Raw genomic sequence first — 57,671 nt, forward strand, 5'->3', positions numbered from 1 at the left:
GAACGCTGCCGGGCAGTGGCTCCGGATCTGCAATACGAGATCGTAGAGATGAGTACGGCGGGCGACCGGATTCTGGACAGACCACTCTATGAGTTTGCCGGTAAGGGGATGTTCGTCTCGGCCTTTGAACAGGCGCTGCTGGAAGGGGAGATCGACGCGGCTGTCCACAGTGGAAAAGATATGCCGGTCGAGACTGCGGCCGGGCTGGCAATACCGGCAGTTTTGCCGAGGGCCAATCCGCGGGATGTGCTTGTAATGCCGCTGGGGACAGAGCTGACGGAGCGCTCTGTGATCGGTACGGGAAGTCTGCGCCGTCAGTATTTGGCGAGGCTGCACCTTGGCTGTCAGACAAAAAATATCCGCGGCAACGTTAATACAAGACTGCGGAAGTGCCGGGAGGGGGAGGCGGATGGTCTGATCCTTGCGGCAGCCGGACTGGAACGGCTTGCCCTGATACCGGACAGCGGCGCCTGGAGGGCCGGACAGCGGCCATTGCGCGAAGGCGTTCTGGCAGAAGGCGGCTTCTGCTTTCGGGAGCTGCATGAAGAGGATTTCCGTCCGGCGGCGGCGCAGGGGATTATTGCGGTCCAGTGCAGGGCGGACAGCCCTTATCTGCCGCTTTTGGAGAAGGTAAATGACAGGGAGACAATGGCCTGTTTTCTGGCTGAGCGCCGTTTTCTTGAAGGGACGGGAGCGGGCTGTCAGCAGCCGGTGGCGGCATATTCGTGGTGTGTAAAGGGAACGATCCGTATGCAGGCCGCATGGTGGCAGGAGGAGAGGATGCGCACTTCCTTCGGCGCTGCCCGGATCGGGCAGGGAGAAGAGATGGCGGCCCGGCTGGCGGCAGAACTGACCGGCCGTATGACAGAGACAGTGGTGCAGGGGAAGGAATACAGCGATGGATTATCATGACGGAAATCAGGGAAAGATAAACAGAGGACATGTCTATCTTGTCGGGGCGGGACCAGGCAGCGCAGATCTGATCACCGTCCGTGGACTGCGTCTTTTGCAGCGCTGTGATACGGTCGTATATGACCGACTGGCAGGGGAGGAACTTTTGTCTGAGACAAAGCCTTCCTGTGAACGGATTTATGCAGGTAAGAGAGGCGGACATCCGAGCATGACACAGGAGGAGATCAATCATATCCTGCTGGAGAAAGCCGCGAAGGGCAGGATGGTCGTGCGGTTGAAGGGCGGCGATCCCTTTGTGTTTGGCAGAGGCGGTGAAGAGGCGGAATGCCTGATGCAGGCGCAGATTCCTTTTACGTATGTGCCGGGTGTGACATCTGCCGTCTCCGTACCGGGGCTGGCTGGCATTCCGGTGACACACAGGGAGCTCAGCCGCTCCTTTCATGTGATTACGGCGCATACAACGGACAGAGATGAGGCGGCGAGAGAAGTCTATCTGCGCAGCCAGATTGAAGGAGTGAAGGCGGCAGAGGGGACTTTGATCTTTCTGATGGGCTGCTCTTGCCTTGAAATGATCTGCCGGCTGCTGCTGGAATCGGGGAAACCGCCACAGTTCCCGGCGGCAGTGGTTGCGCGCGGCACAAGATATGACGAGACTGTCATCTCGGGTACGATCTCTGATCTGGCCGGGCGGGTCAGAGAGGCAAACGTCAAATCGCCGGCAATTATTATAGCGGGAGATACGGCGTCCTTCTGCCTTAGAACAGAATCTTCCCTGCCGCTGAGCGGTGTGCGGATCGGTCTGACAGGAACGAGGGCATTGACAGAGCGGTTATCACAGACTTTGCGGGAGGCAGGCGCGGAGACAGTCTGGGTGCAGGAATTGTTTGTGCACAAGCTGGATGGGCAGGAGCAGTATTTCGAAAACCTGTCTGTTTACACATGGATTGTGTTCACCAGTGCGAACGGCGTGCGGATATTTTGGGAACAGATGAGAGAGCGGAATCTTGATGTCCGTATCCTTGGCGGTGTGAAAGTCGCAGTGATCGGAAGCGGGACAGCGGATTGTCTGCGGGAGTATGGACTTTGGGCGGATTATATGCCGGATACGTATACGGCCGGGGCGCTGGCAGCAGGACTTTTGAAATTGCTGGACAGAGAGCGGGATCGTGTGCTGCTTTATCAGGCGCGGGAAGGGAATCCGGTGCTGGAGGAGACATTCCGGAGGTCCGGAATCAATACGGAACGGGCTTTTGCCTATACGGTGGAGGCTGGAGAGCTCCATTCCTGGGCGGCGCTTGATACGCTGACATATCTGACGTTTGCCAGCAGTTCCGGTGTCCGTGGATTTATCAGAGAAGATCCGGAGCGTTTTGCCAGAAAAGAGCTGCGACATCTGCGGGCCGTCGCGATCGGAGAGAAGACGGCGCAGGCACTGGCCGGGGCAGGTTGTAAACACATCGTGACAGCCGCTTCCTGTACGGTCCGTGGGCTGACACAGGCGATCGTGGAAGATATGCAGTTACGAGGGCGATGACAGAAAGGACAGGCGAGAGTGATGAAAAGAATGAGAAGGCTGCGCAGCAGTGAGGCGATGAGAAACCTTGTACGGGAGACAAGACTTCATAAGGAACAGCTCGTATATCCGATCTTTGTGATCGAAGGGAAAAATATCAAAAACCCGGTCGAATCCATGCCGGGTATTTATCAGTATTCCATCGACAGACTGGAGGAAGAATGCGAGAGGATACGGAAAAGTGGTGTGCGGAACGTGCTCCTTTTTGGCATTCCGGAACACAAAGACGAAGTGGGAAGTCAGGCTTATGATAAAAACGGTATTATGCAGCGGGCGATCCGCTTTTTGCGGGAGCGGTATCCGCAGCTTTTACTGATCGCAGATGTCTGCCTCTGCGAGTATACGTCTCATGGCCACTGCGGTCTTGTGGATGGGTGTCATATTCTCAATGACGAGACACTGCCGTTGCTTGTAAAAATGTCGGTCAGTCTGGCAGAGGCCGGGGCGCATATGATCGCGCCTTCCGATATGATGGATGGCCGGGTGGCAGCGATCCGTGCCGGACTGGATGAGGCAGGATTTCAGGAGATTCCGGTCATGTCCTACAGTGCCAAGTACGCCTCGGGTTACTATGCGCCGTTTCGCGATGCGGCCCACTCCGCTCCCGGATTCGGGGACCGGAAGACTTATCAGATGGATACGGCCAATGTCAGAGAAGCGCTGCGGGAGATGGAGGCCGACGTCGAAGAGGGCGCCGATATTCTGATGGTGAAGCCAGGCCTTGCTTATCTTGATGTGCTGCGGGAAGCGCGCCGCCGGTTTGATCAGCCGATGGCAGTGTACAATGTGAGCGGCGAGTACTCTATGGTGAAGGCAGCGGCGCAAAACGGCTGGATCGATGAAAAGAAGATCGTCATGGAGAACATGCTTGCGATGAAGCGGGCGGGCGCGGACATCATCATCACCTATCATGCGCTCGACGTAGCGGGATGGCTGGAAGAATAGATGAATAAAAGAATAAAGAGGCAGTGTTGGCAAGGCGCTTTGTGCAGCTGTATCAAACGGATTAGCATTGCCGGTCTGCTGGGCCTGCTGCTTATGCCGGGTACAGATGTCCGCGCCAGAGAGGAGCCGCCGCCCGGACCGCTCATACAGACAACAACCCCGCAGGATGAGTACGAAGGGCTTGTTCATCTGGGACTGCTGCGGACGCCGGAAAATTATAATGGAGATATGTCGCAGTCGATCCGAAATGTCATGCCTGCGGTCGTCCAGATCCGGACCGGCCGATTTCTTGGCAGTGGGATTATACTGGAGATTGGCGAGGACACTTTATTGATCGCATCCAACAGACATCAGCTCCAGAGCCAGGAATATTCTCTGATCCGCCTGTACAATGGGGAAGAGGTTCCCGCAAGGCGCGTTTATCTGTCGGACACTTATGATCTTGGGTTTGCACTGGCGGACATCAGCGGCCTTGCCTATGAGGAGAGGCGGCAGCTTTGTGCTGTTTCCATGCGGGAAACCTGCGAGGACGGACTGATCCGGGGCACAGAGATGTTTCTCATCGGGTCCGCGGACGGGGTAGCCTGCAATATTTATGAGGGGACTGTCGTGGATCCCTGGTATTATTTTGAGGAATTCGGTTCCTATATGATTTATAATTATTGTAAGGCGAAAGCCGGTATGTCCGGCGGCGGAACATTTGATGAGCATGGGCACTGTATTGGTATGATCACGGGTGGATTCGAACAGGAGACTGCCAGCCTGCCGATGGCCTGTATCCGCGAGGAGTGGGAGAAAGTGCGGTGAGCAGCGGCAGCGGTGGACGCCGGAACTGAAATGTGGTATGATTTGGCTTAAATAAAATCGCTGGAAAGCCGGAGAAAAGCCGGCGTCAGAGTAGGAAGAGGGAAAGAACATGACAAAGATAGACATTATATCCGGTTTTCTGGGGGCCGGAAAGACGACATTGATTCGGAAGTTGTTACAGGAGGCACTGCAGGATACGAAAGTTGTACTGATTGAAAATGAATTCGGAGAGATCGGCATTGACGGCGGATTTTTAAAAGAGTCCGGGGTGGAGATGCGGGAGATGAATTCCGGCTGTATCTGCTGTTCTCTTGTTGGAGACTTCGGTGCCTCTCTTCAGGAAGTATTGACGACATATGCGCCGGAGCGAATTCTCATCGAGCCGTCGGGTGTCGGCAAGCTGTCCGATGTCATCCGGGCGGTCCAGAATGTGAATACGCAGGCGGAGGTTACGCTCAGCAGTGCGGTCGCAGTCGTGGACGCGGCCAAGTGCAAGATGTATGCCAAGAACTTTGGAGAATTTTTCCTCAACCAGATCGAACATGCGGGACTGATCATTTTGAGCAGAACAGGCAATATCAGTCAGGAGAAGACGGCGAAAGCGGTGGAGATCATCAGGGAGCACAACAAAAAGGCAGTGATCATTACAACCCCCTGGGAGGAACTGGATGGTGCGCAGATTCTGACAGCCATGGAAGAAAAAAACGACTGGATGACACAGCTTTTGCAGGAAGTTCGCAGACAGCACGAAGAGGGACATCATCACGATGAGCACGGACACTGCCATGATGGGCATGAGCATTGCCATGATGGGCATGGGCATCATCACGACGGGCATGAGCACTGCCATGACGGACATGGACATCATCACGACGGACATGAGCACTGCCATGATCATCACCATGACCACCATGGACCGGACTGTACCTGTGGCTGCCATGATCATGAACATCATCATGCGGATGAGATTTTTACGAGCTGGGGCCGGGAGACATCGGCTTCTTATACGAAGGCAGAGATTGAGGAGAGACTGTGTGCACTGGAAGAAGAAAAAACGTACGGTTATATTTTGCGGGCCAAAGGGATGTTGGCGGACGGCAACGGTGGCTGGACGTATTTTGACTATGTGCCGGGTGAGGTGGATGTGAGAGCCGGGAAAGCCGAACTGACCGGAAAAATCTGTGTGATCGGTTCAGGTCTGCAGGAAGAGCGGCTGGCAGCATTGTTTGACAAATAGTGAATGAGGGGACAAGATGAAGACTGTTTATATGATCAATGGCTTTCTGGAGAGCGGCAAGTCGGAATTTATCCGCTATACGCTGGACCAGCCTTATTTTCAGATAGGCGGGAAGACACTGCTCATTCTCTGTGAAGAGGGGGAAGTGGAAATTACACAGGCACTGCTGGAGAAAAGCCATACCGTGCTGGAGGTCATCGAAGAGAAAGAGGAGTTTACAACGGAACATCTGATCGCGCTGGAGAAGAAGCATAAGCCGGAGCGCATCATTATTGAATACAATGGTATGTGGAACTTTAAGGAGATGAAGCTGCCCTGGCACTGGCGGATCGAGCAGCAGATCACAACGATCGACGCCTCCACGTTTCCAATGTATTATACGAATATGAAGTCACTGCTTGCCGAGATGCTCCGTAAATCCGATCTGGTTATTTTTAACCGCTGCGATGGCATTCAGGACCTGAGCAGTTATAAGCGGAATGTGAAAGCCATCAATCAGAAAGCGGAGATCATTTTTGAGGATGCGAACGGCGAGGTGAATACTATCCTGGAAGATGAACTTCCGTATGACGTGAAAAAAGATACGGTGGAACTGGACGATACCGGTTATGGCGTCTGGTATCTGGACTGTCTGGACCATGCCGGCAGATATGAAAATAAAAAGATCGTTTTCACGGCTATGGTGCTGAAACCAAAGGAATTTCCGGACGATTACTTTGTACCGGGCAGGATGGCAATGACCTGTTGTGCAGATGACATGGCGTTTATCGGGTTTGCCTGTCAGTACGACAAGACCGATGAGCTGCAGGACAGAGATTGGGTCAGGGTGACGGCCACTCTGACATGGGAGTACTGGGCGGGGTATGAAAGCGAGGGACCGATTCTCCATGCGCTCTCAGTGGAACCGACCAGGGCGCCGAAAAAAGAGATCATTGATTTTACGTAAAGAGGCGATGCGGAGATGTCTGTGGATGCGGAGAGAGAATACCAACAGTTAAAAAAACGGTATATGGAACTGGCAGAGAAATGTTACAGGCAGAACGTATACTGCTTTACTGATTTCCTGGGGATGGCGCAGATCGATGCCTTTTACCGGATGGAGAAGGAACTCTCCCATGTGCCTTGTACACTCTACGGAGGAAACGAGGGCTGTGAGCGGGTGATAGTGCGTTTTGGCAGTCAGGAGATGCTCGGCTATGAGGAACCTTTCCCGATTGTCTGTCTGATGATCAGACCGGTGGCGGAAAAGTTTGCAGAAATGCTGACACACCGGGATTTTCTTGGGGCGTGTATGAATCTGGGGATCGAGAGAGATCTGATCGGCGACATCGTTGTCAGGGGAAAGTGTGCGTATGTGTACTGTATGGAGCGGATCGTGCCATATATTGTGGATCATCTGACGAAAGTCAGACATACGTCCGTACACTGCCAGCCATTTGAGGGAGAGCCGGAGAGTCTGGCTCCCACACTGGAAATGCGGCAGTATCAGGTGGCGTCGCAGCGACTGGATGCGGTGATCGCCAAAGTATTTCAACTGTCCCGGGAAAAGAGTGTGCTCCTGTTTCGGGAGAAAAAGATATTTGTCAACGGACGCCAGCAGGAGAATAACAGCAGCGTGCCGAAGACGGGAGACATCGTCTCCGTGAGAGGTTATGGAAAGTTTGTATATCGCGGGGAGACGCATGTGACGAGGAAAGGGAAGAGCAGTGTCGGGATAGCGCTGTATCAATAACAATTCATAAATGGCAATCAGGGGAGCTGGCGAAAGGGGAGGCCATACATATGAAATGTAACAAAATACGGTTTATTGAGCCGGGAGAACGTCCTTATAAAAGGACATTTCTGAATTATTTTGTCTATGACAGATATATCAGGACCCCTTCCGTGGGTCTGAATCTGCTGGCGACGATCGTGAAAAAAGAGTTCGACGATACGTTTATGTACAGTGAAGCCATATCAAAAATTGTTAAAAATGATGTGATGGATGCCGATGTGATTTTTATCGGTATTTTTACATTTAATGCCAACCGTGGGTATCGGCTTGCACAGTATTTCAAAAGAAAGACAAAGGCGGTTGTCGTCATGGGCGGACTTCATGCGTCGATGAACTACCGGGAAGCTGTACGCTACTGCGATTATGTGTTGCTTGGTGAGGGGGACGAAAGTATTTTGGAACTTCTGCATTGTCTGCGGGAGGACAGACCGGTCGATATTCCGGGCGTTGCCTTTCTCAGGGATGGCCGGACCGTGATGACGGGAAAGCGGCAGCCACCGGAATCGATCGATGGGATTCCGGACCGCAGTCTTGTCTGGCAATACCAGAACCGTGTGCATTATAACACGATCTGGCCGCAGGTCCATGCCTCCAGAGGATGTCCCCATAACTGTGACTACTGCGCGCTTGTACGCCATTACGGCAGACGGGTCCGAACGCGCTCGGTGGCCGATGTGATCGGGGATATCCGATACTCGTTGAAGTTTTTTGAGTCCGGGCCGTTTCCGCGTCTGCTCAGAGGACTGTGGCTGACCGATGATAATTTCTTTGCCGAGAGGGAATGGGCAATGGACGTTCTGCAGGCAATTATCGAGAGTGGTATCCGCACGAACTTTACAGTGCAGGCCAGATACGAGGTTGGATACGATGATGAAATGCTGGAACTGCTGAAAATGGCAGGCTTTTTTGAGATTGCTATGGGAATCGAGTTTATCGATGATTCGGATTTCCGGGCTTATCATAAAAAGAGCACGGTGGAAGAAGTCAGACGTTCGATCAGGAACATACAAAGACACGGACTCAGTGTGCGGGGACTGTTTATCTTAGGTGCGGAGAATAATCGCAGAGGAATTGGGGATCAACTGGCTGATTTTGTGATTGAGAATGACATCAAAGGCGTTTTGATCCAGTCTATGTATTTCGTGCCGGGCACTCCGGTCTATGAGGCTTGTCAGGATCGTCTGCTGCATCGCAACTGGTCAAAATATAACGGTTGTGTCGTGCATGATCCGGTAAATATCAGCCCTTATGATCTGCAGCTGGAGCATATTCATGCCAGTCTGAAGATCTACTCTTTCAGGCGGCTTCTGCATTCGCTTCTGTATGACGATCCTCTGCATAAATTATTGTTTATCGGAGAATTTTTCTGGCACAGGAGCATCTGCCGGGATCTGAGGGCAGAGCTTCCTTACCTGAGGGAGAAAAGCCGGAACCGTTAGGCCATGTCGTTCCGGCTTGCTTCATACTCCTGCATCATACTCTCATCGTCGGCACGCAGAGCCGCCGTACGTTTGTGTTTGCGCAGCAGTCCGCCGCCCTTATTATAAAACCAGAAAGAAAAGACGAGCAGATGATTCATCTTTCCGATCTTTTCTTTTGTCGTACCGTGATAATAACAGCCGCCGGTGGATGTCGGATTCCCGGAAAGGATATAGTTGATCAGATCGGTCTCACTGCGGATATTTTCACAGAGACAGGTGTAGGCGGTACCCACACAGTCGGGGCGGTGGGAATCACTGCCGCCAAATCCCGGTTTTCCGTAAGCCTGTGCCAGAAGCATGGCTCCTTCATTGCTCTGCTCCGATTCACAGGAATTGAAAGTTTCCACAAAATCAAACCGTTCCATCACAGATTTCTGTTTGCGAAACTTGCGGTTATTGGTCAGACTTAAGAACTTTTCCCCGCAGGGATGGGCAGGGCCGAGGATGCCGCCGTGCCTGTGCACGATGTCGATCAGGAGTGCCACGGGCATACCGCGCAGCTCAAGCAGAGGTACCTTCACACCGGTTGGAAGAATGACAAGAATATGGCCGGCATCGATGGTGTCGTACTCAATTCCTTTCAGCACGACAAAGTCAGAGGGCATTTCTTCTCTGTGGCTTTTCCAGTAGCGGTATCCGTTGTAGGAGTTGTGATCGGATACGAGCATTCCGCCGATTCCATGGCTTTGCAACAGTTCGATATAACGGGCGATCGGAATCTTTCCATCCAGAGAACCTTCTTTTGTGTGACAGTGCATATCAATTTTCATATTAGTATTATCTGTTTTTTTCATCCCAATATTCACATGTTGTGCCGATTATGTCGGAGTTAAATTTGGCGCCGTCTTTTTATCTGTAACCTCAGAACATAGCCTGCACGCTGTTGAGGACAGAAAATAATTGTTTCATGAAAATTCCTTTCTGAAAATGGCAAGGCGCCGGTGTATCATGACCGACGCGCTATGTAATAAGATTTATTTACTGATCAGTTTATCTACATTTAAAATATGACTTACCAGCCAGTCTGTCAGAAAATGCAGAATCTCATCGATCATCTGTTCGCTGTTTTCATCCAGATCGTGGAAATCCAGTTCCTCCAGCTTCTGAATGAAAGCGTCATGCTGCGTTTTCTGTGTGAACATGCCTTTGTAACCGATCTCTTTCATATAGGCTTCTTCGTGAGAAAAATGGAATTTGGTGTAATCTCTCAGTTCCTCCAGAAGATGAATGAGATGGTCATATTTATCGTGAAGCAAATCGTTCTGGGTCAGTTGATAAGCGTTCTCAGCAATCTCAAACAATTTTTTGTGTTCTTCATCCACGAATTCGATTCCGGTCTTATAGTCTTCCATAAATTCATACATGAGTCTTTCCTCCATTTTCTATATTTTCTCTCATTTTGGAAAAGTATGGGTTTACTGATCCCGTCCATGATTATATCATATTTACTGTCTGCCTACCATCTTTTTCGGCACTTTTCCTCGCAATACTTGCAGCGGTAGATCTCCTTCCTGGCGTCGGTCAGAATAAAAATATGAGGCAGTTCCTGTTCGATCGAAGTGATGCATCGGGGATTCCTGCATTTGATTACGTTTTTAATTTCTTTTGGGAGAGAGAGTTCTTTTTTCTCAACGATCTTGCCGTCCTTGATCACATTGACGGTGATGGTATGGTCGATGAAACCGAGAATATCGAGATTCAGTGTATCGATGTCGCACTCCACTTTCAGAATATCTTTCCGGCCCATTTTATTACTGCGGGCGTTTTTGATGATAGCCACAGTACAGTCCAGCTTGTCAAGCTGAAGATGATGATAGATGGAAAGGCTCATGCCTGCCTTTATGTGGTCGAGTACAAAACCTTCTTCAATCTTTCCTACATTTAACATTCGGGTTCCTCCTGTGTTTGCTCTGTCAATTCAAGCAGCGTATAGATCAGGGCCATACGGACATAGACGCCATACTGCGCCTGACGGAAGTAGACGGCCCGGGGATCGTCGTCCACTTCCACGGAGATCTCGTTGACCCGGGGAAGCGGGTGCAGGATAAGCATGTCCTTCCTTGCCAGCGCCAGTTTTGCCTGGTCGAGGATGTAGAAGTCTTTTAGGCGGACGTAATCTTCTTCGTTAAAGAAACGTTCTTTCTGTACGCGGGTCATATAGAGAAGGTCGAGCTGCCCGATACAGTCTTCGAGCCGTATCATTTCCTGATATTCAATCTGTTTTTCCTTCAGCATATCGGTGATATAGTCGGGCACATGCAGTTCTTCCGGCGAGATGAAAAGAAAGCGGATCTTTTCATAACGGGAGAGAGCATGGATGAGTGAATGTACGGTGCGCCCGAATTTCAGGTCCCCGCAGAGACCGATCGTCAGCTCCGACAATCTGCCTTTCAGGGAACGGATTGTCAGCAGATCGGTAAGTGTCTGTGTGGGATGCTGGTGGCCTCCATCCCCGGCGTTGATGACGGGAATCCTCGAGCGGCTTGCAGCTACCATCGGCGCGCCTTCCTTTGGATGACGCATGGCGCAGATGTCCGCATAGCAGGAAATGACGCGGATCGTATCGGAAACGCTTTCCCCTTTTGCCGCGGAGGAGGAGTCTGCGTCGGCAAAGCCGAGTACCCTTCCGCCGAGGTTGAGCATGGCGGCCTCAAAGCTCAGCCGGGTTCTTGTGCTCGGTTCATAGAAGCAGGTCGCCAGCTTTTTCCCCTCACACACGTGGGCATACTTGTCCATATGGCGTTCCATGTCGTTTGCCAGATCAAACAGTCTGTCCAGCTCGTCTGTCGTAAAGTCAAGCGGACTCATAAGATGTCTCATGCTATCGTTCTCCTTTGCTTTATGCCTCTTTCGTTTTTCGCAAAAAAATCGAAGGAATAAAATCCCTTCGATTTATGTATTATTGTTGATAGGATACGAGATCGGCCACAGGCTTTCTTTTTGGCGCTGCCGGGACTTCATCCGGGTATCCGATCGGGATCAAAGCGACAAGCTCCCTGTCCTCAGGGATTGCCAGCAGATCAGCGACAACTTCCCCGTCGAAGATTCCTACAATTACGGAACCGATCCCCTGTTCATATGCGGCGAGACAGAAAGCCTCGGAAGCAATGCCGGCATCGAACATCTGCCATGTGTCACCACGCGGCGTTGTAAATGACCCGTCCCGCTCATAGCCGCATCTGTTTTTGATCACGGTGACGGCGATCAGCATGGGAGCATTCTGAATGATAACTCCATTGTTCGGAAATGTGGAAGTACATTCCCTGCCGATCCTGTCTTTTAACGCGCTTTCAACGGCAATGTAGCGGACAATCTGTGTATGCTTCCAGCTGGGAGCATAAGACGCGGTCTCAATGACCTCCTCAAGGAGCTGGTGATCAATCGTGGTATCTTTGAATTTACGGATGCTTCTGCGTCCTTTGATACATTCTTTTGCAGTCACTTTGAATCCTCCTTTTCTGATTTACTGATACTTATGCTATCATATCATATACCCCCTTTTCTTTCAATGAAAATCTGTTATAATATGTGTTGCTACCTTCAGGGCATGTGTCCTTTTGGTCACTGAGGGCAGCAATGCGGGAGGTGGATGATGGAACTGGATATGACGAAGGGAAAACCTTCGATGCTGATCATTAAGTTTATATTTCCTCTGATCATCGGCAATATTTTTCAGCAGTTGTATAACATGGCAGATACAATTATCGTCGGACAGTTTGTGGGTGTACAGGCGTTGGCGGCAGTGGGCGCGACCGGGACGATCATGTTTCTCATCCTTGGTTTTATGCAGGGATTGACGACCGGGTTTACGGTGTTGACCTCCCAGCGTTTCGGCGCGGGGGATATGGAGGGAATGAAAAAGAGCGTGGCGATGGCGGCGCTGTTATCAGTGCTTTTTACGATCGTTATGACCACAGTCAGCGTGGCGGGCATGGGCGGGCTGCTGCGTCTGATGCGGACACCGGAGGATATTTTCATGATGTCGAAGACATATATCGTCATTATCTGTGTCGGTATGGGTTGCACGATACTCTACAATCTGATGGCCAGTATTCTGCGTGCGGTGGGCAACAGTAAGGTACCGCTCTTTTTTCTGATCATCGCTGCGATCACGAATATCGTACTGGATCTTGTGTTTGTTCTCTTTTTCCATATGGGTGTGGCGGGAGCCGCCTGGGCGACTGTGGTTTCACAGGGACTATCGGGCCTGCTCTGTATCTTTTATGTAGCGAGAAAGGTGGACATTTTGAAATTAAGGAAGGACCATTTCCGGCCGGATTTTCACCTGATGGGTGTGGAGCTCTCCGTCGGTCTGCCGATGGCGGTCCAGTTTTCAATCACGGCAGTGGGGACGATCATGGTGCAGGTGGCGCTGAATATGCTCGGCTCTGTGGCGGTGGCAGCCTATACGGCGGCTTCCAAAGTGGAACAGCTTGTGACCCAGCCGTTTGTCGCCATGGGGATGACGATGGCTACCTATGCGGGACAAAACAGAGGGATCAACGCCTACGAGCGGATCAGGCAGGGTGTCAGGTATGCCGTACTTCTGACTACCGCTTACGCCCTTTTTGTCTTTGCACTGACGATGTTACTGCGTCATTATCTGATTGCTCTGTTCGTCTCCGATCATCTGCAGCAGATAGAGACTTATGCTACGATCTATCTGTTCCTGTGCGGCACCTCCTATACGATGCTGGGTATGATTTTTATTTATCGCAATGTGCTGCAATGCTGCGGTTTTGCGCTGATCCCTACGCTTGGCGGTGTGGTGGAACTCGTGAGCCGGGCTGTGGTGGCGGTCACTGCGGCCTGTCATCAGAGCTTTGAGGGCGTGTGCCTTGCCAATATGAGCGCCTGGATTACGACCAGTTTCTTTTTATGGCTGTCTTATATGATTATCTTCCGTAAAGTCGTCAGGCAGGGTCATTTCTGACCGGCTGTTGTCGCATTGCCGGACAGAAGCCGTTCAAAGAGAAGACCGGAGCAGAACCAGAGCGGCGCATAGTCGAGCCGGATCAGTTTTCTGATATGAAAGCGGGAGCGCTCATAGTTCCAGGGACAGAGGTCTTTTCGGGAGAGCAGGATACCGGTTGTGTACTCGGCGGTAAAGATGCAGGTCATGTATATGAGTCCACGGCAGACGGCAGGCAGTTTTCGAATCAGGAGATAAATGGGTCTCAAGAACGCCGCCATACCATAGATAAAGAACATGAAGACGGAAGTATTGCCGATGCCTGTCCGTTCGCGCCGGCGAAAAGACTGCAGTGAGGTAAAAAGGATTTCAAGGCACCATCCGAGAATGCCACAGTGGATAAAGTCAGTCACTAATTTTTTCATACGGACAGTATTGCCGGAAACCGGAAAAATATTCCTCAGGATCAGGGGAACGGCGGCTGTCTGACAGGAGGACAGGGGTCATGTGGGAAGCATGTATCATGAAATACGAACAGGCAACGGAATACATGGAAAAGCTACAAAACGGCGGTATCGTACTTGGTCTGGACTCTATGAGACGGCTGCTGCGGTCGATGGGAGATCCGCAGGACAGCCTGAAGTTTGTCCATATCGCGGGGACGAATGGAAAAGGATCGGTACTCAGTTTTGTCTCATCGATACTTCGGAGCGCCGGCTATCGAACAGGCAGGTATTGTTCCCCTTCTGTCTTTTCGGCTCTGGAGAAATGGCAGGTGAACGGCAGACCGATTTCAAAGGCGGATTTTGTGAGAGGACTGGAGGCCGTGCGTCTGGCAGCAGAGACGCTGGAGGAGCAGGGGCATCCCTATCCGACGCCCTTTGAAGTGGAAACTGCGCTGGCCTTCTGGTATTTCCGGGAAAAGGGCTGTGAGATCGTAGTCTTGGAGACGGGGATGGGCGGTCTGCTCGACGCCACCAATATCGTAACGACGACAGTGGCTGCCGTGATCACTTCCGTCAGCAGGGATCACATGGGGATGCTCGGCGATACGCTGGAGGAGATCGCAAGGCAGAAGGCCGGTATTATCAAAAACGGCTGTCAGGTTATCACCGGTAAACAGGAGCCGTCTGTGATGCAGGTAATCAAGACAGTGTGTGAGGAGAAGGGCGCGGCACTGCGGACAGCCGATCCCGGCGCCGCCTCAAAAGTCCGGTATGGGCTGAGGCAGCAGAGCTTTTCTTACGGCGCGTGTGAAAAGCTGAAGATTTCTCTGGCCGGTATCTGCCAGATTGAAAATGCGATCCTGGCCGTGGAGACTGTGGAGGCGTTGCGGGAAGGCGGATACCGGGTAACGGAGAGGGCGCTGCGCGGGGGGCTGTCGGAGGCCCGGTGGCCGGGCAGGTTTTCCGTCGTCTCCCAAAAGCCGTATTTTATCGTGGACGGAGCGCATAATATCGACGCTGCGCAAAAATTAAAGGAATCTGTCTTATTTTATTTTACAAATAAAAAGATAATTATTATAATAGGAATGTTGAAGGACAAAGAATATGAGAAGATCGTGGAGATGATGGCACCCATCGCGGCGCAGGTCATCACTGTGACAACACCGGATCACAAAAGATCTCTTTCGGCCTATGAGCTGGCCGGTGTGGTCAGAACCTGTCATCCACAGGTGACGGCCGCAGACAGTGTGCAGGAGGCGGTAGAGATGGCTTATCTGCTGGCGGACAGAGACGATGTCATACTGGCGTTCGGTTCTTTGTCTTACTTGGGAGAGCTGTGCAAAATCGCAGAAAACAGAGAGTCGATCAGGAGAGACACACATGGTAGATCAGGAGAAGATTAAAGAGGCGGTAAAGTTGCTGCTGGAGGGAATTGGGGAAGATCCTTCCAGGGAGGGACTGGCGGAGACCCCGGAACGGATTGCGAAGATGTATGAAGAGATCTTTGGCGGGATGGAGGAAGATGCAGGCAGTCATCTGTCCAGACAGTTTTCCGTGAGCAACAATGAGATGGTGCTGGAAAAAGACATCGTATTTTATTCCATGTGTGAACATCACCTGCTGCCCTTTTATGGCAAGGCGCATGTGGCGTATATTCCGGACGGATATGTGGTTGGGCTTTCCAAGCTGGCGCGGACAGTGGAAGTCTATGCCAGACGGCCGCAGATACAGGAACGTCTGACGGCGCAGATCGCAGATGCGGTCATAGATGAACTGAAACCGCAGGGCGTCATGGTACTGCTGGAGGCGGAACATATGTGCATGACGATGCGGGGAATCAAAAAACCGGGCAGCAGGACGGTGACGGTTGTCACAAGGGGAATTTTTCGGGAGAGACCGGAATTGCAAAATCAATTTATGGCATATATGATGAGGTGAGAAAATGAAACGCATCGACAAAGTATTGACCCATGAGTTATTCAAAGAGTATATGGAAAAGATATACGAGTGTGAGTATAACAGGATTTTTTGCAGGCATAATATGGAGCATTTTCTTTCTGTGGCCAGGATTGCACAGATATTGAATCTCAAGCATAAGCTGAAGATTGACAAGGCCTGTGTCTATGCGGCGGCGCTGCTTCATGACATCGGCAGATTCAAACAATATGAGGACGGTACACCACACGATAAGGCCAGCGCCGCCCTGGCACTGAAGATTTTGCGTGACTGCGGATATGACGATGCGGAGACGGATATGATCATCGAGGCGATTCGCAATCACAGGAATGGGGAGATCAGGGAGGAAAAGAGTCTGCGTGGTATTCTGTACCGTGCGGATAAACTGAGCCGCAGCTGTTTTGCCTGTCCGGTGGAGCGGGAGTGTGGCAGAAAAGAGGAGAAGAAAAACAGGGCGCTTCGTTATTAACCACAAAAAGCATCTGCGCTGCGGATACTATCATAAATCAAAAGAAAAGGAGAAAGGTTATGAGAATTGGCAAAAAAGAGTTTCAGGTACCGGGGCATACATATGTGATGGGAATCTTAAATGTGACACCGGATTCGTTTTCGGACGGCGGTAAATTTAATGATCCCGATCAGGCACTTTTCCGTGTGGAGCAGATGATAGCGGAAGGGGTGGATCTGATCGATCTGGGCGGAGAGTCTACGAAGCCGGGTACCGATTATGGAGCGCTTACCCCCGGGGAAGAGACGGAGCGGGTCGTACCTGTGATCGAGAAAATCAGGGAAAGATTTGATATCCCGCTGTCTCTGGACACTTATCACAGCGAGACAGCGAAGGCAGGTATCGCTGCTGGTGTGGATATGATCAATGACGTCTGGGGACTGAAGTTTGATCCGCAGATGGCGAAGGTCATCGCCGAGGCCGGAGTTGCCTGCTGTCTGATGCACAACAGGAAAGAAGCGGTCTACGACAATTTTATCAACGATGTGACTTCGGACCTGGCAGAATGTATCCGTCTGGCGGAGGAAGCGGGCATTGCTGACAATAAGATCATATTGGACGCCGGTATCGGGTTTGGGAAGACATATGAACAAAATCTGAGACTGTTGAACGTATTGGAAGAGTTTCATATGTTTGGCTATCCTGTCTTACTGGGGGCGTCCAGAAAGTCTGTGATCGGAGATACGCTGCAGCTTCCGGTGGATGAGCGGCTGGAGGGAACGATTGCGACTTCGGTCGTTGCGGCGATGAAGGGTTGTTCCTTTGTCCGTGTCCATGATGTTAAAGCAAATGTGCGTGCACTGAAGATGACGGAGGCAATCTTACATGCCGGGAAATAATATTGGCTGGTATGGGAAAAAGGAAGACAGAATCCGTATTGAGGGACTGGAAGTCTATGCTCATCACGGAGTATTTCCCGAAGAGACGAAGCTCGGACAGAAGTTTTATGTCAATGTGGTACTGTATACCGATACCCGGTCTGCAGGGAGACAGGATGACCTTCATCTGTCCACGGACTATGGAGCCGTCTGTCAGTGGATTCATGCTTTTCTGACAGAGCATACGTTCCGTCTTCTGGAAGCGGCCACGGAGCATCTGGCGGAAGGTCTGCTGCTGGCGTTCCCTTTGATTGCGGCATTGGATCTGGAGATCCGAAAGCCCTCGGCGCCGATTCCCCTGCCGTTTTCCTCTGTCTCTGTGTCGGTCACGAGAGGATGGAAACGAGCCGTCGTTGCCTGTGGTTCCAATCTGGGAGAGAAAGAAACATATCTGAGAGAAGCGGCCGAAAAGATCGGAAGCAATGAAAAATGCCGCCTTCTGGAGCAGGCGGATCTGATCGTGACAGCGCCCTACGGCGGTGTGGAACAGGATGATTTTTTAAATGGGGCATTCTTGGTTGAGACATTATATGAACCGGAAGAACTGCTTGCCTTTCTGAACGGGCTGGAGGCGGAGGCGGGCAGGGAGAGACTTGTGCACTGGGGGCCGAGGACGCTGGATCTGGATCTTATCTTTTATGAGGACCGGGTCATACATACGGAAAAACTGACAGTACCGCATCCGGACATGCACAACAGAGATTTTGTACTCACACCTCTGGCTCAGATCGTGCCGGAGTGGGTGCATCCGGTCTTTCGGAAGACCGTTGCCGAGCTGCTGGAACTGCTGAGGCGGGACTGAGAGACAGGAAATGGTGTGACGGGAGAATAATGGGACTTGTGGAAGTCAGTTGGTTCATCTGACTTCCACAGCATCTTCTGCGGCTATAAAGGTACTCACCTGTACCGGTCCGTTGACAGGCGTGCGGTATACGGGGATCGGTTCATCATAAAGGTTGAAATAGACATATCTGGAAGTAATGTTAATGTTTTCATAGATGCCCTGAGATACGACTTCTTCGCCGCTTCCGTCGATCCGGATGCGTTTCAGTGCCGGTTCTCTGGCGTCACTTTTCTGATAGTAGATCATATCTCCGGCTACGTTGAAGAAATCCAGTCTGTCATTCGTCAGCACTTCCGCGGTCTGTGTGGAAAGACTGTAGCGGCACAGCCTGTAATCGGAAGAAATATCCATGTAATAGACATAATCGCCCTCTACGACCGGATTGTATACATTACCGGGATAGATGACGGAAATCCCATTGTTGTCCGCATCCAGCGCATAGAGATAGTGATCGCCCTGTGTGCCTCCGAAATAGATGCGGCCATCCTGCACACTGGCAGGGTTGATGACATAATCAGCGATCTCTTCATAATTTTGTTTGTCAATATCGATACGGCACAGAGAGGTGCCTTTTTTTGTGCTGTAAGACTGATAGAAAACGGTGTTGTCCACGAGGGAGAGGGAAGGAACCGGAACCCGTTTTAAACAGAGAGAGGACTTTCCATTTTTCTTGCAGCGGTAGAGCCCGTCAATACGGAACATGGAGGCAAAGTTATCGGACCCTCCGGTAGAACTCTGATAATAATAGAGATAATTGCCGGCTGCGTTCAGGGAACTGACTCTGGCATCGGACAGTTTTACAATCTCTGTCTCATCAGGATTCATCGAATAGAGAGTGTAGTTGTCATAGGCATTTGCAAAATAGACTTTATTTTCGTCTTCGCAGAACAGACCGCCGTTGTTCAGGTTGCCGGCCGTATTTCCCACCGTTCCTGCAGGGTTTTCCGGGACTCGCTTGGAGAGTATGGATAAGCTGAACAACACGGCAAAAACAGTGAAAGTAATGAATAAAAGTAAAAATGTTCTGAATTTTTTCATGACAGCCTCTTTTCTGATTGCTAAAAAATATGATCGGATACGGAGGGAATCTTTATGAGATTCCGAACTCTGCGTTTAAAATTATTGTAACGATTTTAGGAATGTTACGCAATATCTTTCTGCAAGATTTTCTGCCTCAGGCTGCTTGCACGGGCGATGGAATTGTTATAAGATATTTGTGAAAAAACGGAAAAAGAAGGGACATGAAAGATATGGATTTGAGCGAACTGAGACAGGGAATCGACGAGATAGACAGGCAGATCGTGGAGTTGTATGAAAGACGCATGGAAATATCCAGGCAGGTGGCGGATTATAAAATCAGTACGGGGAAAAAGGTATTTGATAAGGCGAGGGAAGAAGAGAAGCTGCGGACTGTCCGGGCGATGACGCATAATGCGTTCAACAGCCATGGCATCGAAGAACTGTTTGAGCAGATCATGTCCATGAGCCGTAAACTGCAATACCAGATGCTCACAGAAAAGGGAAGCCTGGGAAAACTGCCTTTCATCGGTGTCGATGACCTGGAGTCGGAGACGGCGAGAGTCGTATTCCAGGGAGCGGAGGGGGCCTATTCGCAGGCGGCGATGCAGCGCTATTTCGGCGATCAGGTCAACAGCTTTCATGTCGATACATTTCGGGATGCCATGAGCGCCATTGACGAGGGCAGTGCAGACTTTGCGGTGCTGCCGATCGAAAATTCCACGGCAGGTATCGTCAGCGAGATCTATGATCTGCTTGTGGAATTCGAAAATTATATTGTGGGAGAACAGATCATCCGGATCGAACACTGTCTGCTTGGCCTGCCCGGAGCCTGTGAGGACGGGATCAGAACTGTATTTTCCCATCCGCAGTCGCTGATGCAGAGTGCCAGATACCTGGCGGAAAAGGACTGGAAACAGATCAGTATGCCGAACAATGCTTTTGCGGCAAGAAAAGTGGCGCAGGAGGGGGACCGCAGTCAGGCGGCCATCGCTTCCGAACATGCGGCCAAGATATACGGACTGGAACTGTTAAAAAAAGGAGTCAATCAGTCGGACAGCAATTCCACGAGATTTATTATTGTCACGAATCAGAAAATCTTTAAAAAAGACGCGGATAAAGTAAGTATCTGTTTTGAAGTGCCACATAAGAGCGGCTCGCTCTACCATATGCTGTCCCATTTTATCTATAACAATCTCAATCTTTCCAAGATTGAAAGCCGGCCGATCGAGGATCGCAACTGGGAATACCGTTTCTTTGTCGACTTCGAAGGCAATCTGGCGGACAGTGCGGTGAAAAACGCACTGCGCGGACTGCGGGATGAGGCAAGAAATATGAAAATACTGGGGAATTATTAGGAGAAAGATGAGGGTGTTGTCATGAGAGAGCAGGAACTGATCTTATACAGAGAACCGGCGGGGGACGGTATTTTGTGTGATATGGCGTGGCTGACGGAGCATTACGCTGATTTTGATTACAGTGTGAAAGAAAAGGCAGCGCTGCTGTATGATTGTATACACAGATTGCTGGAGCTGGCCGGCAGCCATGGATTTTATGGGAATCTGTGGCACTGCTATCTCGCCGATCTGCTCGCCAATGACGAAAACAGTTACAGCACAGCGTGTGAAGTCGTTGGGAGCATTGAGGGAACGATCAACGAAGCGGCGCTGCATGATTTCGGGATCTGGAAAGAATTTTTTGACTGTGATTTTACGGAGATGACAGAGACCCTTCAGGTTCAGGGATTTTCGCTTCTTTTGGACTACCGGATCGGTAAGAGGCGGGGGAAGGTATACAATACCCGTATTCGTGACCGTATCTGTGAGCTGGCAGTGAGGCTTGCACAGACAGATGATGCGGCGCAGATGAAGGAGACAATGACACAGTTTTATAAAGAGTACGGCGTGGGCAAGTTCGGCCTGCACAAGGCGTTTCGGGTCGTGCACACACAGGATGGGGCACAGATCCAGCCGATTCTGAATATTGCCCATGTAACGCTTGATGATCTGGTGGGTTATGAGATACCAAAGAGGAAGTTGATCGAGAATACGGAGGCTTTTGTGGAGGGGAGGAAAGCCAATAACTGTCTGCTGTTTGGAGATGCGGGCACCGGCAAATCCTCGAGCGTCAAGGCGATCGTCAACGCGTATTACGACAGGGGGCTGCGGATGATCGAGATCTACAAACATCAGTTTCAGGATCTGCATGACATCATTGCCCAGGTCAAGAGCAGAAACTATAAGTTTATCATTTACATGGACGATCTCAGCTTTGAAGATTTTGAAATTGAATATAAATATCTGAAAGCTGTCATCGAGGGCGGACTGGAGAAGAAACCGGACAATGTGCTGATCTATGCCACTTCCAACAGAAGGCATCTTGTGCGGGAGCGGTTCAGCGACAAAGCGGACAGAGACGATGACCTGCATACGAACGACACGGTGCAGGAAAAACTGTCTCTTGTCTCGCGCTTTGGGGTGACAATCTATTTCGGCTCTCCCGACAAGAAACAGTTTCAGACGATTGTCAGCGTATTGGCGGAGAGAAACGGCATCGTCATGCCGCAGGAGGAACTGCTTCTGGAGGCGAACAAGTGGGAACTGGCCCACGGAGGTCTGTCGGGGCGCTGCGCCCAGCAGTTTATCGACCATCTGGCAGGGGCGCCGCTCCCGGTGCAGTCTTGAAAAAAACAGGTTGTAAGGATATAATGGAAAGTAGAGAATTATTATCAGTTTCTAAGATTTATGGGGTGTTACAATCGAAACAGAAGGGTGGATTATGTGAGTATGAAAACATTTGCGGCGATTGATGTGGGCTCTTATGAACTTTCCATGAAAATATTTGAGATTTCCCGCAAAGAGAAGCTGCGGGAGATTGACCATGTCAGACATCGGATCGAGCTGGGGACCGAGACTTACACGACGGGAAAACTGAGCCGGGAACGGGTGGATGAGCTCTGCCGGGTTCTGGGGGAATTTGCCAATATTATGAAAGCCTATCAGGTATCCGATTACCAGGCATACGGGACGAGCGCTGTCAGGGAAATGATAAACCGGACGGTTGTCCTCGAGCAGATCAAGCTGCGCACCGGCATCCATGTCGATGTGCTGAACAATTCGGAGCAGCGATTTCTGGATTATAAGTCAATCGCCTCAAAGGGAGAACTGTTCAACAGCCTGATTTCCAGCGGGACCGCGATTATCGACATCGGAGGCGGGAGCATTCAAGTCTCCTTATTTGATAAAGGAAGCCTTGTGACGACGCAGAATATGCGGGTCGGCATTTTGCGTATCCGGGAACATCTGTCTCAGCTCAAGTTAAAGTCTTCGCAGTACAGGGAGATCATAGAGGAACTGCTGTCAGGACAGATCGAAGTGTTTGAAAAACTTTATCTGAAAGGAAAAAAGATCGAAAATATCATTGTCGTCGATGAATATATTTCCAGTGCGCTCGGCAAAAAGGACCGCGGGCTGCTTGAAAATTATATTAACAGTGAAGTCTATACGGCGTTTGCGGAAGAGATCCACGGTCATTCGCTGTCTGAGGTGGGAAAGAGACTGCAAGTACCGGAAGAGAGTATGTTTCTGTTGTATATCTCCTCTGTGATGGTGCTCAAATTTCTGCGGACGATGGAAGCGGCCAGACTGTGGATTCCAGGTGTGACGCTCTGTGACGGCATAGCCTATGAGTATGCGGAAAAAAACAAAATCCTGTTTACGAATCATGATTTTGAGAAAGATATTATCGACTGTACACAGAATATCAGCAAGCGGTATATGGGCAGCAAGAAGCGGGGAGAGACACTGGAGAAGATCGCACTGACGATCTTTGACAGTATGAAAAAGGTGCACGGGCTCGGCAAACGGGAACGGCTGCTGCTCCGGCTGGCCGCACTTTTGCATGACTGCGGGAAATATATTACGATGACAAACGTGGGCGAGGCGTCCTATGAGATTGTCATGTCGACGGAAATCATCGGCCTCTCCCATATGGAACGGGAGACCGTGGCCAATATTGTCAGGTACAATTACCGGGAATTTGTCTATTTTGACGCCAGAGGCGAGAGTGGGCTGGATAAGCAGTCCTATCTGGTGATGGCGAAGCTGACTGCGATTCTGCGTGCGGCTACGGGACTTGACAGGAGCCATAAGGAGAAGTTCCGTAATATCGTGGCGGCGCTTCGGGAAGGGCAGCTTGTGCTCACAGTCGATACGACCAACGATATTACACTGGAAAAGGGCCTGTTTTCTGCTTCGGCCGACTTTTTTGAAGAGATCTTTGATATAAGACCTGTTATCAAACGGAAAAGGGGAGTGTAGCGTATGTCCGAGAAAGAGAAAAAAACTGATTATAAAAATCCAAAGTATTATACGAACAGGGAGCTGAGCTGGATTCTGTTTAACAGCCGTGTGCTGAACGAAGCCAGAGATAAGACGATTCCGCTGTTTGAGCGGCTGAAATTTCTGAGTATTACCGCGTCCAATCTCGATGAATTTTTCATGATCCGGGTAGCTTCCCTGAAAGACATGGTGTCCGTGCACTATGATAAACCGGATATCGCCGGTCTGACGCCGCAGGAGCAGCTCCAGGAGCTGGACAAAGTGACGCATGAGCTTGTCAGTCTGCAATATTCTACATATACCCGTTCTCTGCTCCCGCTTTTGGAGAAAAACGGACTGCACGTGATCCAGGCGCATGAAGATCTGACAAAGTCAGAGGCGGAGTATGTGGATCGCTATTTTAATGATAATGTGTATCCGGTGTTGACACCGATGGCGGTCGACTCCTCGAGACCGTTTCCACTGATCCGCAATAAATCGCTGAATATCGGGGCGCTTGTGAAAAAGAAGGGGGAGAATCACAAAGAGCTCGAATTCGCCACGGTGCAGGTGCCAAGTGTGCTGCCGCGTATCGTGGAGATTCCCGTCGGCAAGGATAAGGAAAATGTGCGGAAAGTAATTCTGCTGGAAGAGATTATCGAAAAAAATATTGAAAAGCTGTTTTTGAATTACGACATTGTGTGTGCCCATCCGTTCCGTATTATGAGGAATGCCGATCTGACGATCGAGGAGGACGAGGCGGCCGACCTGCTAAAGGAGATCGAAAAGCAGTTGAAAAAGAGACAGTGGGGACAGGCGATCCGCCTTGAGGTGGAAGCCGGCATTGACAAACAACTGCTGAAGATCATTGAAAAGGAATTAAATATCAGGGAGGAAGACTTATATCAGATTCCCGGGCCGCTCGATCTGACGTTTCTGATGAAGATGTACGGTATGGACGGCTTTGACCATCTGAAAAATCCCCGGTATGAGCCTCAGCCGGTGCCGGAGATGGAGGGAGAGGGCAGTATCTTTGAGAAGATACAAAAACAGGATATTTTACTGTTTCATCCCTTCCAGACATTTACCCCGGTCGTGGAATTTGTGAAACAGGCGGCGCGCGACCCGCAGGTGCTTGCCATCAAGCAGACCCTGTATCGTGTCAGCGGCAACTCCCCGATCATTGCGGCGCTCGCACAGGCCGCCGAGAACGGCAAGCAGGTGTCCGTGCTCGTGGAACTGAAGGCCAGATTCGACGAAGAAAACAACATCGTCTGGGCGAAGATGCTGGAGAAGGCAGGCTGCCATGTGATCTATGGACTCGTGGGATTAAAGACGCACAGTAAAATAACACTTGTTGTACGAAGGGAAGAGGACGGTATCGCCAGATATGTCCACCTGGGAACAGGCAACTATAATGACGCCACGGCCAAACTCTACACAGATATGGGACTGCTCACATGCAGTGAGGCGATCGGCGAGGATGCGACCGCGGTCTTTAATATGCTCTCCGGTTATTCGGAGCCATTGAACTGGAATAAGCTGTCCCTGGCGCCTCTCTGGCTGAAAGATAAATTTCTCTCCCTGATCCGCAGGGAGACGGAGAATGCCCGCAGAGGCAAAAAAGGGAAGATCATTGCCAAAGTCAATTCGCTCTGCGATATGGATGTGATTGCGTCTTTGTATGAGGCGAGTGTGGCAGGCGTCAAGATTCATCTGATCGTCAGAGGGATCTGCTGTCTCCGCGTCGGCATTCCGGGAGTCAGCGAGAACATTAAGGTGCGCTCGATCGTAGGCAATTTTCTGGAGCACAGCCGTATCTTCTACTTTGAAAATGACGGCGATCCGGAGATTTATATGGGAAGCGCGGACTGGATGCCGAGAAATCTCGAGCGTCGCGTGGAGATCCTGTTCCCGGTTGAGAAGGAAGAGTTAAAACAACGGGTGATTCATATTCTGGACATTCAGTTAAAGGATAATGTGAAGGCCAATGTGCTGACAAAAGACAACACCTACGAGAAGGCAGACGGCCGTGGCAAGGAGAGGCTGGATTCCCAGGATGCGTTCTGCCAGGAAGCGATGCAGTATGCCCTGGAAAAAAAAGAAGCATATGACAGCCGTATTTTTATTCCGGAGACGCACGTGTCGATATAGACAGAGCGTCGAAGGCCGGAAGAGCCTGCAGGCAGAGGAAAGAATAACATTGGGAGAGATTGCAGGAAAAGGGAAGAACAGGACCGGGAGAAAAGACAGAGTATGGATAAAAAACAGGTGATATTGGCATCGGCCTCACCCCGCAGGAAAGAACTGCTGGAACAGATGGGACTTTCCTTTCGCATTGTGCCATGCGAAAAGGAAGAGATCATAACAGGTGTTACTCCGAAAGAGATCGTTGAAAACCTCTCTTATCAGAAAGCGGAAGATGTAGCACAGCGTCTGCAGGATACAGGGGCTGAGTTACAGCAGGAGGGAGATTGCGGCCAGGAGGCAGGAGAGACAATGCTTGTCATTGGCTCGGACACAATCGTTGTCTGTGATGGGCAGATTATGGGCAAGCCCCATTCCGAAGAAGAGGCGTTTGCCATGATTCAAAAGCTGCAGGGCAGGACACATGAAGTATATACAGGTGTTACGATTGCCAGAGCGGGAGCAAATAACATAGCGTACGATACTTTTAGTGAATGTACCTCTGTGAAAGTGCATTCCATGGAGGATGAGGAGATTCGGGATTATCTCGCTCTTGGTGAGTCTATGGATAAGGCAGGGGCATATGGGATTCAGGGCGGCTTTGCCGTCTTTGTGGAGGAGATTCAGGGAGAGTACGGTACAGTGCTGGGACTTCCTGTCGCGGCGCTGTATCAGGCCCTCAGAAGACAGGGAGTCAGAATCCGGCAGCATGAAAATGTAGAACATGAAAGAGGAGAAAAGTTGAGAAGATGAAAAAAGCGGTTGTGTTTGATCTCGATGGGACGCTGTCAGACAGCATTGTATCGATCGCCTATTGTGCCAACAGGGTACTGAAAAAGTTTGATCTGCGTACATTTGACAATGATGACTACAAAAAGTTTGTGGGAGACGGGGCGAAAGAGCTGATTCGTCGTGTACTGTGCAATCAGGAGACAGACAGGACAGATCTGTGTGAACCGGTTCTTGAGGAATATATGAAGCTTTTTGCCGTGGACTGCATGTATGAGGTGAAGCCATATGCGGGAATTGTGGAACTGCTCGAAGAACTGAAAAAGCGTGGCATCCGTGTGACCGTATTTTCCAATAAACCTCATGAAAATACGTGCAAAGTGATCCACGATCTGTTTGGAGACGAGGTGTTTGACGTTGTACAGGGGCAGACTGAGACGATTAAGAAGAAACCCAGTCCGGACGGCGTGTATCTGATCTCGGAGAAGCTGGGGATTCCCGTGGAGGATATGCTCTATGTGGGTGATACCGATACCGATATGCAGACCGGTAAAAATGCGGGAGCCTTTACGGTCGGTGTGCTGTGGGGATTCCGTGACCGGACGGAACTGGAGGAAAACCATGCGGATGCGATCATAGCCCATCCGCAGGAGCTGCTGAACTATTTATAAAATCCACAGGAAGCGATAAGAAATCTACAATAATGAGAAAGGAAGAGTTTCATGCAGTTTGACGATGCGGTGTTACAGTGTTTTTTGTCTCATCAGCTTCAGCTTTTTCCGCAGGCGGTAGCGGAAACACTGGCGGAAGCGGAACATTTTCTCGAGGAATGTATGGCAGTCGTCGTGGAATCACCAGGAGAAGTATGGGAATACTTTGAGGAAACGGGGATGGACATTGATGGCAGCGACGAGGAAGCGATTCTGGAGGCCGATGAAGTATTTGCTGTGGGAGACGGCAGGTATCTGATCGTGGAAGGGTAGAAGCGGCCGATACAGAGATTATTACAGTACCGTATAAAAAAACCGGAAGTCCGTGCAAAGACTTCCGGTTTTTTATGATTCCTATGTACGAAGAAGCTACTGCTGATCGCAAACGGTCATACACCAAAAAACGATTCCAGAAAAGGAACAAGACCGTCATGGTTGTTGTCTTTTTCCGTAATGACATCGGCGGCAGCCTTTGCGCCGACAGAACCGTTGCACATGGCAACGCCCAGACCGGCGGCTTCTAACATGGAGATGTCATTGTCCTGATCCCCGGCAGACATTGTGTGGGAGATCGGGATATGCAGATGCTCCGCCAGACGGACCAGAGCGTCTCCTTTCCCGGCGCCTGCCGGAAACATTTCCAGTAATCTGTCAGTAGAACAGATCAGGTTGACATGTCCCTGTGCCCAAGGGAGAAGAGATTCACGGAGCGCTTCGATCTTTGAGCGGTCGTCGAGTGTGATCGCCAGACATTTGAAGGGAGGTTTTTCGAGAGCGCCTGTTATGTCATCGGTGAGCAGAGACGGCATATGGATATTTTTCTGATAAGCAGTCAGCTCCGGTGTCTGTCTTCTGGCGACAATCTCCGTGTCAGTGTAGGTATGGCAGTGGAGACCTGCCTTTTCGCTCGCTTGCAGTACATAGCTGGTCTCCTCCATAGTGAGACGGATCTCGGAAACCACTTCCTTCGTCTGGGCATTGACGATCAGACCGCCGTTGTTGGCGATATAGTAAAGGTTTTGATCAGATATGGGGAGGAGCTGTCTTGCCTCAATGACGCTGACAAGAGGTCTGCCGGAAGTGATAGCCAGATAATGACCTGCGTCAGTCAGTTTTTTCACGGCTTCGATGGTGGCCGGTGTCATCGTTTTTTCCTTTGTCAGAAGCGTTTCATCCAGATCTGTAAAAAATATTTTCTTTTCCATGGAAAGAGTCCCCTTTCTGTTACGGTTGTTATATTACGGGTGGTGCCGGTGACGATCGAGTTCATTTAAAATATCATCTGATATATATAAATTTCCCCTGCCTGTGCCAAGATCAATCTCCGGTTTGTTGGAGCCGTGAAAATCGGAGCCGCCTGTGATGAGCAGATGGTATTTTTCAGCGAGACGGAGCATCTGTCGCTGCTCCCCGGCGTTGTAGGTGGAGTAAAAGGCTTCGATACCGGCCAGACCGTTCTCCACAAGTGTGCGGACAAGGCCGTCAAGAACCGCTTCGCTCATATGATAGAGCGGCGGGTGAGCCAGCACGGGGATACCGCCGGCTTCCAGCACAAGCCGTACGGCCTGCAGGGGCGTTACCTTTTCACGGGGGATAAAGCAGGGGGCGTTATCCCCGATGTAGCGGTCAAAGGCTTCTTTCATGCTTTTCACACAGCCATGTTCGAGCAGATAGCGGGCATAGTGCGCTCTGGTGATGACAGCGCCGGGATTGGCCGCTGTCAATGTCTCATAAGTAATGTCGATCCCGGTGTGTTCCCGTAACCTTTCACACATTTTTTCATTTCTGTGCTCTCTGGAAGAGACGAACTCTGCCAGGGCAGATAAAAAAACAGGCGTTTTATAATCAATATAGAGACCCAGCACATGCACATCTTTCTTATCATAAGAGGTGGAGAACTCAATGCCGGGAATGACGACGACAGGCTGGTCTGCAGCGGTCTCCATTGCCTCGTCGAGTCCGTCCGCCGTGTCATGGTCGGTCAGTGCAAAAGCAGTCAGCCCCTTCTCGACTGCGTATTGGACGAGCCGGGAAGGGGAGAGCGTGCCGTCCGATTTGTTGGAATGTACGTGCAGATCTATCATTGTATGATTGCTCCTTAGTTGTCGTCGTCTTCTTTGTTGGCCGTGTATACGGTGCGTTTTCTGGCCATCTCGTCATTTTCCAGATATTCATCGTAAGTTGTGATCTTGTCGATCAGCTTACCGTCCGGCAGGATTTCCATGATGCGGTTGGCCGTTGTCTGGACGAACTGATGATCGTGACAGGAGAAGAGAGCGACGCCCGGGAACTTGATCAGTCCATTATTGAGGGCAGTGATCGACTCCATATCCAGATGGTTGGTCGGCTCGTCGAGGACGAGACAGTTTGCGCCGGAGATCATCATCTTGGAGAGCAGGCAGCGCACCTTTTCTCCACCGGACAGCACTTTTACTTTTTTGACGCCGTCTTCCCCGGCAAAGAGCATACGCCCGAGAAAACCGCGGACATAAGTGACGTCTTTGATGGCGGAATATCCGGTCAGCCAGTCGACGATCGTCAGATCGTTATTAAATTCTTCGGTGCTGTCTTTCGGGAAATATGCCTGAGAGGTTGTGACCCCCCATTTGTAAGTCCCTTTGTCCGGTTCCATCTCTCCCATAAGAATCTGGAATAAGGTTGTCTTTGCCAGTTCATTGCTGCCGACGAAGGCGATCTTATCATCATGGCCTAAAATAAAGGAGATGTTGTCCAGTATTTTCTCACCGTCGATCGTCTTGGAGATGCCTTCCACGGAGAGTACTTCGTTACCGATCTCGCGCTCCGGCCGGAAATCAATATAAGGATATTTACGACTGGACGGTTTGATTTCCTCCAGCTCGATCTTTTCCAGCGCCTTCTTACGTGAGGTGGCCTGCTTTGATTTGGAGGCGTTGGCGGAGAATCGGGAAATAAATTCCTGCAGCTCCTTGATCTTTTCTTCCTTTTTCTTGTTGGCTTCCTTCATCTGCCGGATCAGGAGCTGGCTAGACTCAAACCAGAAGTCATAGTTTCCGGCATAGAGCTGAATCTTGCCATAGTCAATGTCGGCAGTGTGGGTACATACTTTATTTAAGAAGTAACGGTCGTGGGATACGACGATAACCGTATTGTTAAAATTGATCAGAAACTCTTCGAGCCAGGCGATGGCGTCAAGATCGAGATGGTTGGTCGGCTCGTCGAGCAGCAAAATGTCCGGATTGCCAAACAGAGCCTTGGCCAGCAATACTTTTACTTTCTCATTACCGTTGAGGTTTTTCATCAGGCTGTCATGATACTGTGTCTCGATACCGAGGCCGTTCAAGAGCATGGCGGCGTTGGACTCTGCCTCCCAGCCGTCCATCTCCGCAAATTCTGCCTCCAGTTCGCTGGCGCGGATGCCGTCCTCATCGGAGAAGTCTTCCTTTGCGTAGATGGCGTCTTTTTCCTTCATAATCTGATAGAGGCGCGGATTGCCCATAATGACGACATCCATGGCCGGGTATTCATCGTATTTGAAGTGATCCTGTTCGAGAAAGGACAGACGCTGTCCCGGTGTCATGGAAATATCACCTTTGGTCGTTTCCAGCTGTCCGGATAATATTTTCAGGAAAGTGGATTTTCCCGCGCCATTGGCGCCGATGAGACCATAGCAGTTGCCTTCGGTAAATTTAATATTAACGTCCTCAAATAAGGCTTTTTTTCCGATCCGTAATGTTACATTGTTTGCGCTTATCATAACTTTTGACCTTTCTTTCTTAATACTTTGGAATGTTTCAGTTCCGCTTTTATCCGTCTTTTCCTATTTTACAGAAAATATAGGATTTTGCAAGGAAAATGTGTTATACTTACCGTATTATACAGGAAAAAGGAGATGATACCTATGAGCAATCAGGTGATCGTGATCAGCCGTCAGTTTGGCAGCGGCGGAAGAAAAATAGGAAAGATATTGTCGGACAGACTTCAGATTCCATATTATGATATGGCGTTGATTGAGATCGCTTCCAAGCGCAGCGAGGCGGATTACACGTCTCTTCTGGAGGTGGATGAGAAGAAGATCAGCCGTAAGTGGTATTCCTTCCCGATGGAGGTGGGCCCGGGGTATCAGATGAAGAAAGTTCCCATGAACGAAGAGCTGTTCAGCCTTCAGGCGGAGATCATCAAGGATCTGGCGAACCAGAGTCCCTGTATCATCATCGGCAGAGGGGCGGATTATATTCTCAGAGAAAATGCGAGAATGCTCAGTGTCTTTATCCATGCGGATATGGAGACAAAACTGGAAGTTGTATGCAGGCATTATAATCTTTCCCGGGAAGATGCGCTGTCACTGATCCGCAAGACAGACAAACAGCGCAGTGTTTATTATAATTATTATACGGAATATAAATGGGGCGACATCAATAACTATGACATCTCGTTAGACCGGGGCCGGATCGGCATTGACAAATGTGTGGATATTCTGGAGACGCTCTATCAGTCTCTTTAGAGGAGGAACGGTGCCTGACCGGGAGCGGAATCATTCTGGACAAATACAGGCAAAATCGGTATAATGAAATTGAATTTCCGGCTGTGGTTCAGCGATGATAAACCGGGAAAACTTAAGAGATGAGAGGTATGGTTTATGGGATACGGAGCGCTTCCTTTGGAGAAAAGACTGAAGGAAAACATTAAAAATTACGGGCTTGACAATCTATATCAGATCGTGGAACTGAAAAAACAGATGTTATTGCTGCAGGAGCTTACGGGGCTGAAGATTCTTCTGACAGACAGACATGGGGAGAAGATGGCTGCCGTAGGAAATTTTACGGATTTCACACCTGACGTAGTGGGGGAACCCGGCAGAAAACTGCGCGTGGCCAATCGGACGGTGGGACATGTGTATACGAAAGAGGACGCGGTGGAAGCCGGAAAAGAAAAGCTGGCGGCGGACTTTCTGGAAGCACTTGTGCGGACGTGGGAGCGGCTGGGGGAAGAAGTGTTTACGAACAAAGAGAGCGCCGTCTATATTGACGAGATAGAACAGCAGTTGGAGAAGGAGCAATATCAGGTCAAACATGGAGAGAAAGAAGACGTGCTGACCGGAGTGCTGAACAAGACATATTTTGAGGAGCGCATGAAAGTGCTGGATCGTCTGGAGACCGTACCGGTGGCGGCAGTGGAGGCCAATATCAATGACTGGAAATTTGTCAATGATCATTACGGGGACGAGGAAAGTGACAGACTGATCCGTCTGATCGCTCAGATCTTAAAGGAAGAGGCCGGAGAAGAATACATACTGGGCCGTGTGGACGGCGATGTTTTCCATATTGCCATTCCGACTGCCGACGAGGAAGAAGCGGAGGGTTATGTCAAACGGGTGCAGAGCAGATGCGATGCCTGTGACGATGATAAACTGACACCTTCCGTAGCCGTGGGCATCATGTACAAGAGCAACGTGGAAGAAAAGCTGGAGGATGTGTTTGCCGAGGCGGAATATAAAATGTTTGAGAATAAATATGAGATGAAGCATTCGGTAGCTTATCAGGAGCGGTTGCACAGGAACTTGAAATGAGGGATTTGAGACAGAGACCGGGAACTGATTAAACCGGAAGCGAATACAGACTGATGACGGAATGCGGCCGGTCCTGCGATAGCAGGACCGGTTTTTTGTGTACCCGGGCGGGAACAGAACTTTTCAGACTGCTGCTTGACTTCTAAATCTTACTAATGTAATATTTGGAAGAAGAAAGTACGGAAGAGGACGCAGAGATATGAGGCGGCGAAGCGTGGGAAGGAGAACTTTATGAAAAGACAACATTGTATTGGGAAGACAGTATGTCTGGTGATCACCGGTATTTTTATTTTGGGAGGCTGCGGCAGACAAAAACAGGAAATCCCGGAGAGCGCGGACAAAGAGTATGCGGTGGAGACAGAGGAAACGGAACAGACAGAAGAGACAGAACAGACAGAAGGGACAGTGCAGGCAGAGGGGACAGAGCAGGACGATATAGTGCAGGATGATACCATTTCGGAGCCGGAGACAGTGGAGGCCGACTGGGCACAGTACTTTGATGGTCTCAATGGCGCCGCGGTTCTCTATGATCCATCGGCTATGCGATATACGGTATACAATCGGGAACTTGCACAGACGAGACGGTCCCCCTGTTCCACATTTAAGATCATCTCTTCGCTGGCGGCCCTGGAGAGCGGGGCGATTGACCCGGACGATTCCCTTCGCATCTGGAGCGGAGAGACATTCTGGAATGAAGACTGGAATCATGATATGGAGTTTCAGGAGGCATTCCGCGTCTCCTGTGTCTGGTATTTCCGGGAAATCATCGACGAGATTGGGCAGGAGACAATGCAGAGAGAGCTGGACAGACTCCAGTATGGCAACTGCGATAGCTCCGACTGGGAAGGGCGGCAGAATACAAATAACAGCAATCGCGCGCTGACCGGGTTCTGGATCGAATCGTCACTGCTGATTTCTCCACAGGAACAGACAGAAGTGATGGAACGCATCTTTGGAGAAAATTCTGCCTATTCGCAGCGGACGTTAGATGCGTTAAGGCAGGTTATGCTGACAGAACAGGAAGAGACAGAAATAACTGTCTATGGTAAGACCGGCATGGGCAAGGCAGAGGGTGTTGTCGTTGACGCATGGTTTACCGGATTCGCGGAGCGAGCGGAGGGTCCTCTCTATTTTTGTGTATATCTCGGGAGAACGGATGGGAAAACGGTATCCAGCGCTGCGGCGAAGGAGATTGCAGTGCGGCTGGTTGCGGACGCCTGCTGCGGCTTGCTTCCGGAGGCTGATCAGAATTAGTCCCAGATCCCCAGATCAGAGAGAATCGAAAGGGTCAGTTCTGCCGCCCGGGGGCCGGTTGCCAGCCGTTCATTCTGGATATTGGCTGCAAAAAAATACAGATGCCCGTCATGTTCGATATAGCCGATAAACCAGCCGGAAATATTTTCTCCGTCCCTTTCTTCCGTCCCGGTTTTTCCATAGAGCGTACCATAGTCGGAGGAACCGAGACAAATGGCATTTTTCACAGTCTCAATATGTTCGGGTGAGAAATCAAACTGATTATAGTAAAATCTCTGCAGCAGTTCGACCTGCTCGACGGGAGAGATCTTCAGAGAAGAGTCTGTCCAATAGGAGGAGAGGTCTTCCCTGACCGTCTGATTGCCATATCCGATCTGCCGGATATAATCATGTACGGCAGACAGATCCGACTGCCGGTCGATCGCCTGGAAATACCATGTCACGGAGTTTCGCATGGCGGACTCCAGCGTCTGGTCACAATTCCACTCGTCGTATTCGTGGTGTTGTCCGTCCCATAGTATGAGCGTATCTTCCGGCGTGATGATTCCTGATTCGAGACCGAACAGGGCGCTGTATATTTTGTAAGTGGAGACCGGGGAGATGCGCGTCACCGCACGCTCCTGATCATAGATCTGCCAGGTGTCCTGGGCACTGTCATAGAGGACAAAGCTGCCTTTATTTTCGCCAAAGGAGTCGCCAAGATCAATCGGGGTAATATGTCTGCCCTGCTCCTGGAAGACATAACGGTCGCTGGCCGCGGCCCGGGTAGAGAGAAAGGGAGCAGCGGTCAGCGTGAAGACGGCGAGAAGTCCGCATACAAAATAGCCGCACACTTTCTTTTTTAATGGCTGCGGTCGATAACTGGCAATGTTTATGATTCTTTTCCTTATCTGTGTTATGCCTCCACCGATGCCGGAGGCAAAGGGAAAGGGGGAAAGCGACAGTTTCTCAGCAAAATCAATCAAAGTATATCCATAATCTGCATAGGCGTCCTGCGACAGCATATTGAGCACGGAAGTATCACAGGCAATTTCGCAATCATTTCGCATCTCTCTCAGGGCATACCAGACAAAAGGATGAAACCAGTATAGAATGTGGATGACATTGACGAAATGGTTGACAAGTAAATCTTTATGTTTATAGTGCTGCAGTTCATGCAGAAGCAGATAGCGCATACGCTTCGTGTCCCGATCGGAGATCAGATGGATCGGCAGGTAAATGCAGGGCCTGAAAAGTCCTGCGATGACGGGAGATTTTAAAAATGCCGTACTGTAGACGGGAATGTCTCCGGCCAGATTCATTTCAGCCAGACAATTATGATACAGTCTGCGGATGGCCGTATTTTGCAGCGGCAGTGCCGATCGCCTGAAATGGTGAAAACGGATGGCAGCTCTCGCCAGAAGCAGCGCCATGACTGCGATACCGGTGATCCAGATGACGAAAAACAATAAACTGAGACCGGAAAGCGTCTCCCCGCCGACTGACATTCCATAGTCGTTTTGCCAGGCATCAGCGCCGGAGGGCTGCAATACTTGCGTCTTTGTGAGCAGGGGGGCCATATGGGAGGTTGTCATATCGCGCAGTCTACTGAATATGGAAAACATCCGGAAAGAATGGCCTGCAGGGAGCGGCAGAAAGGGAACGCTCAGAAGACCGAGCGGAAGAAACCACAGATTATACTGCATACGGCTGGTAAGACTGTTTCGAAACAGATGTTTTGCCGCCAGGAGAATACCGATCATAGCGCTGATCATTAAGTTGCATAGAAAGAAACGGATGATAAAATCGTTCATGTCAGGCACCTCCTGTGCATACTGCACATTTAAGTCTTACGCTTGTAATAGAAAATATTATAAAAGATCTCGTTTCCGATGTCAATGTGTGGGCGTCTGCCTGGCCGATCAGAGAATTGCTCAGGCAGTACAAAGGAGAAGAAAATCTAAAATAAGTATAAAATCTGCCGGAGATGGAAAAATTAAGAAAAAAAGAGTAATAAAGAGTATATATAAGTTATTAATAGATAAATAGAGAAAACAAAAGATATATTGGGTTGCAGAAGGCTATGCAAAAAACTAATATATGGATAGTTCTTAGCACTCAATCAAAGTGAGTGCTAATAAATCAAAGAATAATCATCGATTTCAGTAAAGGACAGGAGGCATTCTAAATGAAATTAGTACCATTGGGTGACAGAGTTGTATTAAAACAGTTAGTTGCAGAGGAAACAACCAAATCCGGAATCGTTCTTCCGGGGCAGAGCAAAGAGAAACCACAGCAGGCAGAAGTGATCGCGGTCGGGCCGGGCGGTGTCGTGGACGGCAAGGAAGTAAAGATGGAAGTGAAAGTCGGAGATCAGGTTATCTTCTCCAAATATGCAGGCACAGAAGTGAAACTGGACGAAGAAGAATATATCATCGTCAGACAGAACGATATTTTAGCAGTGATTGCGTAATTATAAAAAATCAGGTAGGAGATGGAAAATTATGGCAAAAGAAATCAAATATGGAGCAGAAGCAAGAGCAGCCCTGGAGGTGGGCGTTAATAAACTGGCGGACACAGTACGCGTTACGCTTGGACCGAAAGGAAGAAACGTTGTCCTTGACAAGTCTTACGGCGCGCCGCTGATTACCAATGACGGTGTGACGATCGCCAAAGAGATCGAACTGGAAGACGCTTTTGAGAACATGGGCGCACAGCTTGTGAAGGAAGTGGCAACGAAGACAAACGATGTGGCAGGTGACGGTACGACGACAGCAACCGTACTGGCACAGTCCATGGTACACGAAGGGATCAAGAATCTGGCAGCAGGCGCTAACCCGATCATTCTGCGCAAGGGAATGAAAAAGGCTACGGACTGCGCAGTCGATGCGATCGCTAAGATGAGCGCCAAAGTCAGCGGAAAGGAGCAGTTTGCGAGAGTGGCAGCCGTTTCTTCCGGAGATGAAGAAGTCGGCAACATGGTTGCGGATGCGATGGAAAAAGTGACAGGCGACGGCGTGATTACGATCGAAGAGAGCAAGACGATGAAGACCGAACTCGACCTGGTGGAAGGAATGCAGTTCGACAGAGGATATATTTCCGCTTATATGGCAACCGATATGGATAAAATGGAAGCCGTACTGGATGATCCTTATATTCTGATCACAGATAAGAAAATCAGCAACATTCAGGAGATCCTCCCGGTTCTGGAGCAGATCGTACAGTCCGGCGCGAAGCTGCTTATCATTGCGGAAGATGTGGAAGGCGAAGCGCTCACAACTCTGATTGTGAACAAACTGCGCGGCACCTTTAACATTGTGGCAGTGAAAGCTCCCGGATATGGTGACAGAAGAAAAGCAATGCTGGAAGACATCGCGATCCTTACAGGCGGTCAGGTCATCTCTGACGAACTTGGTCTGGATCTGAAAGAAGCGACACTTGACCAGCTTGGACGTGCAAAATCTGTCAAAGTACAGAAAGAAAATACGGTTATCGTGGACGGTGCAGGCGATAAGGCGGCAATCCAGGCGAGAGTTGCCCAGATCAAAAATCAGGTGGAAGAGACAACTTCTGACTTTGACAAGGAAAAACTGCAGGAGAGACTTGCAAAACTTTCCGGCGGCGTGGCAGTCATCCGCGTAGGCGCTGCAACAGAGACAGAGATGAAGGAAGCAAAACTGCGCATGGAAGATGCGCTCAATGCGACAAGGGCAGCGGCAGAGGAAGGAATTATCTCCGGCGGCGGTTCCGCTTATATCCATGCGGCAAAGGAAGTTGCCAAACTGGCAGATACGATGCAGGGTGATGAGAAGACAGGCGCGAATATCGTGTTGAAAGCACTGGAGTCTCCGTTGTTCCATATCGTAGCCAATGCAGGTATGGAAGGAAGCGTTGTTATCAACAAAGTGAGAGAGTCCGAAATTGGTATCGGCTTTGATGCGCTGAAGGGCGAGTATGTGGATATGGTGGCAGCCGGCATTCTGGACCCTGCCAAAGTAACAAGGAGCGCTCTGCAGAATGCGACAAGCGTTGCCTCCACACTCCTGACGACGGAGTCCGTGGTAGCCAACATCAAGGAAGATGCTCCGGCAATGCCGGCAGGCGGCGGCATGGGCGGCATGATGTAAGACACAGACAGACAAAAAGATTCGGTATGCCGCAGGCGGGAGTCAGGGACTCCCGCCTGTTTTTATTGCAGTCATTTTGCCGTTGAACGGTCCGGGAAATGACTGTGAGCTTATGTACACTTGGTCAGGCGGCATATGGATGCACGGAAAAGGGAAGACAGCTTACGCCGTCTTCCCTTTTCGGTTACTATACTATGAGGGGGAGTATTTATGAAGAACTTAATCTTAATAGATTAAGAGTGTTGGTAGTCGAAGCTAATACCCTGCATACGCGTCTGACATGAGTACTAACTCCTTTGATGGTTTTATTATATATGGGAATTATGTCCAAATCGTGTCCGATTTCTAAAAAGAAAAGAAAAAAATTATTAGAAAAAAATAATGAATAAGTGATCAAAAAAGAAAGCGGCAGTTATCCGTCAAGCCGGGGAAGACGGCGGGTCACAAAAGGCGCGGCATGATAGCCGAGCAGTCCGCCGAATGTATTGAACATCAGGTCGTTGACATCAAAAATGCGGTATGGAGACGGATAGATGCCATAGAGAGCGCTGAGCTGTGTCAGTTCAAAAAAAAGTGAGAGAAGAAAGGAAAGCGCTACGGTCTGTTTCAGGCTGCGGTGGAAATAATATCTCATATAAATGCCAAACGGAAACAGCAGGCCGATATTACCGCCGATTTGGAACCAGGCGGAGTGTGAGATGTTCACGGTCCCGGTCTCGTACCAGACCCAGGATGCCTGTTCTTTGAGATCATGGAGAAAGGCCAGCGGGTGAAGCTGGACACGCATGGGGAGCGGATGGGCCAGAACATAGTCGAAGGATGGCAGGGGTGTGATAATATAAAAATACATACAGGTGAGATAGAAAACAAACAGATACATAGCGGCTATACGGAAGAAGATAATTCTGCCGTATTTTCGGTGTTGGTAGAGCAGACAGGGGAGGAGGAAGAGAACGGTGATCAGGGGAAAAAGGGCATATATAAGACGTAATGGTATCAAGTATTCGTGCATAAAATAAAACTCCTTATCAGATCCTGGCGATTATGCCAATAACAGTGTAGCGGATTTTCCATTCATTGACAAGAAGGATTATTTGTGATACGGTCAGAAAAATAAACGGTCGGATTGGATGGACAGAGCAGACCGGAAAGAGGGAGTGCTATGAGAAGGGTATTGATTGTAGTCGATATGCAGAACGATTTTATTGACGGTGCGCTTGGCACAGAGGAGGCCAGGGCCATCGTCGGGAATGTAGTGAGAAAGATCGGCGGATATGAGGCGAAAGACATTTATGCCACGAGGGACACTCATCAGCAAAACTATCTCGATACGGCGGAGGGCAGACATCTGCCTGTCGTTCATTGTATCGAGGGTACACCGGGCTGGGAAATCCGTGCCGAAGTGGCAGAAGCGCTGGAGGGCGCTACGATCATCAATAAGCCGGCGTTCGGCAGTATCGTACTGGCAGATCTGCTTCAGGAGGAAAATGACAGAGAAACGCTGGAGATCGAACTGGTCGGCCTGTGTACGGACATCTGTGTCGTGTCCAATGCGCTGCTGCTGAAAGCCGCGATGCCGGAGACCGAAATATCAGTCGACCCGTTATGCTGCGCGGGTGTGACGCCGGAGAGCCACGAAGCGGCGCTGACAACGATGCGGATGTGCCAGATCAGAATTTGCTGACACAGCCCTACAGGATAAGAGTCCTGCCGTTGTCCCGCAGCCATTTTCGCAGTTCTTTATAGTCGGGAAGAACCGTTTCAACCGCATTCCAGAATGCCTTGGAATGGTTCATTTCTTTTCTGTGACACAGTTCGTGGACGACGACATAGTCGAGGACGCGGGGCGGCGCCAGCATGAGACGCCAGTTAAAATTGAGATTTCCTCTGGCGGAACAGCTTCCCCAGCGGGTTTTCTGATCGCGGATGGCGATGGCGCCGTGAGTCACACCGATCACCGTCTCAAAGTAGGCGACTCTGGCAGGAATATACTCTCTGGCAGCCTGACGGTAACGCTTTTCCAGTTGTTCGCGCTGGAGCGGCGTCAGAGTTGACACGGGCACACGTGCTTTCGCCTGTTCCAGTTCCCGGTATTTTGTTATGATCCAGCGTTCTTTTGTCTCCATCAGTTTTCTGGCCTGTGTATAAGTGACGGACAGAGGGACTTTCATGAGCAGGGAAAGGTCCGGTTCCAGAGAGAGGGACCAGGTCTTGCGTCTGCTTTTTCTGATCCGAAAGGGGATCTTGAGAGCAGGAGCGGAGACGGGAGAGAAAACGCCACTTTTCTCGGTTGCGGATTCAGACATTATCATTACCTCATTTCACAGTAATCAGGACGTCGACAGTTCAGATGTACCCTGATACAAGATAGCATATTTTCCGCCGAAAGGGTAGAAGAATCCGCAAAAATAGTATATGATAAAAAAGATCGGCTGCAATACGAAGAAATAAGGAAAGAGGGCGAAAGTATGAATGAATATGCACAGCTTTACATAGCGTTTCTGCGGATCGGCGGGCTGACATTCGGCGGCGGGCTGGCGATGCTGCCAATGCTGAAGTTTGAGCTCGTGGAGAAAAAAAAGTGGATTACAGAAGAAGATCTGCTTGACTGTTATGCGATCGGCCAGTGCACGCCGGGCATTATAGCCGTCAATACGGCGACATTTGTCGGGTATAAAAGGAAAGGCGTATTGGGCGGTATTGTCTCCACGCTGGGAATGGTCACACCGTCTGTCGTTATCATCACGCTTGTGGCAATCTGTCTGCAGGCTTTCATAGAAAATGTGTGGGTGCAGCATGCGCTGATGGGTGTGCGTGCAGTCGTCTGCGCACTGATGCTCAATACGGTTGTTACACTGGCGAAAAAAAGTCTTAAAAATGCGTTTTGCTTTGTGATCTGCGGTGTCGCCTTTGTACTTGCGATGTTTTCTGTCATTCCGACAGTCTGTATCGTGATCATCGCGGCAGTGATCGGTATTATTGTGAATATGGCAGGAGGCAAAAAGGCATGAATGTACAGTTGATGATTCTTATGTTCTGGGAATTTATGAAAATCGGACTCTTTGCGGTAGGAGGCGGACCGGCCACGCTGCCTTATCTGATGGATCTGACAGAGAGATTTGACTGGTATACGATGGAAGATCTGACAAATATGATCGCCATCAGTGAATCGACGCCCGGACCGCTCGGGCTGAATATGGCGACCTATGCGGGCTTTCATACGCTTGGCACATTTGGCGGCATTGTCTCTACTCTGGGACTCGTATTTCCCAGTGTGATTGTGATCATACTGGTTGCCAAATTTCTGGAAAATTTTAATGAAAATAAATATGTACAGGGGGCCTTTGCGGGTATCCGTCCTGCGGTTACGGCGCTGATCGCCGCTGCCGTCTACAGTGTGTGCAAAGTTTCTCTTTTTACGCAGACAGAGGCGGGATATGTGCCTGCGGGGAAAGTCATTCTTTTGTGTGTGATTGTTTTCGGTCTGCTACAGGTAAAGAAACTGCAGAAATATCATCCGGCAGTATGGCTGCTCTTCGCAGTTGTGATCGGGATCGTATTTCGGTTTTGACAGACGAAGGAAACTGTCAGGGAGGTGCAATGGATAAAAACAGCGGGAATAAAGACGGAAGGTGTATCTTAGTCTGTGCGGGTGATCTGGAGATTTCTGAGATCCCGGTGAAGCCGGAGGACTATGTGATTGCGGTGGATGGCGGCTACCTGTACTGTCAGGTGTTTGGGATTGAACCGGATGTGATGATTGGAGATTTTGACTCGCTTGCGGAGACATACTGTGAACAGACGCAGCCACAAGAGAGCGGACGGCCACATGGAGCGGAGGGAAAGAAGCCGCGTGTCATCCGTCTGGACTGTGTCAAGGATGACACGGATACTTTGGCGGCGATCCGGCATGGACTGGAGAATGGCTATCGGGAGTTTCACCTGTACGGCGCGCTTGGCGGACGGCTGGAGCATACGATCGCCAATCTGCAATGTCTGCACTTTCTCAAAAATGCGGGAGCCGTCGGTTACATCTGGGATGGTACGGTGATGATTACGCTGATCCGCAATGAATCGCTCTCCTTCCGGAAAGAGATGGAAGGGTTGGTGTCTGTCTTTGCCGTCGGAGGTGAGGCCAGAGGGGTGACGGAAAAAGGACTCAGATATGCACTTGACGATGCTGTTGTCCGCTGTGATTTTCCGATTGGGGTCAGTAATGAATTTACAGGGCAGAAGGCGGAAATCGAAGTGAGAGACGGCTCTCTGCTCATCGTTGTGCGCTGGGAATAACAGTGGTGACAACTTCATTGACAGGAATAGTTTTGCGTGTATCTGTTAATAATTGGAAAGAAACAGAAACAAGGCAGGAGGGAATTATGAAAAGGAAAATGAAACAGGTTACAAACAAAAAGTGGATGGCCGTCTGGGCGGTCTGTCTTGCAGTCATGCTTACAGGGTGTGGAAAGGAAGAGGGAACGCCCGGTAATGAGGAGCAGACACAGCAGACGGATGAGACCCAGGAGTCCGTCCAGGAGACAGAAAGTGAAGCTGTGCAGGAGCCTGAGACAGAAAGCGATACGGAGCAGGCAAGCGAACTGGCAGTACAGATCAGGACGACACAGAAGGAAGAGATTAAAAATGAGGAAGGGACTGTTCTGCTGACAAGTGATGCAAGTGAAGTCTCGGTGACAATTCCGGGAAATGCACAGGCGCAGGAAGCAGTCAACCAGTTTTTTAAGGATCTGCAGAAATCGTATCGGTCTACTGTCTCAGAGCATGAGGAGAGTGCGGCAAAAGATCTGGATTTCCGGAAGGAAGAAGGGATCGAAAACTGGTTCCCCTATGAGATTGGCAGATACTATGAAGTGAAGCGTGTCGACGAACAGATGATCAGCATCGTGGAGACAAGTTATGAATATACGGGCGGGGCGCATCCCAATTCGGTGAAAGTGGCCTATAATTTTGACACGCAGACAGGGCAGCGCATGACATTGGAGGACGTAGCCTCGGATCTGGACGAGATCAGGACAAAGAGTGTGGAATATCTGGGGCAGATGCTTCCGCAGTCACAGTATGCCGATGAACTGTTTGAAGACTATGCCGGTCATTTGGAAGACATCCTGACGGACAGCACCTGGTATACCGATGAACTGGGCTTTCATATCATCTGCAACGAATATATTATTACGCCGCATTCGTCAGGCATTTTGGATTTCGTCCTGCCATATGATGAAGTGGATGTAGTAGCCGGGGCTTATATTCCGGCGTCGGCGGCCGGTCAACCGGCAGAAAGCTCCGAAGAGCCGGCAGAGGACACTACTGCCGGGACTGAAGATGCAGCCGGAGAGCAGGTGCAGGAGGAGACTACCGAATGATTTCAGAGATGATCGATCTGTATGACGGCGAAGTAATGTGGATCGATCTGCTGCAGCCGGGTCTTGATCATTTCTTTTAATTCGTCTGTCGTATAGGCGGCCTGATAAGGCACTACCACGTCAAAGATCAGATTGGTGTGAGTAGTGCCTTTTACAATGCGGAAATCATGGAGGGACAGTCTGACATCAATTTCCCGCAAAAGCCGCATCATAAGCTGACGGCATTCCAGTGTCTCGCTGTCGTCGTTCATCACAGGGTCCATATGTATGACTGCGGAGCAGTGGAGCTCGCTTTGCAGCTTTTTCTCAATATTGTCAATTGTGTCATGAAGCTCCATCATATTGCCTTTTGCAGGTACTTCCGCGTGCAGGGAGATCATACGCCGCCCCGGGCCATAGTCGTGGACAATCAGGTCATGGACGCCGAGGACGATGTCATATTGTCTGACGAGCTTGTGGATTTTTCTGATAAATTCCGGGTCCGGCGCCTGTCCGAGCAAGGGACTGATCGTGTCTTTGGCTGCATCGACACCGCCGTGGAGAATGAGCAGACCGACGAGAATACCACACCAGCCATCGATATGGTATCCGGACAGTTCCGATATGATAATGGCAATCAGTACGGCCGACGTTGCCAGAGAGTCGCTGAGACTGTCGGCAGCGGTTGCCTTCAGAGCAGTGGAAGCGATCTTCCTGCTCAGAAACCGGTTGTAATAAAACATATACAGTTTGATAAGAATGGAGAGTACGAGTGCGGCCAGCACGGCCGGTGTCACTGTTACCGGTTCCGGATGGATGATTTTGGAGACAGAGGAACGGATCAGTTCCACTGCCATGACCAGGATTATGATGGAAACGATCAGACCGGAAATATATTCACTGCGGCCATGTCCAAAAGGATGATCGGAATCCGCCTCCTGTGCGGCGATCTTGAAACCGATCAAAGTGATGACTGAGGAACCGGCATCCGACAGATTATTGAACGCATCCGCGATCACAGAAATAGAACCGCTGAGAAGACCTGTCATTAACTTCATGGAAAACAACAGGATATTGAGAAAGATACCGAAGGCGCCGCTTACGATGCCATAGCGCTGACGTACCTGTGGATGTTCCGTATTTTCTCTGTCAGGAATGAACAGACGGATTAACAATGTGATCATGAAAACACCTCAATTCATTGTATACGCGATATTCTCAACACTCTAACATTTTTTATGAAAAGACGCAAGAGCTTTTGGAAAATTGATTGCGAAAGCCTGATAAACAGTGTATAATCAACAGATATGGGACATTGGTATGGAAAAAGGAGAAAAGAGTATGAATAAAAAACCGATTGTACTTATGATTTTAGACGGATATGGGCTGAACGGCAAAACGGAGGGCAATGCGGTTGCGCAGGCCAGTACTCCGGTTATGGATAAACTGATGGCGGACTATCCGTTTGTAAGAGGGAATGCCAGTGGTATGGCGGTAGGTCTTCCCGACGGACAGATGGGTAACTCAGAGGTCGGCCATCTGAATATGGGAGCAGGGCGTATCGTCTATCAGGAGCTGACAAGGATCACGAAAGAAATCCAGGACGGTACTTTCTTTGAGAACCCGGCTCTGATGGATGCGATTCAAAACTGTAAGAAAAACGGAAGCGCCCTTCATATGTTCGGACTCTTGTCTGACGGTGGCGTGCACAGTCACAATACACACCTGTATGGGCTGCTGGAGCTGGCGAAGAGAAACGGACTGGAAAAAGTATATGTTCACTGCTTTTTGGACGGGCGTGACACGCCTCCTGCAAGTGGCAAGGGCTATGCGCAGGAGCTGGAAGCCGAGATGAAGAAGATCGGCGTCGGACAGATCGCTTCCGTCATGGGCCGTTATTATGCCATGGACAGAGACAACAATTATGACAGAGTGAAGCTGGCTTATGATGCGCTGACAAAAGGCGAGGGACTGAAAGCGGCAGGTGGTCCGGAGGGCATTCAGGCATCTTATGACCGGGACGAGACAGACGAGTTTGTAAAGCCTACCGTAGTTGAAAAGGATGGAAAGCCGGTCGGCGTGATTGCGGACGGAGATTCCGTGATCTTCTTTAATTTCAGGCCGGACCGTGCGCGAGAGATTACACGTGCGTTCTGCGACGATGAGTTCAGGGGATTTGACAGAGAGAAGAGGCTGGCCCTCACGTATGTCTGCTTTTCCGATTACGATCCGACGATCCCGAACAAGGAAGTGGCGTTCCATAAGATCGCCGTTACCAATACCTTCGGGGAATGGCTGGCAGCGAACGGCATGAAGCAGGCGAGAATCGCTGAGACGGAGAAATATGCCCATGTTACCTTCTTCTTCAACGGCGGCGTGGAAGAGCCGAATGAAGGGGAGGACCGGGTACTTGTAAATTCACCGAAAGATGTGGCTACTTATGATCTGAAACCGGAGATGAGCGCCTATGGTGTGTGCGATAAACTGACAGAGGCGATCCGTTCCGGAAAATATGATGTGATTATCATCAATTTTGCCAATCCGGATATGGTTGGTCATACCGGTGTGGAGGCGGCAGCCATCAAAGCGGTGGAGGCAGTGGACGAGTGTGTTGGCAAAGCGGTAGAGGCTGTCAGGGAAGTGGACGGCGTACTGTTTATCTGTGCTGATCACGGTAATGCGGAGCAGCTTGTGGATTATGAGACAGGTGCACCGTTTACCGCCCATACGACCAATCAGGTACCTTTTATTCTGGTCAATTATGAAGACGATTATACATTGAGAGAAGGGGGATGCCTGGCAGACATCATTCCGACTCTGATTCAGATTATGGGAAGACAGCAGCCTGCGGAGATGACAGGAAAGTCGCTGCTTGTCCGCAAATAATGTGACGAAAAAGCTGAAAACCGAGACCGTCGATGGAGAGGAATATTGTCTTTCTGTCGGCGGTCTTGCCGATTTATGTGGCGGTGTACAGTTGGGAGAGGTGAGTAGTATGAGCGTACTCTTGTTTTTGCTGGTCTGGCTGGTTTCTCCGTTTGTGGAACTGGCTGTAATCATAATACTATGGAAAGAGAATCAGCGTCATAAAGAAAAAATCCGGGAGCTGGAGCGTCAGCAATATGGCAGACAAGCGCCGCCTCATCCGCAGGGCCAGCCTGTGGGCCGGGGGCCATATGCGGGTGTCCCGGGGGCAGATGCGGGCGGGATGTGGCAGCGGCCGGGTCAGCCTGTGGGGATGCCACGGCCGGATTCGCAGCCGGTAGCATATGGGCAATGGAGGGGTCAGCCTGTGGACATGCCGCCGAAAGTATTGCCGCAGCCGAAGCCTGCATCACAGCCGACAGATATGCCGCAGTCCGTATGGCCGGCGCCGCAATCTGTGTCACAGCCGGCAGATATGCCGCAGTCCGCATGGCCGGCGCCGCAATCTGCATCACAGCCGCGGCAATCCGCGCCGCAGTTCACGCCGCCGCGGCCGGTCATCGCAGTGCAGCGGCCCGGGCATTCTGCCAATGTCATGGGAACGGCGGCTTTGATTGTAGGTATTATCTTTGTGGTGCTTGCCGGTCTGATCTTTTCAACTACGACATGGAAAATATTGCCGGATCTGGGAAAAGTGATGCTGATCGGCCTGTTTGTGCTTGTCTTTTTCGGCTCCAGCCTGATCGCGGAAAAGAAACTACATATTCATAAGACGGGCAACGGCCTGTATCTGCTTGGCAGTATTTTCCTGTTTCTTACGGTACTGGCAGCCTGCTATTTCCGCTTTCTCGGGTCCGCCTTTGTTCTGGAAGGGGTAAACCGGTATCGTGTGCTGTGGATTGGTTCTCTTGTGACAACAGGCGTCTGGTTTCTCGGTATGAGACGGTTCTGCGACAGGTTGTTTACACATGCCTGTCTGTGGGGTATGACTGTGAGCATGGTGTTTCTCGGACTCTCCTTTGCCTGGGAGCCGACAGACTTCTTTGGATTTATGACAGTATATGCGTTTGTCCTTCTGCTGTTGGAATGGTCGATCGAGCGGCTTGAGGCCAGTCCGGTTAAGGCCAAACGGAAAGAACCGGGAGCGCCGGGAACCGGTAAGCTGGAAACAGAAACCGGAGAGACGGTGCTCAAAGGGAAGGCGACGGAGGACGCAGGAGCAGTCCCGGCGGGGCAGGGTAAGGAGCGGCGGTGCGTTACGTGGGCGCAGGCGTTTTTTATGCTCCGGGAAGAGATGGCGTTATTTGTCCCTGTCCATTTCTGGCTGTTTGCGGGTCTCTGTGCTTATAACGGCCTGATGGAAATGGCCGGAATATCGCAGCGGCATCTGTTTACCCTGTGCGCGATGGCCGTTACTGTCGCGGGGATGGCTTTGCTGTGCACGCGGAAGAGGCCGATTTCCTGTCAATGGCTGTTTCTTGCATCTTTAGAATACTTTGCACATTATACCGCTGTCACCTGGCTGTTTGCGCAGCGGGAGATCTATGCGTTTCTGACAGTGGAGGCGGTCGCCGCAGGCTGTTTTTCCCTGTGGCTGTGTTGCCGCCGGGCGGGCAGTGAGCGAAGAGGGCCTTTGCTTGCCGGAAGCCGGGCGGAAGGTGCGATTTGTCTGAGCATGATCTTTGTGGATACACTGGCGGTGATCGGACTCTCCTGGCTTGGAACTATGGCGCCGGGAGAGCAGCTTGCGGCTTTCGCTGCCGTACTTCTCGCTGCCGGAGCGCTGTATCTGTGGGGCAGGTCCTGCCGGTGGGTTCCGGAGACAGTCGTCTTGCTCTGTCTTTACCTGACTGTGGCAGCATGGAATCTTGGAAAGCTATATCATCCGAACTGCCCCGGTTATGAAGTGTTTGTGACAGGGTATCTCTGTCTTGTGATCTTATGGAGTTTTTGCAGTCAGAAAGACTGCAGGATCTCTATGACGGTGATCGCAGTCATTTTGGCCGGCATAAGTGGTTTTCCGCTTTCGGCGGTGCCGCTGTCTGTGCTGGCGGCCATGGTGATGACTGGCAGAAAAGCAGGGCGGGAGCTTCCGGGACAGGACAGGTTTCTCTGTCTGCTGTTTTTGACGGCTGCGTTTTCCTTTTACCGTAAGTCTCCGGAGGCATTGTGGTCATTGTGGCTGTTTGCAGCTTTGTTTTGGGCGGTCTATCTGTTTTTGTATCGAAGAAAACATTTGTGGCTGACAGGAGTTTGCGCTTCTGCCATGCTTTTCCTGCCGACCGCATTATCCGGGCGGTATCAGATAACGGGAGATGCGCTTTATCTGTCGGTCGCTGTTTCGCTGTTGATTTCAGGTATCGTGTGCAGACTGTTCGTGCCGGTTGTGGCCAGGGAAGAAGGGGAGACGGGTGCCTGGCAAATTGACTTTTATCATATTTTATCTGCGGCGCCGCTGCTTGTGATGACAGTTCTGGCAGATCCGTACTGGCGGCTTGGGTATCTGCTCTTAATTGGCCTTTATTGTCTGCAGTATGCGTCGGTGAAGGATTTCCCGGGCTGGGAGAAGGTGCGCCGATGTGCGTATTCCGGAGCGGCTGCCTGTCTGCTGCCTGCGTTTTGGCTACAGCCATTTATTGTCTGGCCGGCGCTTTTTTCGCTGGAAATCTGTCTGCTGCCTGTAGCGGCCTTTCTCCTGTTTCTTCCTGTTATCTGGGGGAAATCACGGGAACTGCGTGATGTGCAAACCGTAGGGTATCTGCTTTGTCTTGTGATTCTTGCGATCGATGGCATTGCCACCGGGCAGGTGGCAGACGGCTTGATGCTGGAAGGGCTTTGTCTGCTGGTATTTGGCTGGGCCAGACGAAAATCATCACAGCTGTGGGAAATAATATCCGTGTTCGTTATGTTTGGATTTTCTGCCATTGCCTTTTATGGCGGCCTTTATCGTGCCGGCTTGTCGATCGGTTTGTTTCTCGCCGGGTTCTGGCTGTCGTACCTTGTCTTTTGCCAGAAGCGGTATGGCAACTATTATCTGAACCTGTTGTCTTCTCTCGTTATGCTTCCGGCGCCGCTTGCATTGTATGGGCAATATGAGATAACAGGGGACCGGCTGTATACATCCGTGGCCATTTCACTGCTTGCGTCTGCCATCGTCTTTCGTCTGTTTCTGCCGATCATGCAAAAGGAAGAGGGAGAGCCGGGGGCATGGCAGATCGATTTCTATCATATACTCATCGCCCTGCCGCTTTTATGGATGACAGTCTGGGCAGACCGGTACTGGCGGTTTGGGTATCTGCTCTTATTGGCGTTTTACTGTCTCCAGTATGTGCCGGCAAAACGTTTCCCGGGCTGGGAGAAGGTGCGCCGCAGCGCGCTGACCGGTCTGGAAGGATGTCTGCTCTGCGCGTTCTGGCTGCAGCCGTATCTTACCTGGCCGGAAATCCTTACTCTGGAGATCAGCCTTCTGCCAGCCGCACTTCTTGTTTTTTCTCTTTCTTTCTTATGGGGGAGATCGGAGATTTTGTGGAATGTGCAGACTGCCGTCTATACGGGTATGCTGATCATCCTTGCCGTGGACGGTATCCGTACAGGGAAGGTGGGGGATGCGCTTATTCTGGGAGGCGTCTGCCTGCTGACGTTTGTCTGGGCGATCGTCAGATCGCAGCGCCGCTGGGTGCGGATCGCGGGAGCAATGATTGTAGCCGAAGCGCTTTATATGACGAAAGAGTTCTGGTTCAGCCTTTCCTGGTGGGTCTATCTGCTGCTGGCCGGAATCGGCCTGCTCTTGTTCGCTGCGGTCAGTGAGAAGAGGAAAAAATAGTTTTCCAAATATTCTTGACAGTTGTTCTGTATATGGTACAATAGGTGTATTAACATACATAGTACACACATAATACATCTAGTACCGTATGAAATATTGAGAAAGGAGTCAGGGATGATTATTCTGGATTATAAAGATACCAGACCGATTTATGAACAGGTAGTGGACAAACTGCAGAAGCTGATCATCAATGGAGTGTTGGAGCCGGACAGTAAGATGCCGTCGGTCAGGAATCTCGCGGTGGAGTTGTCCATCAATCCCAATACGATACAAAAAGCATATGCCGAATTGGAGCGGCTGGGGTTTTTGTATACGATCAAGGGCAGGGGAAATTTTGTAATGTATCACGAAGGGCTATATCTGCTGAAAAAGAAAGAGTACCTGGAAAAGATCGGGAAGCTCTTAAAAGAGGCGGAGGAGATCGGCATTTCCAGACAGGAGATGCTGCAGAGTCTGACGGAAGGAGAGGGAGAAAATGATAGAAATTCTTGACATCAGCAAACGATTTGAAGAGATACAGGCTGTTGATCATGTGAACATTATGATCAAAGAAGGCAGTGTCTTTGGTCTGATCGGCACGAACGGAGCGGGAAAAAGTACTGTGCTGCGAATGATCTGTGGGGTGCTCAGGCCTGATGAAGGACAGGTGCTCATAGACGGGATACCGGTATTTGATCATGTGGACGCCAAAGAGAAGCTGTTTTTTATCGCTGATGAGCCGTATTTTTTTGCCAATGCCACACCGGAGGATATGGGAAAATATTACATCAGCGTGTTTCCGAAGTTTGATCTGGAGAATTATCACCGCTATCTGGACAGTTTCGGTCTGGGGCGCAGACGGAAAGTGGCAACTTTTTCCAAGGGGATGAAAAAGCAGCTCGCCATATTGCTTGGCATTTGTGCGAGGACAAAATATCTGTTCTGTGATGAGACTTTTGATGGTCTGGACCCGGTCATGCGTCAGGGAATCAAAAGTCTGATGGCCAAAGAGATGGATGAGCGAGGAATGACGCCGATTATCGCATCCCATAATCTGCGGGAGCTGGAAGACATCTGCGATCATGTAGGACTTTTACATCGGGGCGGCGTGCTTCTGTCAAGAGATCTGGAGGAGATGAAGCTCAACATTCAGAAAGTACAGTGTGTGCTTGACGAAGGGGTTGATGCGGCAGAAGTGTTTGGCAGGCTGAACATTGTGAAATCGGAACAGAGGGGATCTTTATATACGTTGACGATCCGAGGCAGCCGGGAGGAGATCATCAATTATTTCAGCACCGTCAGGACGATATTCTTTGAGGCGCTTCCTCTTTCTCTTGAGGAAATCTTTATCAGTGAAACGGAGGTAGTGGGCTATGACATCAAAAAAATCATTTTTGGTTAATATAAAAACAAATGCCAGAAGACGCATCTGGCTGTATGTCATTATGTTTCTTGCGTTCTTTTTCTCACAGCCGGTATTTCTGGCGATGAGTCTGAGTACGGAAACAATGTATTACACGTTTGACGATCTGGGCGCGCATTTGGGCAATGTGTTTGCGCTTTGTGTGGGACTGAACGGCGGCATGGCGTTTCTTGTGGCCATACTGGCTGTGATCTCGGCAGTCCAGGGATTTTCTTATATGTATCAGAGAAAGAAACTGGATCTGTATATGAGCGTACCGGTGTCAAAGGAACGGCGGTTTGCGGCGATCTATATCAATGGCGTACTCGCTTATCTTGCTTCCTATCTGATCAGTATGATGCTCAGCTTTCTTGTGGCGCAGGCGATGGGCGCGCAGATCTGGCGGGGACTGGGAGAAGCAGCAGCCGCATTGATCGGTAATACGATGCTCTTTTTAGCAGTCTATCATATCACGATTCTGGCGGTTATGCTGACAGGCAATCTGATCGTGACATTGATGGGGACTTTTGTATTGTTGTTTTATGACGGTGTCATCTATCTGTTGACCGGCGGATATATGGAAACTTTTTTCAGCAGTTTTCATTACCGGTCAACGGAAAGAATGGCGGACTTTCTCATCTCTCCGGTGATCCGTTTCTTTATGTTGACCAGTCAGGCTTTTGATTTTGGCGCGAGTTATAATTATTACCGAAGAGTGCTGCAATGGGGAGAATTTTTCCGGGGGCTTGTGCCGATTGGGTTCGTGGCCGTTTTGGCTCTCGGACTGGCATATTACTGCTATACGAAAAAACCGGCGGAAGTATGTGGGAAGTCGATGGCGTTTCCGGTGACAAAACCTGTTATCAAAGTGTGCATTACCATTCCGGCAGGTTTGACAGGCGGCGTTTCATTCTATTATCTGTCCGGTCAGAGTATGCTGTTCTTTCTGTTCGGGATGCTGGCGGGCACGCTTCTTTGCCACAGTATTGTGGAAGTGATCTATGATTTTGACATTCGCAGTGTCAGAAACGGCTGGAAGTCTCTGCTCATTTCCGCCGTTGGAGTGGCAGTAATCTTCTTAGTGTTTGTCTGTGATCTGCTCGGTTATGACAGTTATGTGCCCAGGCAGGAGCAGGTAGACCACATTGCCATGCGGTTCACGGACAGTTACGGTACCTTTTATAATGAGGAATTTGAGTCAATCGGGGCGGAGCAATATATTTTTGACAATATGCAGATCACAGATATGCAGCCGATTCTGGAGCTGGCGACAAAGCGGATGGGGCAGATAGCGGAAGTAGGATCGCAGGTTCGTTACTGCAGCATACAGTATACACTGAAAAATGGTAAAAATGTCTATCGCTCGTTTCCGATCATGTACAGAGAGGATACGGCGCTGCTTGATCAGATCGTGACAGATCCGGCTTATCAGCAGGGGAGTTCGCTCGTATATAACGAGCCGCTGCTGACGCTGGGAAAACGTCTGCGTATCTATTATGACGATGGTCGCGGCAGGAATGTCATCACCTCAGAATTTTCTCTGGAGGAGCTTTGGACGGCCTACAGAAAAGACATGGAGGATTTTACGTATACGGAAATGCTGGAAGAGCTTGTAACAGGAAAATTTGAGATGGAGTGCGTGGAGAACGGCATGTATGTATCTGCACAGTTGCCGGTTTATCCGTCCTTTACCAATACGATCGCTCTCATTCAAAAGACAGGGCTGTACAGAGAAGACTATCTGGATATGAGCAATGTGGAGCAGATTATCGTCCGCAACAACAACAGTGAGGCATATGACAAATTCGGTCATGAAAATGAGTATGGTACTTACCATTATATTGATTTCTCAGTGGAAGCGACGTTTGAAGATGCGCAGGAGATGCAGCAGATTGCGGATGCCATCTATCCGCAGAACTTTGACGATTTCTGGATGCCAGGCGATACGCTTGACAGAGACTATGATGTGACCGTCGTCTTCAAACAAGAGCCGGATATGACGGACAGTGACCGCGGCAGCTATGGCAACTATTATATGCTGACAGATCAGATTCCGGAGTTTGTCAAAGAGGCAACTCTTTACAGAGAGGGCAGTGAGACAGGAGCGGTTTCCGGCGAGACGGTGCAGCCGGAGGTATACATATCCATTGATTATTAAAGATACTTTCTCGCGTTTGTGAGATTTGTGAGGATAGGATCTTCCGGAAGAGGACATACTTTCCATAAAACGGGTTTATTTGGAGGTATGGAATGAAACGATATATGGAGATCACAGATGTACATGGGCGTGAGATTCTGGATTCCCGGGGGAATCCGACAGTGGAAGCGGAAGTGACACTGACCGATACAATTACAAAGGAACGTTTCGGCGGAAGCGCGGCAGTGCCCTCCGGCGCAAGCACAGGCAGATTTGAAGCCGTGGAGCTGCGTGACGGAGAGCCGCGCTATTTTGGGCTTGGAACGATGAAGGCAGTCAACCACATCAACACGGAGATCAAAGAGAAGATTATGGGCCGCAACGGTCTCAATCAGCTGGAGATTGATCATCTGATGCTGGAGGCGGACGGTACGGAAAACAAAGGGCATCTGGGAGCCAATGCCATCCTGGCAGTGTCGATGGCGGTTGCCAGGGCGGCGGCGGCTTCCCTGCGCATTCCCCTCTACCAGTATCTTGGGGGTACACATACGAAACTGATGCCGGTGCCGATGATGAACATTCTGAACGGGGGCAAACATGCGGCCAACACCGTGGATTTTCAGGAGTTTATGATCATGCCGTTAAATGCGGGGAGCTTTCGCGAAGCGCTTCGTGTCTGTGCGGAAATCTATCACAATCTGAAAAAGATACTCAATCATAAGGGACTGTCGACCGGAGTGGGTGATGAAGGCGGCTTTGCCCCTGATCTTCCCGACGCGAAAGCAGTATTGTCGCTGATCATGGAGGCTATCGAAGCGGCGGGATACCGGCCGGGCGATGATATAAAGATTGCGCTTGATGTGGCCAGCAGCGAGCTCTACAATGAGAAGACCGGCATGTATCATTTTCCCGGGGAGAGCAGGCTGACCGGCAGTGAAGTCGTCAGAGACACCCAGGAGATGATTTCTTATTATGAGGAACTGATCGAGCAATTCCCGATTGCCTCCATAGAGGACGGACTTGCGGAGGATGATTGGGACGGATGGCAGGAGATGACAAAGCGCATCGGAAAGAAAGTCCAGCTTGTCGGTGACGACCTGTTTGTCACGAATACCAAGCGTCTGGAGGCGGGTATTAAGCTGGGCGTGGCCAATGCGATCCTTGTGAAAGTAAATCAGATCGGCAGCGTGTCGGAGGCGATGGAAGCGATCGAGATGGCGCACAAAAACGCATACCGTTCGGTCATATCCCACCGTTCCGGAGAAACCGAGGACACCTTTATCGCGGATCTGGCAGTGGCGGTGAATGCGGGACAGATCAAGACAGGCGCGCCGTGCCGAAGCGACCGGGTGGCAAAATATAATCAACTGCTGCGCATTGAGGAAGAAATCGGTGTGGATGCGCGTTATACCGGACCTTTCCAGAAAACACAGGAGTAACATCAGGAGCATAAAACTGCCGGAAGGGACGGGCTGTTCTCTTCCGGCGTCGGTTGTGGATATTATTGGAAAAGGGCTTGTAATTCTTGTGCACCTGTGGTAGAATAGTGCTTGTTTAGCATTAGGAGGTGTAAGAATGAGCGCATTGAGAACCATTCTTTTAATCGTATTTATTGTCGTCTCTCTTATTCTGGCGACGATCGTATTGATGCAGGAAGGAAAATCCGCTGGTCTGGGAGCCATCAGTGGGGCTGCCGAGACCTACTGGGGGAAAAATAAAGGACGTTCTATGGAAGGGACGCTCGTCAAGCTGACAAAAGTTCTGGCAATTTTGTTCTTTGTGCTGGCGGCGGTTTTGAATACACGTTTCTTTTAGACTCAGATAAAAACACTCTTGCAAAAGAGTGTTTTTTGTTCGATAAGATTTGGGTGTTGTCATGCTTTTTGACATCCAAATCCGCAGAAATATTACAGGAAAGAGAGAAGATGGGAAACAGGAAAGAGGAAAGAAAAAAAATAATCAGTGAGTTGATGGAAGATCCGCTGTATGTTCCGATGAAGGAAAAAGAGCTGGCAATCTTTCTTCAGGTGGAGAAAGAGGATCGGGATGAGCTGAAGCAGATACTGGAGGAGCTGCTTGCGGAAGGCAGGCTGGAGGTGACGAAACGGGGCAGATACCAAAAGCCGGAAGCAAGAATCGTCACAGGCACGTTTGTTGGCAATCAGAAAGGATTTGGCTTTCTGGAGGTTGAGGGCACTTCGGAAGACCTGTTTATACCGGAGACGATGGTAAACGGCGCTTTTCCGGGTGACATCGTGCAGGCAGTACTGCTGCCGGCCAGCAGGGGAAAACGTCAGGAGGCGGAAGTGACGAACATTGTCAGCCGCAGTGTCCGTCAGGTCGTAGGTACTTTTCAGAAAAACAGGAATTTTGGCTTTGTCGTCCCGGACGATACGAAGCTGTGCAGAGATATTTTTATACCGGCGGAACGTTCTAAAGGGGCGGTGGACGGACATAAAGTAGTGGCAGAGATCACAGACTATGGTTCTAAAAGCAGAAGTCCCGAGGGCGTCGTCATGGAGATACTCGGTCACAGCAATGATCCCGGTGTCGATATTATGTGTATCATAAAAGGGTATGAGTTGCCGACGGATTTTCCGGAACGGGTGTTAAATCAGGCGCAGCGTGTGAGCAGTCCGGTATCGGAGGCTGACAGACAGGGCAGGCTTGATCTGCGCGGTGTGGATATGGTGACGATCGACGGGGAGGATGCGAAAGACCTCGACGATGCGGTCAGTCTTACCGTGGAAGACGGTTTGTACTGCCTTGGCGTTCACATCGCGGATGTGACGAACTATGTACAGGAAAATTCTGCGCTTGATCGGGAGGCACGCACGCGTGGCACAAGTGTATACCTGGTGGACAGGGTGATTCCGATGCTGCCGCATGCGCTCTCAAACGGCATCTGTTCGCTGAACGCGGGGGAGGACAGACTGGCGCTGAGTTGTCTGATGAAAATTGACGACCGGGGACAGGTTGTAGATTATCAGATCGCAGAGTCTGTGATCCATGTGAACCGGCGCATGTCCTACACAAATGTAAAGAAGATACTGGAAGATAAGGACGAGACAGTGATTGAGCAGTACAGAGAGCTGGTACCGATGTTTGAACAGATGGCGGTACTGGCTGCGATTCTCCGCAGGAAGAGAAGAAAGAGAGGGTCTGTCGAGTTTGATTTTCCGGAGACGAAAATCATATTGGATGAGGCAGGGGTACCGTTGGAGATCAGACCCTGTGAGAGAAATATGGCAACAAAGCTCATCGAGGATTTCATGCTCGCGGCGAATGAGACTGTAGCGCAGCATGTTTACTGGATGGAGCAGCCGTTCCTGTATCGGACGCATGAAAATCCGGATCTGGAAAAGGCTGAAAAACTGGCGGCCTTTATTCGAAATTTCGGATATTCACTGAAGATGACACAGGGTGAAATCCATCCGAAGGAGCTGCAAAAGCTGTTAGGGAAGATCAGTGGGACACCGGAGGAGGCGCTGATCAGCAGAATGACGCTGCGCAGCATGAAACAGGCCCGTTATACGACGGAAAACACGGGACATTTTGGTCTTGCCTGTTCCTGTTACTGTCATTTCACGTCGCCAATCAGAAGGTATCCGGACTTGCAGATCCACCGGATTCTCAAAGAGCAGATCCGGGGCAGGCTAAACGGCGAGAGAACAGCCCACTATACGGCGATCCTGCCGGAAGTGGCAAAGCACTGTTCGCAGACAGAGCGGCGGGCAGATGAGGCAGAGCGGGAGACTGAAAAGTTAAAGAAAGTACAGTTTATGGAGTCTCACATTGGAGAGATTTATGAAGGTGTGATCTCCGGCGTTACGGGCTGGGGCGTATATGTGGAGCTTGATAATACGATCGAGGGTCTGGTGAGGGCCAGCGATCTGCCGGGTGATTTT

General features: G+C 50.3%; 54 protein-coding genes (2 of these 54 cut by a window edge). 40 read left to right on the forward strand and 14 right to left on the reverse strand.

Going from position 1 to position 57,671, the window contains the following annotated elements; genetic code table 11:
* From hemC to V1224_06810, 8 genes are all read left to right on the forward strand, one after another.
* Positions 1-912 carry the 3' portion of a hydroxymethylbilane synthase gene (gene hemC / locus V1224_06775; protein WWR17127.1) on the forward strand. Its footprint begins 69 nt before the window's first position, so 912 of the gene's 981 nt are visible here — the last part of the coding sequence; its start codon lies off the left edge, out of view; its stop codon occupies positions 910-912.
* Positions 899-2,446, forward strand: a complete 1,548-nt coding sequence (cobA, locus tag V1224_06780) for a uroporphyrinogen-III C-methyltransferase (protein ID WWR17128.1) — start codon at positions 899-901, stop codon at positions 2,444-2,446. The genes hemC and cobA overlap by 14 nt, the downstream gene beginning before the upstream one ends.
* A gap of 21 nt (positions 2,447-2,467) precedes the next feature.
* A complete protein-coding gene (gene hemB, locus V1224_06785) occupies positions 2,468-3,430 on the forward strand; it encodes a porphobilinogen synthase (protein WWR17129.1) in 963 nt (320 codons plus the stop codon).
* Complete coding sequence (locus V1224_06790; protein WWR17130.1) at positions 3,431-4,237, forward strand: serine protease; 807 nt, start codon at positions 3,431-3,433, stop codon at positions 4,235-4,237.
* 109 nt (positions 4,238-4,346) lie between these two features.
* Complete coding sequence (locus V1224_06795) at positions 4,347-5,474, forward strand: CobW family GTP-binding protein (GenBank protein ID WWR17131.1); 1,128 nt, start codon at positions 4,347-4,349, stop codon at positions 5,472-5,474.
* A gap of 16 nt (positions 5,475-5,490) precedes the next feature.
* Positions 5,491-6,420: a GTP-binding protein gene (locus tag V1224_06800; protein WWR17132.1), complete on the forward strand. Its 930-nt coding sequence runs from the start codon at positions 5,491-5,493 to the stop codon at positions 6,418-6,420.
* Positions 6,421-6,435: 15 nt separating this feature from the next.
* Entirely contained in the window at positions 6,436-7,206 is a 771-nt protein-coding gene (locus V1224_06805) for a YlmH/Sll1252 family protein (GenBank protein ID WWR17133.1), read from the forward strand.
* 50 nt (positions 7,207-7,256) lie between these two features.
* Entirely contained in the window at positions 7,257-8,687 is a 1,431-nt protein-coding gene (locus tag V1224_06810; GenBank protein ID WWR17134.1) for a radical SAM protein, read from the forward strand.
* Here the strand turns inward: V1224_06810 and V1224_06815 are convergent.
* The 5 genes from V1224_06815 to V1224_06835 all read right to left on the reverse strand — a co-directional run bounded on the left by V1224_06815 (position 8,684) and on the right by V1224_06835 (position 12,171).
* A complete protein-coding gene (locus V1224_06815; GenBank protein ID WWR17135.1) occupies positions 8,684-9,499 on the reverse strand; it encodes a PHP-associated domain-containing protein in 816 nt (271 codons plus the stop codon). The two genes, V1224_06810 and V1224_06815, sit on opposite strands and share 4 nt — an antisense overlap.
* Positions 9,500-9,703: 204 nt before the next feature.
* Positions 9,704-10,093, reverse strand: coding sequence for a bacteriohemerythrin (locus V1224_06820; GenBank protein WWR17136.1), 390 nt, complete (start codon positions 10,091-10,093; stop codon positions 9,704-9,706).
* Between the two features lie 92 nt (positions 10,094-10,185).
* Complete coding sequence (locus V1224_06825; GenBank protein ID WWR17137.1) at positions 10,186-10,617, reverse strand: aspartate carbamoyltransferase regulatory subunit; 432 nt, start codon at positions 10,615-10,617, stop codon at positions 10,186-10,188.
* Positions 10,611-11,549, reverse strand: a complete 939-nt coding sequence (pyrB, locus tag V1224_06830; protein WWR17138.1) for an aspartate carbamoyltransferase — start codon at positions 11,547-11,549, stop codon at positions 10,611-10,613. The genes V1224_06825 and pyrB overlap by 7 nt, the downstream gene beginning before the upstream one ends.
* Positions 11,550-11,628: 79 nt before the next feature.
* A complete protein-coding gene (locus V1224_06835) occupies positions 11,629-12,171 on the reverse strand; it encodes a nitroreductase family protein (protein WWR17139.1) in 543 nt (180 codons plus the stop codon).
* A gap of 147 nt (positions 12,172-12,318) precedes the next feature.
* Between V1224_06835 and V1224_06840 the strand changes: the two genes are divergently transcribed.
* Entirely contained in the window at positions 12,319-13,662 is a 1,344-nt protein-coding gene (locus V1224_06840) for an MATE family efflux transporter (protein ID WWR17140.1), read from the forward strand.
* On the opposite strand, the gene V1224_06845 is transcribed toward V1224_06840, so the two are convergent.
* The gene (locus V1224_06845) at positions 13,653-14,066 is read right to left on the reverse strand and encodes a hypothetical protein (GenBank protein WWR17141.1); all 414 of its coding nucleotides are present in this window, start codon (positions 14,064-14,066) and stop codon (positions 13,653-13,655) included. The genes V1224_06840 and V1224_06845 overlap by 10 nt on opposite strands.
* 80 nt (positions 14,067-14,146) lie before the next feature.
* On the opposite strand from V1224_06845, the gene V1224_06850 reads away from it, so the two are divergent.
* From V1224_06850 to folK, 5 genes are read left to right on the forward strand one after another with little or no spacing between them, the layout of a single operon-like run.
* Positions 14,147-15,490, forward strand: a complete 1,344-nt coding sequence (locus tag V1224_06850; GenBank protein ID WWR17142.1) for a folylpolyglutamate synthase/dihydrofolate synthase family protein — start codon at positions 14,147-14,149, stop codon at positions 15,488-15,490.
* Complete coding sequence (folE, locus tag V1224_06855; protein ID WWR17143.1) at positions 15,468-16,025, forward strand: GTP cyclohydrolase I FolE; 558 nt, start codon at positions 15,468-15,470, stop codon at positions 16,023-16,025. The genes V1224_06850 and folE overlap by 23 nt, the downstream gene beginning before the upstream one ends.
* A gap of 4 nt (positions 16,026-16,029) precedes the next feature.
* Entirely contained in the window at positions 16,030-16,512 is a 483-nt protein-coding gene (locus tag V1224_06860) for an HD domain-containing protein (protein ID WWR17144.1), read from the forward strand.
* A 59-nt stretch (positions 16,513-16,571) separates the two neighbouring features.
* Positions 16,572-17,390, forward strand: coding sequence for a dihydropteroate synthase (gene folP, locus V1224_06865; protein ID WWR17145.1), 819 nt, complete (start codon positions 16,572-16,574; stop codon positions 17,388-17,390).
* Complete coding sequence (gene folK / locus V1224_06870; GenBank protein ID WWR17146.1) at positions 17,377-18,231, forward strand: 2-amino-4-hydroxy-6-hydroxymethyldihydropteridine diphosphokinase; 855 nt, start codon at positions 17,377-17,379, stop codon at positions 18,229-18,231. The genes folP and folK overlap by 14 nt, the downstream gene beginning before the upstream one ends.
* A gap of 54 nt (positions 18,232-18,285) precedes the next feature.
* Here the strand turns inward: folK and V1224_06875 are convergent, their stop codons facing one another.
* Positions 18,286-19,311, reverse strand: coding sequence for a DUF5050 domain-containing protein (locus V1224_06875; protein WWR17147.1), 1,026 nt, complete (start codon positions 19,309-19,311; stop codon positions 18,286-18,288).
* A gap of 212 nt (positions 19,312-19,523) precedes the next feature.
* Between V1224_06875 and pheA the strand changes: the two genes are divergently transcribed.
* The 7 genes from pheA (at position 19,524) to V1224_06910 (ending at position 27,508) form a co-directional block, all read left to right on the forward strand.
* Positions 19,524-20,648 carry a prephenate dehydratase gene (gene pheA, locus V1224_06880; GenBank protein ID WWR17148.1) on the forward strand — a complete coding sequence of 375 codons (1,125 nt, stop codon included), beginning with the start codon at positions 19,524-19,526 and terminating at the stop codon, positions 20,646-20,648.
* Between the two features lie 21 nt (positions 20,649-20,669).
* Positions 20,670-21,974: an ATP-binding protein gene (locus V1224_06885; protein WWR17149.1), complete on the forward strand. Its 1,305-nt coding sequence runs from the start codon at positions 20,670-20,672 to the stop codon at positions 21,972-21,974.
* Positions 21,975-22,076: 102 nt separating this feature from the next.
* Positions 22,077-23,609: an HD domain-containing protein gene (locus V1224_06890; protein WWR17150.1), complete on the forward strand. Its 1,533-nt coding sequence runs from the start codon at positions 22,077-22,079 to the stop codon at positions 23,607-23,609.
* A 3-nt stretch (positions 23,610-23,612) separates the two neighbouring features.
* Positions 23,613-25,763 carry an RNA degradosome polyphosphate kinase gene (locus tag V1224_06895; protein WWR17151.1) on the forward strand — a complete coding sequence of 717 codons (2,151 nt, stop codon included), beginning with the start codon at positions 23,613-23,615 and terminating at the stop codon, positions 25,761-25,763.
* Positions 25,764-25,865: 102 nt separating this feature from the next.
* Positions 25,866-26,549, forward strand: coding sequence for a Maf family protein (locus tag V1224_06900; protein WWR17152.1), 684 nt, complete (start codon positions 25,866-25,868; stop codon positions 26,547-26,549).
* A complete protein-coding gene (locus V1224_06905) occupies positions 26,546-27,196 on the forward strand; it encodes an HAD family hydrolase (GenBank protein WWR17153.1) in 651 nt (216 codons plus the stop codon). The genes V1224_06900 and V1224_06905 overlap by 4 nt, the downstream gene beginning before the upstream one ends.
* Before the next feature lie 51 nt (positions 27,197-27,247).
* Positions 27,248-27,508: a glyoxalase gene (locus V1224_06910; protein WWR17154.1), complete on the forward strand. Its 261-nt coding sequence runs from the start codon at positions 27,248-27,250 to the stop codon at positions 27,506-27,508.
* A 116-nt stretch (positions 27,509-27,624) separates the two neighbouring features.
* On the opposite strand, the gene V1224_06915 is transcribed toward V1224_06910, so the two are convergent.
* Genes V1224_06915 through V1224_06925 form a run of 3 tightly spaced genes read right to left on the reverse strand, consistent with a single transcriptional unit; the run spans position 27,625 to position 30,971 of the window.
* The gene (locus tag V1224_06915; GenBank protein WWR17155.1) at positions 27,625-28,440 is read right to left on the reverse strand and encodes a Cof-type HAD-IIB family hydrolase; all 816 of its coding nucleotides are present in this window, start codon (positions 28,438-28,440) and stop codon (positions 27,625-27,627) included.
* Positions 28,441-28,473: 33 nt separating this feature from the next.
* Positions 28,474-29,319, reverse strand: coding sequence for a PHP domain-containing protein (locus V1224_06920; GenBank protein ID WWR17156.1), 846 nt, complete (start codon positions 29,317-29,319; stop codon positions 28,474-28,476).
* A 14-nt stretch (positions 29,320-29,333) separates the two neighbouring features.
* Positions 29,334-30,971, reverse strand: coding sequence for an ATP-binding cassette domain-containing protein (locus V1224_06925; GenBank protein ID WWR17157.1), 1,638 nt, complete (start codon positions 30,969-30,971; stop codon positions 29,334-29,336).
* A gap of 144 nt (positions 30,972-31,115) precedes the next feature.
* Here V1224_06925 and V1224_06930 point away from each other — a divergent pair, with 144 nt between their 5' ends.
* The 3 genes from V1224_06930 to V1224_06940 all read left to right on the forward strand — a co-directional run bounded on the left by V1224_06930 (position 31,116) and on the right by V1224_06940 (position 34,037).
* Entirely contained in the window at positions 31,116-31,718 is a 603-nt protein-coding gene (locus tag V1224_06930) for a cytidylate kinase-like family protein (protein ID WWR17158.1), read from the forward strand.
* A 135-nt stretch (positions 31,719-31,853) separates the two neighbouring features.
* A complete protein-coding gene (locus V1224_06935) occupies positions 31,854-32,783 on the forward strand; it encodes a GGDEF domain-containing protein (GenBank protein WWR17159.1) in 930 nt (309 codons plus the stop codon).
* A gap of 231 nt (positions 32,784-33,014) precedes the next feature.
* Positions 33,015-34,037, forward strand: coding sequence for a penicillin-binding transpeptidase domain-containing protein (locus V1224_06940; GenBank protein ID WWR17160.1), 1,023 nt, complete (start codon positions 33,015-33,017; stop codon positions 34,035-34,037).
* On the opposite strand, the gene V1224_06945 is transcribed toward V1224_06940, so the two are convergent.
* Positions 34,034-35,830 carry a BlaR1 family beta-lactam sensor/signal transducer gene (locus V1224_06945; GenBank protein WWR17161.1) on the reverse strand — a complete coding sequence of 599 codons (1,797 nt, stop codon included), beginning with the start codon at positions 35,828-35,830 and terminating at the stop codon, positions 34,034-34,036. The genes V1224_06940 and V1224_06945 overlap by 4 nt on opposite strands.
* A 374-nt stretch (positions 35,831-36,204) precedes the next feature.
* Between V1224_06945 and groES the strand changes: the two genes are divergently transcribed.
* Together groES and groL are read left to right on the forward strand one after the other, a co-directional pair.
* Positions 36,205-36,489, forward strand: coding sequence for a co-chaperone GroES (groES, locus tag V1224_06950; GenBank protein WWR17162.1), 285 nt, complete (start codon positions 36,205-36,207; stop codon positions 36,487-36,489).
* A gap of 31 nt (positions 36,490-36,520) precedes the next feature.
* A complete protein-coding gene (gene groL, locus V1224_06955; protein ID WWR17163.1) occupies positions 36,521-38,143 on the forward strand; it encodes a chaperonin GroEL in 1,623 nt (540 codons plus the stop codon).
* Between the two features lie 412 nt (positions 38,144-38,555).
* Here the strand turns inward: groL and V1224_06960 are convergent, their stop codons facing one another.
* Positions 38,556-38,993 carry a VanZ family protein gene (locus V1224_06960; GenBank protein WWR17435.1) on the reverse strand — a complete coding sequence of 146 codons (438 nt, stop codon included), beginning with the start codon at positions 38,991-38,993 and terminating at the stop codon, positions 38,556-38,558.
* Here V1224_06960 and V1224_06965 point away from each other — a divergent pair.
* Positions 38,895-39,134, forward strand: coding sequence for a hypothetical protein (locus V1224_06965; GenBank protein WWR17511.1), 240 nt, complete (start codon positions 38,895-38,897; stop codon positions 39,132-39,134). The two genes, V1224_06960 and V1224_06965, sit on opposite strands and share 99 nt — an antisense overlap.
* 171 nt (positions 39,135-39,305) lie before the next feature.
* Positions 39,306-39,827, forward strand: coding sequence for an isochorismatase family cysteine hydrolase (locus V1224_06970; GenBank protein ID WWR17164.1), 522 nt, complete (start codon positions 39,306-39,308; stop codon positions 39,825-39,827).
* Positions 39,828-39,834: 7 nt separating this feature from the next.
* Here the strand turns inward: V1224_06970 and V1224_06975 are convergent, their stop codons facing one another.
* Positions 39,835-40,449, reverse strand: coding sequence for a M48 family metallopeptidase (locus V1224_06975; protein WWR17165.1), 615 nt, complete (start codon positions 40,447-40,449; stop codon positions 39,835-39,837).
* 162 nt (positions 40,450-40,611) lie between these two features.
* On the opposite strand from V1224_06975, the gene V1224_06980 reads away from it, so the two are divergent.
* The 4 genes from V1224_06980 (at position 40,612) to V1224_06995 (ending at position 43,518) form a co-directional block, all read left to right on the forward strand.
* Positions 40,612-41,154: a chromate transporter gene (locus tag V1224_06980; protein ID WWR17166.1), complete on the forward strand. Its 543-nt coding sequence runs from the start codon at positions 40,612-40,614 to the stop codon at positions 41,152-41,154.
* The gene (locus V1224_06985) at positions 41,151-41,714 is read left to right on the forward strand and encodes a chromate transporter (protein ID WWR17167.1); all 564 of its coding nucleotides are present in this window, start codon (positions 41,151-41,153) and stop codon (positions 41,712-41,714) included. Before V1224_06980 ends, V1224_06985 begins: the two co-directional genes overlap by 4 nt.
* Positions 41,715-41,743: 29 nt before the next feature.
* The gene (locus V1224_06990) at positions 41,744-42,433 is read left to right on the forward strand and encodes a thiamine diphosphokinase (protein WWR17168.1); all 690 of its coding nucleotides are present in this window, start codon (positions 41,744-41,746) and stop codon (positions 42,431-42,433) included.
* Positions 42,434-42,519: 86 nt separating this feature from the next.
* The gene (locus V1224_06995; GenBank protein ID WWR17169.1) at positions 42,520-43,518 is read left to right on the forward strand and encodes a DUF3298 and DUF4163 domain-containing protein; all 999 of its coding nucleotides are present in this window, start codon (positions 42,520-42,522) and stop codon (positions 43,516-43,518) included.
* Between the two features lie 2 nt (positions 43,519-43,520).
* Here the strand turns inward: V1224_06995 and V1224_07000 are convergent, their stop codons facing one another.
* Complete coding sequence (locus tag V1224_07000) at positions 43,521-44,681, reverse strand: cation diffusion facilitator family transporter (GenBank protein WWR17170.1); 1,161 nt, start codon at positions 44,679-44,681, stop codon at positions 43,521-43,523.
* A 157-nt stretch (positions 44,682-44,838) separates the two neighbouring features.
* On the opposite strand from V1224_07000, the gene gpmI reads away from it, so the two are divergent.
* The 8 genes from gpmI to rnr all read left to right on the forward strand — a co-directional run.
* Positions 44,839-46,383, forward strand: a complete 1,545-nt coding sequence (gene gpmI, locus V1224_07005) for a 2,3-bisphosphoglycerate-independent phosphoglycerate mutase (protein WWR17171.1) — start codon at positions 44,839-44,841, stop codon at positions 46,381-46,383.
* On the forward strand, positions 46,370-50,245 hold the full coding sequence (locus V1224_07010) for a proline-rich domain-containing protein (protein ID WWR17172.1): 3,876 nt from the start codon (positions 46,370-46,372) through the stop codon (positions 50,243-50,245). Before gpmI ends, V1224_07010 begins: the two co-directional genes overlap by 14 nt.
* 114 nt (positions 50,246-50,359) lie before the next feature.
* Complete coding sequence (locus V1224_07015; protein WWR17173.1) at positions 50,360-50,737, forward strand: GntR family transcriptional regulator; 378 nt, start codon at positions 50,360-50,362, stop codon at positions 50,735-50,737.
* On the forward strand, positions 50,721-51,626 hold the full coding sequence (locus V1224_07020) for an ABC transporter ATP-binding protein (GenBank protein WWR17174.1): 906 nt from the start codon (positions 50,721-50,723) through the stop codon (positions 51,624-51,626). The genes V1224_07015 and V1224_07020 overlap by 17 nt, the downstream gene beginning before the upstream one ends.
* A complete protein-coding gene (locus V1224_07025) occupies positions 51,598-53,784 on the forward strand; it encodes a DUF6449 domain-containing protein (GenBank protein WWR17175.1) in 2,187 nt (728 codons plus the stop codon). The genes V1224_07020 and V1224_07025 overlap by 29 nt, the downstream gene beginning before the upstream one ends.
* Positions 53,785-53,876: 92 nt before the next feature.
* Positions 53,877-55,202 (forward strand): phosphopyruvate hydratase, encoded by a 1,326-nt coding sequence (gene eno / locus V1224_07030; protein ID WWR17176.1) that lies wholly within the window; start codon positions 53,877-53,879, stop codon positions 55,200-55,202.
* A 136-nt stretch (positions 55,203-55,338) separates the two neighbouring features.
* A complete protein-coding gene (gene secG / locus V1224_07035) occupies positions 55,339-55,578 on the forward strand; it encodes a preprotein translocase subunit SecG (protein WWR17177.1) in 240 nt (79 codons plus the stop codon).
* A 110-nt stretch (positions 55,579-55,688) separates the two neighbouring features.
* Positions 55,689-57,671, forward strand: partial view of a ribonuclease R gene (rnr, locus tag V1224_07040; protein WWR17178.1) — the 5' portion only. It continues 147 nt past the right edge of the window; 1,983 of the gene's 2,130 nt are visible here — the first part of the coding sequence; its start codon is at positions 55,689-55,691; its stop codon lies off the right edge, out of view.

It is taken from the genome of Lachnospiraceae bacterium JLR.KK008 (assembly GCA_037015955.1).
Taxonomy (GTDB): Bacteria; Bacillota; Clostridia; order Lachnospirales; family Lachnospiraceae; genus VSOB01.

Coding starts and splice junctions, on each gene's coding strand:
- cobA (WWR17128.1), top strand. CDS start 899: ATGGATTATCATGACGGAAATCAGGGAAAGATAAACAGAGGACATGTC.
- hemB (WWR17129.1), top strand. CDS start 2,468: ATGAAAAGAATGAGAAGGCTGCGCAGCAGTGAGGCGATGAGAAACCTT.
- V1224_06790 (WWR17130.1), top strand. CDS start 3,431: ATGAATAAAAGAATAAAGAGGCAGTGTTGGCAAGGCGCTTTGTGCAGC.
- V1224_06795 (WWR17131.1), top strand. CDS start 4,347: ATGACAAAGATAGACATTATATCCGGTTTTCTGGGGGCCGGAAAGACG.
- V1224_06800 (WWR17132.1), top strand. CDS start 5,491: ATGAAGACTGTTTATATGATCAATGGCTTTCTGGAGAGCGGCAAGTCG.
- V1224_06805 (WWR17133.1), top strand. CDS start 6,436: ATGTCTGTGGATGCGGAGAGAGAATACCAACAGTTAAAAAAACGGTAT.
- V1224_06810 (WWR17134.1), top strand. CDS start 7,257: ATGAAATGTAACAAAATACGGTTTATTGAGCCGGGAGAACGTCCTTAT.
- V1224_06815 (WWR17135.1), bottom strand. CDS start 9,499: ATGAAAATTGATATGCACTGTCACACAAAAGAAGGTTCTCTGGATGGA.
- V1224_06820 (WWR17136.1), bottom strand. CDS start 10,093: ATGTATGAATTTATGGAAGACTATAAGACCGGAATCGAATTCGTGGAT.
- V1224_06825 (WWR17137.1), bottom strand. CDS start 10,617: ATGTTAAATGTAGGAAAGATTGAAGAAGGTTTTGTACTCGACCACATA.
- pyrB (WWR17138.1), bottom strand. CDS start 11,549: ATGAGACATCTTATGAGTCCGCTTGACTTTACGACAGACGAGCTGGAC.
- V1224_06840 (WWR17140.1), top strand. CDS start 12,319: ATGATGGAACTGGATATGACGAAGGGAAAACCTTCGATGCTGATCATT.
- V1224_06845 (WWR17141.1), bottom strand. CDS start 14,066: ATGAAAAAATTAGTGACTGACTTTATCCACTGTGGCATTCTCGGATGG.
- V1224_06850 (WWR17142.1), top strand. CDS start 14,147: ATGTGGGAAGCATGTATCATGAAATACGAACAGGCAACGGAATACATG.
- folE (WWR17143.1), top strand. CDS start 15,468: ATGGTAGATCAGGAGAAGATTAAAGAGGCGGTAAAGTTGCTGCTGGAG.
- V1224_06860 (WWR17144.1), top strand. CDS start 16,030: ATGAAACGCATCGACAAAGTATTGACCCATGAGTTATTCAAAGAGTAT.
- folP (WWR17145.1), top strand. CDS start 16,572: ATGAGAATTGGCAAAAAAGAGTTTCAGGTACCGGGGCATACATATGTG.
- folK (WWR17146.1), top strand. CDS start 17,377: ATGCCGGGAAATAATATTGGCTGGTATGGGAAAAAGGAAGACAGAATC.
- V1224_06875 (WWR17147.1), bottom strand. CDS start 19,311: ATGAAAAAATTCAGAACATTTTTACTTTTATTCATTACTTTCACTGTT.
- pheA (WWR17148.1), top strand. CDS start 19,524: ATGGATTTGAGCGAACTGAGACAGGGAATCGACGAGATAGACAGGCAG.
- V1224_06885 (WWR17149.1), top strand. CDS start 20,670: ATGAGAGAGCAGGAACTGATCTTATACAGAGAACCGGCGGGGGACGGT.
- V1224_06890 (WWR17150.1), top strand. CDS start 22,077: ATGAAAACATTTGCGGCGATTGATGTGGGCTCTTATGAACTTTCCATG.
- V1224_06895 (WWR17151.1), top strand. CDS start 23,613: ATGTCCGAGAAAGAGAAAAAAACTGATTATAAAAATCCAAAGTATTAT.
- V1224_06900 (WWR17152.1), top strand. CDS start 25,866: ATGGATAAAAAACAGGTGATATTGGCATCGGCCTCACCCCGCAGGAAA.
- V1224_06905 (WWR17153.1), top strand. CDS start 26,546: ATGAAAAAAGCGGTTGTGTTTGATCTCGATGGGACGCTGTCAGACAGC.
- V1224_06910 (WWR17154.1), top strand. CDS start 27,248: ATGCAGTTTGACGATGCGGTGTTACAGTGTTTTTTGTCTCATCAGCTT.
- V1224_06915 (WWR17155.1), bottom strand. CDS start 28,440: ATGGAAAAGAAAATATTTTTTACAGATCTGGATGAAACGCTTCTGACA.
- V1224_06920 (WWR17156.1), bottom strand. CDS start 29,319: ATGATAGATCTGCACGTACATTCCAACAAATCGGACGGCACGCTCTCC.
- V1224_06925 (WWR17157.1), bottom strand. CDS start 30,971: ATGATAAGCGCAAACAATGTAACATTACGGATCGGAAAAAAAGCCTTA.
- V1224_06930 (WWR17158.1), top strand. CDS start 31,116: ATGAGCAATCAGGTGATCGTGATCAGCCGTCAGTTTGGCAGCGGCGGA.
- V1224_06935 (WWR17159.1), top strand. CDS start 31,854: ATGGGATACGGAGCGCTTCCTTTGGAGAAAAGACTGAAGGAAAACATT.
- V1224_06940 (WWR17160.1), top strand. CDS start 33,015: ATGAAAAGACAACATTGTATTGGGAAGACAGTATGTCTGGTGATCACC.
- V1224_06945 (WWR17161.1), bottom strand. CDS start 35,830: ATGAACGATTTTATCATCCGTTTCTTTCTATGCAACTTAATGATCAGC.
- groES (WWR17162.1), top strand. CDS start 36,205: ATGAAATTAGTACCATTGGGTGACAGAGTTGTATTAAAACAGTTAGTT.
- groL (WWR17163.1), top strand. CDS start 36,521: ATGGCAAAAGAAATCAAATATGGAGCAGAAGCAAGAGCAGCCCTGGAG.
- V1224_06965 (WWR17511.1), top strand. CDS start 38,895: ATGGAGAAAGGCCAGCGGGTGAAGCTGGACACGCATGGGGAGCGGATG.
- V1224_06960 (WWR17435.1), bottom strand. CDS start 38,993: ATGTATTTTTATATTATCACACCCCTGCCATCCTTCGACTATGTTCTG.
- V1224_06970 (WWR17164.1), top strand. CDS start 39,306: ATGAGAAGGGTATTGATTGTAGTCGATATGCAGAACGATTTTATTGAC.
- V1224_06975 (WWR17165.1), bottom strand. CDS start 40,449: ATGTCTGAATCCGCAACCGAGAAAAGTGGCGTTTTCTCTCCCGTCTCC.
- V1224_06980 (WWR17166.1), top strand. CDS start 40,612: ATGAATGAATATGCACAGCTTTACATAGCGTTTCTGCGGATCGGCGGG.
- V1224_06985 (WWR17167.1), top strand. CDS start 41,151: ATGAATGTACAGTTGATGATTCTTATGTTCTGGGAATTTATGAAAATC.
- V1224_06990 (WWR17168.1), top strand. CDS start 41,744: ATGGATAAAAACAGCGGGAATAAAGACGGAAGGTGTATCTTAGTCTGT.
- V1224_06995 (WWR17169.1), top strand. CDS start 42,520: ATGAAAAGGAAAATGAAACAGGTTACAAACAAAAAGTGGATGGCCGTC.
- V1224_07000 (WWR17170.1), bottom strand. CDS start 44,681: ATGATCACATTGTTAATCCGTCTGTTCATTCCTGACAGAGAAAATACG.
- gpmI (WWR17171.1), top strand. CDS start 44,839: ATGAATAAAAAACCGATTGTACTTATGATTTTAGACGGATATGGGCTG.
- V1224_07015 (WWR17173.1), top strand. CDS start 50,360: ATGATTATTCTGGATTATAAAGATACCAGACCGATTTATGAACAGGTA.
- V1224_07020 (WWR17174.1), top strand. CDS start 50,721: ATGATAGAAATTCTTGACATCAGCAAACGATTTGAAGAGATACAGGCT.
- V1224_07025 (WWR17175.1), top strand. CDS start 51,598: ATGACATCAAAAAAATCATTTTTGGTTAATATAAAAACAAATGCCAGA.
- eno (WWR17176.1), top strand. CDS start 53,877: ATGAAACGATATATGGAGATCACAGATGTACATGGGCGTGAGATTCTG.
- secG (WWR17177.1), top strand. CDS start 55,339: ATGAGCGCATTGAGAACCATTCTTTTAATCGTATTTATTGTCGTCTCT.